Here is a 56349-nt window from a genome sequence, read left to right as displayed (position 1 = left end):
CGCGCTGGGCACGTTCGTGCCCGTCGTCGTGCTCGGCCTCGCCGCCCGGGGGGACACACGGCGGATGCGGCTGACGGCCGCCACCGTCACCGTCGCCGGCTACGCGGTGTACGTCGTCACGACGGCCGCCACCGGCAACTGGGCGCCGTGGTGGGCACAGAAAACCGACGGAATCGCCCGCGCCCTGGGCCTGAAGCAGATCAGCGGCTTCAACAGCACCGACGGCACGGTCGCCTTCACCGACCGGCTGCTCGTCCAGCTCGGCCAGTTCGCCGTCCCCTACGCCCTGATCGCCCTCGGCACCGCGGCCGTCGCCTGGCTACTGTGGTGCCACACCCGGCGGCCCGGGGTGTTCGCCGACGCTCCTGGGCGGACGCTGATCACGGCGTGGGCGGCGTGCACGCTGCTGCACCTGATCTACGCGGTGGCCGTGGGTACGCTCGAGGAGCAGATGTTCTACCCGCTGGTCGTCACCAGCACCGCCGCCCTCGCGCTCGCACTCGACGTCCTCCTCCGGCCCAAGGGCATGGCGACCAGGGCGGGCACAGTGCTCGCCGCGCTCGCCCTGACCGTGGACGCCGTCGTCTGGGCCCGAGTCCACACCCGGCACGACGACGCCCTCCGGCGCACCCTGGCCTGGTCCCGTACGCACCTCGCCGCGGGCAGCGTCGTCGCGGCCACCGACGAGGGCACCTCCTTCGTCCTGCCCGGCGCCCGGCTCGCCCCCTGGGACACCCTCGCCGACCTGCGCCGGGACCGCGTCGACTACGTCGTGCTGTCCACCGAGCTGGTGACGCAGGGATACGCGCGGATCGGTGCCGGACTCCCCGGCGTGCTGCAGCGCGAGGCACGTCTCGTGCACAGCGAACCCGGCAGGACGGTCGGCGCGTTGCGCGTGTACGACGTCCGGGCGCTGGTCGCCACCGGCTCCGGCAAGGCGGGGCGACCATGACGACGACCGCCACCCCCGCATCCACCGCCACCCCCGCATCCACCGCCACCATCGCTTCCCCGGGCACCGGCCCGGTCCAGGGCGCGCTGCTGCTCACCGTCTCCGCCGTGCTGGTCGGCATCGCCAACTACGGACTCTCGCTGTACCTCGTCCACCTGCTGTCCGCACCCGACTTCACCGTCTACGCGGCGGTCTCCTCGGTGCTGCTCGGCGTCGGCACCCTGGCCGGTGCGACCGTGCCCTGGGTGCTGGCGCGCGAGGTCGCCGCCAGCGAGCCCGGCAGTGCGCGGCGCCGGCTGTCGGTGCGCTCCTGCCTGTGGCTGGCGCTGGGGCTGTCCTTCCTGACGGCCGTGGCGGCGTGCGGCGCGGTCGCCTCGTACGCCGGTCCGGGCCCGCTCGCCGGGCTGGCTGCCGCGTGCGTGACGATCTGGCTCAACTCCGTCGGAGCCGGTTACCTGCAGGGCCGCGAGCGCTTCGCCGGTCTCGGCGCGCTGCGGGTCGCCGAGGTGCTCGTACGGATCGCCGTCACCGTCGCGGCCGTCGCCGCCGGGTGGGGTGCCGCGGGGGCCATCGGCGCCTTCGCCGCCGGCGCGGCGGTCACCTCCGTCGCCGGACTGGTCGCCCTGCGCGGCGACCTGACGGGACGGCGGCCCGGTGAGGCGACGCAGGCACGCGCGCGTGGCGGTCTGTGGCGCGGCGCCGCGGCGGTCGGCGGCATCCAGGTACTCGCCTGCGCGCTGTTCACGCTGGACGTGGTGGTCGCCACCGCGGTGCGGGGCGGCTCGGCGGACCTGGCGCCGTACCAGGCGCTGCTCGTCCTCGCCCGCGTGCCGCTCTTCCTGTCGACCGCCCTGGCCACCGTCGTCTTCCCCCGGCTCGCCGCCGGGCGGTCGCAAGCGGCAGGCGATCACTTCCGTGGTGCGCTGCGGCTGCACTGGATCGCCGGCACCGCCATCACCGTCACCATCGCCACCTGTCCTGACGCGGTGGCCGGACTGGTGCTGCCCCGGCACTACACGGCGTCGGCCGCGCTGCTGCCGCCGCTCGCCCTGGCCGGGTTCGCGAGCGCCACGATCGTCCTGGCGACCGTCGTGTTCCAGGCCTGGGGCCCGGCCCGTCCGGTCGTCGTGACGCTGGCCCTCGCCTGCCTGACCGGCGGCGTGGGCTACGCGCTCACCGCGGCCCGTCCCCTCGCGCTGGCCTGGTGCTCGGCCGCGGTGACCTGCGCCGTCGCGGTGGTGACGGTCGGGTGGGCCCGGCGCCGGGCCGGCCTGCCCGGACCGGCCGCGGGGGCTGCCGGGCCGCTCCTGGCGGGGGGCGTCGCCGCCTGTGCCCTGCTCGCCCTGCGCCCGTACCCCCTGCCGTGGGCCCTCGCGGCACTCGCTGTGCTGGCCGGCGCGGGCCTCGCGGCCCGCCCCCGGCCCCGGCGCCCCGGCCCGTACCGGGTGCTCCACCTGGGCTTCGAGGACCCCCGGCGGCCCGGCGCGGGCGGCGGCTCGGTCCGTACGCACGAGGTCGGCCGGCGGCTGGCCGCGCGCGGCGTGGAGGTGACCGTCGTCGTCGCCCCGTGGCCCGGCGCCACCACGACCGTGCTGGACGGTGTCCGCTATGTGCCGCTGCCCGCGCACCTCGGGCCGCTCGCCCGCAGCCGTTTCGCCTCCCAGATCGCCTACTTCGCGGTCGTCGTGACCCGGCTGGGCGTGCTGGCCCGCCGTCACGACCCGGACGTCGTGGTCGAGGACTTCGCGGCCCCGTTCTCGTCCGTGTGCGTGCCCTACCTGACGCGCAGGCCGGTCGTCGGCCTGGTGCAGTGGCTGTTCGCGGCCGACAAGGCCCGCGAGTTCCACCTGCCGTTCGGCGCCGTCGAGCGACGCGGGCTGGCCTCGCACCGTTCGCTCGTCGCCGTCAGCCGCGATCTCGGCGCCGAGCTGGGCCGGCGCAATCCGGCGGCCCGGGTGGAGGTCGTCCCCAATGGCGTGGATCCGGCCGCGTTCACCCGGCCCGTCGTCGGGCGGGGCGACCACGTGCTCTACCTGGGCCGCCTCGAGACGACGTCGAAGGGCCTGGACCTGCTGCTGCGCGCCTACGCGCGCGTGGCCGCCGGCATCACCGCCGACCTGCACATCGCGGGCGAGGGCCCGCACGCCGGCGCCGTCCGCGCCCTGGCCGCCGAGCTCGGCATCGCCGACCGGGTCCGCTGGCTGGGCCGCGTCGACGGCCCGGCCCGCTTCGATCTGCTGGCCTCGGCCCGGCTGGCCTGCGTGCCCAGCCGCCAGGAGACCTTCGGCATGGTCGCCGCCGAGGCCCTGGCCACGGGCACCCCGGTGCTGGCCTTCGACATCCCCTGTCTGCGCGAGCTGGTGACCGACGACGTGGGTGTGCGCGTCCCGCCCGGCGACGTCGACGCCTACGCGGCCGCCCTGGCCGCACTCACCCGCGACCCCGCCCGCTGCGCGGCGCTGGGCGCGAAGGGGCCGCCGACGGTGGCCCACCTGGACTGGGACCGGATCGCCGCCGCGCAGCTCGCGGCCTACCACCGGGTCACCCCGGGCGTCCGGCTCCCGCACGAGGCACCCGTCGCCGACGGGTGACCGACCACCCCGAGAAAAGGGAAGAACAACATGTCGTTCCACATCAATCAGGGAAGCCCCAGCCCGCAGATCCTGGAGCCGGGGGCCAACTCCTCGTTCACGATCGAGGTGTACGTCGACGGCAACCCGGTCGAGCCGGGCGAGATCATCCAGGTGAAGCTGCCGGAGGGCCTGGTCTTCCCCCCGACCGGCGAGATCCGCTTCATGAACCTGGACGCCGGCATCAACAAGCCGCTGCCCATCGAGAGCCGCGACCCCGACGGGCGCCTGGTGCGCTTCAAGGCCGAGGCGATCGGCAACAAGCCGGAGGGCTTCTACTCCGTGAACGTCCAGGCCCTGCCGAACGCCACTCCGGGCGACCGGACCGTCCCGGACGGATTATCGATCGGTGCCACCTCCGCCAAGCTCAGCTTCCGCATCAGCGCTCCGCAGCCGGTGGAGCAGCGGGTGTACGGAACCGTCGGGGCCAACGGAAACCGTGTCTCGGGCTCCGGCTTCACCTCGGCCCGGTCGGCGACCTCGACCTTCACGATCACGTTCGCCAAGCCCTTCACCTCCCCGCCGGTCGTCGTGGCCACCGCCGCGGTGGGGAGCGCGACGGCGATCGTCACGGTCGCGTCCACCTCCACGAACTCGGCCGTGATCTTCACCGCGGGCACGAGTGGCACCTGGTCCCCGCTGCAGTTCTCGTTCATGGCGGCGGGCCTCACCGCGCCGTAGCGGGAACGTGACAGGGGGCGATCCGGGCCGGTATGGGCCGTCCCACCCGAAACAACCCCGGCCGCCCCTCAACCGCGGGGCCGCTCCGTGAGTCTTACCTCCAGTAGGCTTCCCGCCGTGCGTCGTGTGGCGCGCGGCGGGAAGCAGGTCGTTCAACGGGAGGAACCGGCGTTGCACATCCAGGAGTGGCTCGAGACAGTACCGGCGATCGCCGTCTACCTCCTGGTGGGCGGGGTCATCGGGCTGGAGAGCCTGGGCATCCCGCTTCCCGGTGAGATCGTGCTCGTCAGCGCCACGCTGCTCGCCGCGACGCAGGACCACATCAATCCGTACGTCCTGGGCGCGTGTGCCATCGCCGGTGCCATCATCGGCGACTCGATCGGCTACCTGATCGGCCGCAAGGGCGGCAAGCCGCTGCTGGAGTGGCTGGGCCGCAAGTTCCCCAAGCACTTCGGGCCGCACCACGTGGCCACCGCCGAGCGGTCGTTCCAGAAGTGGGGCATGTGGGCCGTCTTCTTCGGCCGCTTCATCGCGCTCCTGCGGATCTTCGCCGGGCCGCTCGCGGGCGTGCTGAAGATGCCGTACTGGAAGTTCCTGATCGCCAACGTCCTGGGCGGCATCGTCTGGGCCGGCGGTACGGTCGCGGTGATCTACTCCGTGGGCAAGGTCGCCGAGGAGTGGCTGAAGAAGTTCTCCTGGCTCGGCCTGGTCGCCGCCGTCCTCTTCGGTCTGGGCTCGTTCGTCGTCATGCGGATCAAGGCCAAGAAGGCCGCCGCCGCGAAGGGCGACGGGGAGCCGGCCGGACAGCGGCCGGCGGAGGCGGAGACCGTCGCGGCGGAGTAGTCCGGCCACGGTCCCTCGCAGACCTTCGTACACAGCACGGCCCCCGGCAGCAGCCGGGGGCCGTTCGCATGTGATCTTGGCCCCACCAGGGCGCCGGGACCGCGCCCCTGGCATAGCGTGCCCCCGGAATCGGCCGGTACGCGGTGAGGAGACGGCAATGGCGGAGCGGGCGCTGATCGCGGGTGTGGGCGGCAAGGAGCCCGACGTCGACCCGGAGGCGTTCACCGCGCCGACGTCCGTCGTGCTGGGGGACGTCACCCTGGCCGCGGGCGCGAGCGTCTGGTACCACGCCGTGCTGCGCGCCGACTGCGGTCCGATCACGCTGGGCGCCGGCAGCAACGTCCAGGACAACTGCACCGTCCACGTCGACCCCGGCTTCCCGGTGACCGTCGGCGAGCGGGTGACCGTCGGGCACAACGCCGTCCTGCACGGCTGCACGGTCGAGGACGACGTGCTGGTGGGCATGGGCGCGACCGTTCTCAACGGCGCCGTCATCGGTGCCGGTTCGCTGGTCGCGGCACAGGCGCTCGTGCCGCAGGGGATGCGGGTGCCGCCCGGCTCGCTGGTCGCCGGGGTGCCCGCCAAGGTGCGGCGCGAGCTGACCGACGAGGAGCGCGAGCACATCAGGACGAACGCCGAGATGTACCTGGGCCTGGCGCGCGACCACCGCGAGGCACTGGGCGGCTGAGCGCGCCCCGGCGGGCCCCGTCAGCCCGTCGCCAGCAGCACCGTGCCGACCAGCGCCAGGCCGGCGCCCGCCGCCTGGACCGTGCGCAGCCGCTCGCGCAGGACGCCGCGGGCGGCGAGCGCGGTGACCACGGGGTAGAGCGAGGCGAGCACGGCCGCGACGGTCACCGGGCCGTTGTTCGCGGCAATGCTGTACGTGCCGTTGGCGGCCACGTCCGCGAGGCCGACGAAGGCGAGCGCGGGCAGGGCCGAGCGGATCGCGCCCCAGCCCTCCTCGGGCAGGGCGGGGTTGCCGCGGCGGACGGAGGCGTAGAGCGCGCCCGCACCCACCACCACGTTGCACACCCGCTGGACGAACAGGGCCAGGAACAGGCCGGTCAGGTTGTGCGAGGCCTCGGCGATCAGGGCCATCACCGAGCCGAAGCCGAACGCGGCGACGAGCGTGAGGAGCAGCGTCTGCCGCTGCACGGGCGCGCCGCCCAGGCTCGGCCCGCTGGCGAGGACGACACCCGCCACGGCCACGGCTATGCCCGCGAACTGCAGGATGCCTGGCCGCTCGCCCAGGACCAGCCCCACGCCCAGCGGCACCGCGACGCCACCCAGCGCGCCCAGCGGGGAGACCACGCCCATCGGGCCCAGGGCCAGCGCCTTGTAGAAGGCGAGCATCGCCGCCGGGCCGACGACGCCGGCGGCCACCGCGAACCACAGCTGCGGCCCGGCCTCCGACCAGCCGCCGGTGCCGACGACGATCGCGCCGAGCGCGGCCACCGCCAGCAGCTGCGAGACCAGCACCACGGTCAGCGCGGGCATGCGCCGGGTGAGCAGCCCGCCGCCGAAGTCGGCCAGCCCCCACATCAGGCTGGTGGCCAGGGCGAAGACCGGTGTCATGGGGGAGACCTCGCAGTACAGTGTGATGAACGGTGGTGTGCACCTCACCGTAGTACAAGGTGCTCGACTTCGGTAAACAACATTTTGGACGGGACGGATCGGATCGACGTGACGGACCTCGATCAGCTCACGCAGTCGCTCGCCCGCAACCTCAAGCGCTGGCGCGCCGAGCGCCACTTCACCCTGGACGCCCTGGCGGCCCGCTCCGGCGTCAGCCGCGGCATGATCATCCAGATCGAGCAGGCCCGTACGAACCCCAGCGTCGGCACCACGGTCAAACTCGCCGACGCCCTCGGGGTCAGCATCACCACCCTCCTCGACTACGAGCAGGGCGCGCGCGTGCGCCTGGTGCCCGAGGAACAGGTGGTGCGCATGTGGTCCACCGAGGCCGGCAGCCACACCTCACTGCTCGTCGGCACCGACGTACGGGGCCCGCTCGAGCTGTGGGACTGGCGCATCGTGCCCGGCGACAGCAGCGCCTCGGACCCCCACCCCGCCGGCACCGTCGAGATGCTCACCGTCCGGGCCGGGCGGCTCACGCTCGTCGTGGACGGGGAGGAACACCTCCTCCCCGCGGGCACGTCCGCGACGTTCGAGGCGAACGCCCCGCACACCTACCGCAACGACGGCACCGAAGCGGTGGAGATGACCATGGTGGTGGCCGTCCCGCCGGCCCGCTGACCGGGGCCGCCGCTGACCGGGGGCCCACAGGGGTGGCCGGTCAGGCGTCGCCGTACGCCTCGCCGCCGAGCTCGAGGAGCGCCGTGCCCGCCGTGGCGTCGGCGAGCCAGGAGCGGAACGCCACCAGGTCCGCCTCGGGCAGGCCGACCTCGATCCGTACGCCCGTCCCGTAGCTCACCTCGCGCACCGCCCGGCCGGTGGCCCGCAGGTCGTTCTCCAGCTTGCCCGCCCGCTGGTGGTCGACCGTGATCGTCGCCAGGCGGAAGCGCCGGCGGGTCACGGTCTCCAGCGTGTCCAGGGCCTCGCCGACCACCCCGCCGTACGCGCGGATCAGCCCGCCCGCCCCGAGCTTGACGCCGCCGAAGTAGCGGGTGACGACCGCGACGACGTACCGCATCTCGCGCCGGAGCAGCATCTGCAGCATGGGCACGCCCGCCGTCCCGCCCGGCTCGCCGTCGTCGCTCGCCTTCTGGACGGAGCCTTCGGCGCCGATGACGTAGGCCCAGCAGTGGTGTCGTGCGGTGGGGTGCTCCTTGCGGACGCGCGCGATGAAGGCCTGCGCCTCCTCCTCGGTCGCGGCCGGGGCGAGCGCGCAGAGGAAGCGCGACTTGTTGATCTCGATCTCGTGCACGCCCTCGCGCGCCACCGTGCGGTACTCGTCCTGCATTCCACCAGCCTAAATCCTCCCCGGATCTTGGGAATGGCCGGGCCGGGCCGCTCGTTGAGCGGGCATGTACGCAGAACCGGGGATCATCCGGAAGATCATCGAGGGGACCGGCGACACATGGGCAGTGGTCGGTCTGTCGTCCAATGAGCAACGCGCGGCATTCGGCGTCGCCGAGGTCCTGCAGCGTCACGGCAAGCGCATCGTTCCCGTCCACCCCAGGGCGGAGACGGTGCACGGGGAGCGGGGCTACGCCTCGCTGTCCGACATTCCCTTCCACGTCGACGTCGTGGACGTCTTCGTCCGCTCGGAGTTCGCGGGCGCCGTGGCCGACGAGGCCGTACGGATCGGCGCGCAGGCCGTCTGGTTCCAACTGGGCGTGATCGACGAGGACGCGTACGAGCGCACCCGCGAGGCGGGCCTGCTGATGGTCATGGACCGCTGCCCCGCGATCGAGATCCCGCGCCTGCGCTGAATCCGGTGGCCAGTGGCGACCTGGATGCCTCTATCTCCTTGATGCCTCAACATCCTTGATACGAAGGCCAGTCGGCCTACGCTACCCCTCTCCCGGGGCGCCGGTGGCGCCCCGGCACAAGGCCGGTTCCGAGGTCCTTCCCGACCCCTAGTTTCATGGTCATGGATCTCAGGCAAGCCACCGTCCTGCCCCCACCGACGCACCCGGCCGCCGGGCCCGTCTTCCTCCGCGAGGCCGTCCGCACCTTCCGGGCCACCGGCGCCGTCGCGCCCAGCAGCAGGCCGCTCGCCGAGCGGCTCGCCGCCCCGCTGGTCCGCGCCCGCGCATGCCGCCGCCCCGTCGCGGTGCTGGAGGTCGGGGCCGGTACGGGCCCGGTGACGCGGGTGCTGGCCGGGGCCGTCGGGCCCGCGGACCGGCTGGACGTCGTCGAGATCAACCCGCGCTTCGTCGAGATCCTCAACAGGGCCCTGCGCACCGACCCGTCGATGGCGGCCGCCGCGGACCGGATCCGGATCATTCCCGAGTCCATCACCGAGATGCGCATCGACCACCGCTACGACGTCATCGTCTCCTGCCTGCCGTTCTCCAACTTCGAGCCGGAAGAGGTCCGGGCGATCCTGCGGCGCTATCTGTCCGCGCTCGTGCCCGGCGGGCACCTGACCTTCTTCGGCTACCTGGGCACGCACGCCACGCGCTCGCTGGTCGGCAGCCGCAGGGAGGCCGCCCGGCACCGGGCCGTGGCCGGCCTGCTCGACGACTTCACCGGCAGGCACGCCTGCCGGGAGAGCGTCGTGTGGCGCAATCTGCCGCCCGCCCGGGTCTGGCACCTGCGTGCTCCGAAAGAGTGAGTTCGCCGAGCCCGCCGGACCCCTCGATCAGGTGCCCGCCCGACGGATCCAGCGGCCTGGCCGCTTGCGGCCAGGCCGCTGGAGGGCATTGCTGCCCTTTCCGGTCCCGGCCTACGTTTTCGTTGATCGCGCAGCGGGGGCACGGCGCGGGCGGACGAGAAGAAGGGGCTGCACGGCATGGTGAGCGCGCTGATCGACACCGACGAACGCTTCCTCGCGATTCTGGACCGGCTGTCGGAGAAAGCGGTCGACGACTACTACAACCCCTACCGGGTCTTCCAGTGGCCCGACACCCTTCCCGAGGCCATGTGGTGGATGAGCCCCGAACTCACCACCACCTACGGGACGGCGGCCGCGGAGCGGATGAGCCGGGAACAGCTCTACGCGCTCTCGAAGTACGAGAGCATCAACTTCTACAGCCTCAACGTGCACGGCATCCGCGAACTCCTCATCGAGGTCACCAAGCGGATCCACACCTCGGGATTCGAGACGCCCTCGCAGTTCTTCCACCACTTCATCGGTGAGGAGAACGAACACATGTGGTTCTTCGCGGAGTTCTGCCTGCGCTACGGCAGGAAGCTCTACCGGCAGATGCCCGGGGCCAGTGTGAGCATTCCGTCGAACAAGGTGGAGAGCACCCTCGTCTTCGCCCGCATCCTCATCTTCGAGGAGCTCGTCGACTACTTCAACTCCAAGATGGCGACGGACGACCGGCTGCACGAGACGATCCGGCACATCAACCGCATCCACCACCAGGACGAGTCGCGGCACATCGCCTTCGGCCGGGAGCTGGTCGACATCCTCTTCACCGACGTGAAGAAGACCGCGACCGCGGAGGAACTGCGCGAGATCGAGGCGTACATCAAGCGGTACATGGTCTACAGCTTCGAGTCGCTGTTCAACCCCAAGGTCTACCGCGACGCGGGCGTCGAGGACCCCCAGGGGCTGCGCAGGGAACTGCTGTCCTCCCCGGGCCGGCCCGGGTTCGAGCAGCGGGTCTTCCGCAAGACGCTCAAATACCTGGAGAAGACCGGGATCATCGGCGACCGGACCCTTTCGCCGCTGTGACGTCCGGCGCACCGCAGTGACCCCACCGGAAAGGACCGTTCGATGCCCGTGCAGGAAGCTGCCGGAATATCCGGCGCCGTGACCATCCTCGACCCCGACCAGACGGAGCTGCTGAAGGAGCTCGACGGCATCTTCACCGGCTGGGGGACCGCCGCGGGCGCCCGGGAGATCTGCCCGCCGCCGGTGCTCCCGGTCTCCGACCTCGCCAAGTTCGACGTCTACCGCAACTTCCCCCACCTGGCCTTCGTGGCCAGCCCGCTGAACGCGCAGGACGTCACCGACGGCCCGGCGGACGCACGCTTCGAGTCCGGGGTGCTCTCCGGCGCCCGCTTCGGGCTGCCGCACGCCACCTGCTACGCCGCCTACCTCTTCCACGAGAACCGCCGGCTGGCCGCCGACACCCTGGTCACCCTCGTCAACCGCTGCTTCCGCAACGAGACCCACTACAACGGGCTCCGGCGGCTGCTCAGTTTCCAGATGCGGGAGATCGTCGCCCTCGGCTCGTTCGCCCACACCCAGTGGCTGCTCGAGGAATTCACCGGACGCATCGAGAAGTTCTCCGACGCCCTCGGGCTGGGCCTGGAGAAGAACGTGGCGGCCGACCCCTTCTTCGAGAACGACGGGGCGCGGGCCCTGCTGCAGAAGCTCAGCCCCGTGAAGTTCGAGTTCCAGCACGGGGACCTGGCCATCGCCTCCGTCAACACGCACCGCAATTTCTTCGGCGAGCGGTGCGACATCCGGCTCCCCGACGGTGACGGGCACGCCTACACCAGCTGTGTCGCCTTCGGTCTCGAGCGCTGGCTGGCCGTGCTCGACGAGGTCTTCGAGGGAAACACCCGGCGCGCGCTGGAGGCCGTCCGGACGGCCGGGCAGCAGGTCTCCTGACGTGGTGCCCCGACGGGTCGGCATCGACCTCGTTCCGTTCAGCCGGGTGCGCGCCATGCTCGACCGGGGCGAGGACGATCCGACGGCCCGGATGCTCACCGCGCGGGAAATCGGCCTCTGCTACCGGGGCGATGTCCCCGACATCCCGGGAATCGCCGGCCGGCTGGCCGCCAAGGAAGCGGTGTTCAAACTCTTCCATTCCGTGCACGGCCCGCTGCCCTGGCAGGGCATCGAGGTCCTCAAAGGCCCCGGCGGCTGGCCGGAGGTCCGCCTCAGCGGCCGGGCCGCCCGCCTGGCCCGGGACGCGCGCATCGAACACATCGAAATCAGCATCGCGCACGACGAGCCGTGTGCCATCGCGGTGGCGTGCGTCGCCCATCCCTGACCGGCACCAACCGACCCCTCCAGGAGGAGCAATGGCTTCGAGCGGAATCCAGGAAGTCCGCGAGTGGATCCTCTCCCGGCACCAGGACCGGGACTCGCTGTCCGACGACGAGAACCTGATCGAGAGCCGGCTCGTCGACTCGCTGTCGTTCGTGGAGCTGGTCTACACGATCGAGTCGGCGGCCGATCTGGAAATCGACTTCGACTCCATCGACATCAAGGACTTCCAGACCCTCTCGGCCATCGAGAAGGCCTTCTTCGTCGCCGCCTGACCCGGCCCGGAAGCCCGATCGAGGAGCCTGGCCACATCGAGGAGCCCGGCCAAGAAGCCCGATCAAGGAAGGTGTGAACAGTGGAAGCTGTCTCGTACACAGCGCAGTGGACGGCGGCGGCGCGGGCGGTGGAGTCCGAGCGGACAACGGACGCTCTCTTCACCGACCCCTTCGCGCGGGAACTCGCCGCCCCCCGCGGCTTCGAACTGCTCGGCAAATACGGCGGCGGCGGCCTGCTGGAATTCATCGCCATCCGGACCCGGTTCTACGACGACGCCGTCACCACCGTGCTCCGGGGCGGCGGCATCGACCAGGTGGTGCTCGTGGCCGCCGGCATGGACACCCGCGCCTTCCGCCTCACCTGGCCCGACGGAACGGTCGTCTACGAGGTGGACCACTCCGGCCTCATCGAGGAGAAGCGCGCCCGCCTCGCCCGCCTGTCCGCCCGCCCGGCCGTCGAGCGCCGCGAGGTCGGCGCCGACCTCGCCCAGGACTGGCTGCCCGCACTGGCGGCGGCCGGCCACGACCCGCGCCGGCCCACCCTGTGGGTGGCCGAGGGCCTCTTCTTCTTCCTCACCCAGGACCAGGCGGCGACCCTGCTGCGGACCCTGCGCGGCGTCTCCGCCCCCGGCAGCCACCTGGTCACCGACATGGCGAGCAAGGCACTGCTGCGCAGCCCCTTCAACCAGACCTTCCTCACCGCGCTGAAGGACGACGGCACCCCCTGGCTGTTCGGCACCGACGAGCCGGAGCCGTTCCTGGACGCCAACGGCTGGAAGACACGCGAACTGAAGGAGCCGGGCGAGCCGGGCGCGAGCCCCCGGCGCTGGCCGTACGAGGTGCAGCCCCGCACCCGGCGCGGGGTCTCCCGCAGCTGGCTGATCCGCGCGGAGACCGCAGGTGACTGACGCCGCCACCACGCTGGAACGGATCGAGTCCGTCGTCCCCGACCGCACCGTGCGAATAGAAGACCTCGCCGACCGGCTCGGGCTCCGGCGCGCCGAGACCGGGGTCTTCCGCAAGATCTACGGGCTGGACGAGCTGCGCTACGACCCGGACTCCACCCTGTTCGACCTGGCGCTGCCGCCCGCCCGCCGGGCACTGGAAGCCCTCCCCGAGGGCGGACGGGTGCGCTACGTCCTCTACGCCCACACCATCCACACGCTCACCCCGGCCGGCCTGGACCCCGCCCGCGTCATCCGCGACGAACTGGGCCTGCACGACGCGGAGGCGTTCGCGATCGGGCAGCAGGCCTGCGTCAGCAGCATGGGCGCCATCGACGTGGCCGCCCAGCTGCTGCGGGCCGAGGCCGACGAGGACGCCCACGCGCTGGTGGTGGCGGGGGAGCGGGCCTTCTCCCCGACGGTCCAGCTGATCCCCAACACCGCGATCATGGCGGAGGCGGGCGGCGCCTGCCTGCTGCGCATCGGCGGCCGCGGCGACGTCGTCCGCTCCCACGCCACCCGCACCCTGGGCGAGTACTCCGCCGGGCTGCTGCTGACGAAGGAGGAGACCCGGGAGTACGGGCTGGTCTACGCCGAAACCCTCGGCTCGGTCATGCGGCAGGCCCTCGACGGGGCCGGCCTGACCTTCGCCGACATCGAGCTCCTGATCCCGCACAACGTCAACCTCATCTCCTGGCGCAACGTCATCAAGGAGCTGGGGCTGGACGCCGAGCGGGTCTTCCTGGAGAACGTGCCGCGCTACAGCCACTGCTACGCCTCCGACATCTTCCTCAACTACACCACCCTCAGGGACGCGGGCCGCCTGGTCGACGGCAAGCACTACCTGCTGGTGTCCGTCGGCCTGGGTGCCACGCTCGGCGCGATGGTCATCACCCACCGGAAGCGGTGAGCGGCGTGCCGGACATCGCGCACACGGTGACGTACACCGCCGACCTCAAGGAAGCCCTCACCGGTCGGCGCGACGCCCGGTTCGTCTGGCTGTGCAACTTCGAGGTCGAGACCGCCTGGGCCCGCGGCCGGGCGGGCCTGCCCCTGCCGCGCGCCTCGGCCGCGGGACCGATGGTGCGGCGCATGGAGCAACTGGGCGCCCTGCTCGCCGAGCCGTCGGACGTACTGCTGCTCGGCGACGGCCTGGACCCGGACTTCCGCCGCTACGCCGAGCGGACCGGCCTGGGCGTGCCCACCGAGCTCGTCACCGACCCCGGCACCCCGGGCGAGGGGACGGCCGACGCGGTGCTCTCCTCGCCACGGGTGCTCGGCGCACTGCGGGAACTCGCGGCACAGGGCGCGTACCTGATGCCGATGGGCGCCTCGGCGGTGGAGCAGAAGATCCTGGAGACGACCGGCCTGCGCTCCGCGGTGGCGCACGCCGACGTCTTCGAACGCGTCAACAGCAAGATCTACAGCCGCCGGGCCGCCGCCGAACTGGGCCTGCGGACGATCCCCGGCCACACCTGCGAGAGCGTCGCCGAACTGCGCGAGGTGCTGACCCGCTCCGACCCCGGCACCCGGCCACTGATCGTCAAGGACGCCTACGGCGTCTCCGGCAAGGGCCTGCTCGTGCTCGACAGCGCGGCCAAGGCCCAGCGGCTGCTGCGGATGGTGGAGGCCCGCGCCCGGCGCACCGGCAGCGACGCGCTGGACGTCGTCGTCGAGCACTACCTGCCCAAGGCCGCCGACCTCGCCTACCAGTTCGTCGTCGACCGCGTGGGCCGGGTGCGCCTCGACTTCGTCAAGGAGGCCCTGATCACCGACGGCGTGCCGGCCGGGAACGTCACGCCCGCCGCGCTGTCCGGACGGCAGCACGCCGAACTGGCCGAGGCGGCCGAACGGCTGGGCGGCCGGCTGCACCGGGACGGGTTCTTCGGCGTGGTCGGCGTGGACGCCCTGCTCGGCGCCGACGGCCTGCTGTACCCCGTGCTCGAGATCAACGCCCGGCTGAGCATGGGCAGTTACCAGGGCCGCGTCGTCGAGCGCTTCCTGCCACCGGGCGGGTCGGCCCTCGCCCGGCACTACCCGCTCACGCTCGGCCGCCGGATCCCGTTCGCCGACATCGACGCCGCACTGGCCTCGGCCGGCGACCCCGCCGGCGGCAGCGGCGCCGTCGTCACCTGCTTCGGCACCGTGAACGCGGCGGCCGGTGCCGCCACCCCGTTCCGGGGCCGCCTCTACACCGTGCTCCACGCCGCCGACCGCGCCTCGCTCACCGAGCTGGACCACCGCGTCACCGCCGCCCTCGGCCGGGTCGCGGGCGTCGAAGGGACCTCATGAGCACCACCGAATTCCACCTCCAGGGCCTGCCGGTCTCCGAGCTCGCCGAACGCTTCGGCACCCCCCTCTTCCTCTACGACGCCGACCGGCTCCGCTCCGTCCACGACGAGCTGCGCGCGAAGCTGCACCCCGCCGTCGACATCCTCTTCTCCCTCAAGGCCAACCCCAACCTCAGCATCTGCGCCTACCTCGCCTCGCTCGGCGCCGGCGCGGAGGTCTCCTCCGGCGTCGAGCTGCTCACGGCCCGGCGCGCGGGCGTCCACCCGGACGACACGATCTTCCTCGGCCCCGGCAAGACCCCCGCCGAGCTGCGGGCCTGCCTGGCCGCGGACCTGCACGCCGTCGTCTGCGAGTCGCTGGAGGAACTGCGCGTCCTCGACGAACTCGCGGCGGAGACGGGCCGGACGGACGTGCCCGTCCTGCTCCGGGTCAACCCCGACTTCCACAGCCGGGGCGCGGGCCTGACGATGGGCGGCAAACCCCGCCAGTTCGGCATCGACGCCGCCGTGCTGCGCGGCGCCCGCCCGACCCTGGCCCGACTGCGGAACGTCCGCGTCAAGGGCTTCCACGCCTACCTGGGCACCCGGTTCCTCGACGCCGCCCAGCTGATCAGCAACACCGAACGCATCCTGGCGACCGCGCGGGAGCTGTCGGAGGCGCTCGGCGTCCCCCTGGAGACCGTCGACATCGGCGGCGGCCTCGGCGTCGCCTACTTCGACAACGAGAAGGACCTCGACCTCGACGAGCTCACCCACGGCGTCAACGACGCCGTCGAACGGTTCACGGCCGACCACCCGGGCTGCCGGATCATCACCGAGCTCGGCCGCTACCTCACCGCGACCGCCGGCCTCTACGTCACCCGCGCGCTGTACGTGAAGGAATCGATGGGGGAGTCGTTCGTCGTCGCCGACGGGGGCACCAACCACATCATGCCCGCGGTGGGCATCGGCGGCTTCGTCAAACGCAACTTCCCCGTCCGCTCGCTGACCCATTACACGCGCGAACCCACCGGCGTCCACACGGTCACCGGGCCGCTGTGCACCCCCAGCGACGTCATCGCCAAACGCGTGGCCCTGCCGCCCGTCGAACCCGGCGACCTCATCGGTGTCGAACGCGCCGGCGCCTACGGCCCGTCCGCCTCGCCGGGGCACTTCCTCAGCCACGGCTTCCCCGCCGAGGTCCTCGTCCACCAGGGCACCCCCCACCTCGTCCGCGAACGCGACACCGCCGAGGAACTGCTGGCCAAGCAACGGCTCGTCCGCTTCACCCCGCCCGACACCCACAGGCCGCACCGACACCAGGGAGCCACCGCAGCGATGGACCGTCACACCGTGCTGTCCGCGATCGAATCGGCACTCGCCGAGGTGATACAGGGCGAGGTCCCCCCGATCACCGAGGACACCCGCTTCTTCGAGGACCTGTTCCTCGACTCCACCTCCGTCCTGGAACTCCTGGTCTCCCTGGAGGACCACACCGGACTCGAGGTCGACCCCGAGGAGCTCGACATGGACGACTTCGCCTCCGTGGGCACGCTCACCGACCGCCTCACCGGCCGACTCGCCGCGGGCGCCCCGGCCGCCGCCGGCGAAGCCTGAGGGGGACGGCCGTGCCCACCCTCCAGGCAGCGGCCGCCGTCGTGGCGCCGCGACGCAACCCCTACACCGACGACCCCTGGGTGCTCACCTTCCACCGCGACCTCGTCGAACCCTTCGGCGCCACCGTCGACGAATCGCTGCTGCGCACCGGGGCCAACGTCAGCCACCGCGAACTGGTGGACCACCTGGTGCGGGCCGACGGCATCCAGGACAGCAAGCCGGACCTCGTCGTCCTGGCCCACGCCCTGCCCGACCTCCACCCCTTCACCGCCGTCGCACCCCACCTCGACATGCTGCTGGGCGGCGGCGCCACCAGCATCGGCATCTCCCAGCAGGGCCTGGCCGCGCCCTTCACCGCGCTGCGCGTCGTCGCCGCCCACCAGAGGAGCGGCAGCGCCGACCGGGCCGTCGTCGCGATCCTCGAACAGACCACCCTGCCCACGCGCCTGCCCCTCGTCCACGACACCCCGCTGACCGACTCCGGCGTCCTGCTGCTCCTCGGCACCGGCGACGGACCCGAACTCGCCGGCGTCGAGCGGCTGCCCGGCGGGACCCCGCCGCTGGAACGGGCGGCCGCGCTGGCCGCCGCCGACCCGGACCGCACCCTCGTGGTGGCAGGACCGTGGATACCGCGCGGCGGCCCGCACGCGCGCGTGCCCGTCCGCCACCTCCAGCCCGGGACGTACTGCACCAGCGTCTGGCTGGCCCTCGCCCGCGAGTGGCGCTCCTGGCGCGAGGAGTACTCCACCGTCGTGCTGTGCGACACCGACCCGCTCGACGGCGGCAGCCACCTCGCCGTCCTGCGCACCGGGAACTGACGCGTGGCACTGGGAATCGACCTCCTGCACGTCGACGAGCTCGCCCGCCTGCTGACCCGGCCCTGGTTCCGCGCCTACGCCTACGCGCCCGAGGAGCTGGCCGTCGCCGACTCCCTCGGCGCCGGGCGCGCCCGGGAGTTCCTGGCCGGACGGTTCGCCGCCAAGGAAGCCGTGGTCAAGGCGCTCGGCACCGGGGCCCGCGCGGGGGTCGTGCCCCGGCAGGTGGCCGTGCTGCGCACCGCCGGGGGCGCCCCGCGCGTGCGGCTGAGCGGGGCGGCCGCACGCCGGGCCGAGCACTTGGGCCTGCGCGACATCACGGTCTCCATCACCCACAAGCGGGGCCTCGTCGTGGCGGCCGCGGTGGGGGTTCCGGGCGACGAGCCGGGGGCGGCCACCGTCGCGGGCCTGATCGCCGACGCGCTCGACCGCCGGGACCGGGACACCGCTCCGGGGGAGGAGCGGCAGGAACAGCACACGCCCGTACGGCAGTTCACCACGGAAGGAGCCTGACATGCGGATCGCGGTCACCGGGTCCATAGCCACCGACCACCTGATGACGTTCCCCGGCAGGTTCGCCGAGCAGCTCATCCCCGGACAGCTGGACCACGTCTCGCTGTCCTTCCTCGTCGACGAGCTCGAGGTCCGGCGGGGCGGCGCCGCCGCGAACATCGCGTTCGGCCTGGGCAGCCTCGGCCTGCCCGCGCTGCTCGTCGGCGCGGTGGGCGGCGACTTCGCCGAGTACCGGATCCGGCTCAAGGAACGCGGGGTCGACACCGACGCCGTACGAGTCTCCGAGACCCGGCAGACGGCCCGGTTCGTGTGCGTGACGGACCGGGACCAGAACCAGATCGCCGTGTTCTACGCGGGCGCGATGCGCGAAGCCCGCGAGATCGACCTGCGGGACGTCGTGCGCCGCGCCGGCGACGTGGACCTCGTCGTGGTCTCGCCCGACGACCCCGAGGCCATGCTGGTGCACACCCGCCAGTGCCGCACCCTCGGCGTGCCCTTCGCCGCCGACCCCTCCCAGCAACTGGCACGCCTGGACGGCCCCGCCGTGCGCGAACTCGTCCAGGGCGCGCGCTGGCTGTTCACCAACGGCTACGAGGCCGCCCTGCTGCTGGAACGCACCGGCTGGCGGCGCGAGGACGTGCTCGAGCGCGTCGGGGCGTGGGTGACCACGCACGGCGCCGACGGCGTACGTGTCGAGCGGCACGGCGAGGACGTGCTGGAGGTCCCGGCGGTGCCGGCCACCGCCGTCGCGGACCCGACGGGCGTGGGCGACGCCTTCCGCGCCGGCTTTCTGGCGGCGGCCGGCTGGGGCCTGGGCGACCGCCGGGCCGCCCAACTGGGCGCCGCGCTCGCCACGCTGGTGGTCGAGTCGGTGGGCACCCAGGAGTACGTCCTGGAGCCGGAGCGGCTGCTGGAGCGCATCGCCGCGGCCTACGGCGAAGCGGACTGCCGGGCCATCGGTGCCGCGCTGTCGCGCTCGCTGTGAGCCCACCGGAGGAACAGCTGTGAGGGTGGGGGTCGACACCTGTCGCGCCAGGCCTGCCTCCAGTCCGGACTGGAGGCTCGAGCGCGGGAAGGTTGCCGCCCCCGTCCCTCGGAACGAGGATCCGTTCCCCCGCCCTCCCAGTCAATCCTCGGGTTTCATGGGGCCGTTCCAAGGAATAGCTTGGGGCTCGTGACCCTTGATGATCTGCGAGTCTTCGTCCTGGTGTGCCGGGCCGGCAGCCTGAGCGCCGTCGCCCGGGAGCTGTCCTGTACGCAGTCGGCGGTGAGCCAGCACGTGAAACGGCTGGAGCGGGAGACCGGTGTGCGGCTCCTGGAGCGCCATCCCCGCGGAGTGGCCCCCACCCCGGCGGGACGCATACTGCAGGCCGCGGCGGCGGACGGCATCGCCGGACTGGACTCGGCCCTGCGCAGCCTGGGCGAACTCGTGCGCGGCGAGGCCGGTTCCGTACGGGTGATGACCGGTGCCACGACAGTGCGGCACTTCATGGCCGAGGCCGTCGTGGCCTTCCGCGGGCGTCACCCCAGGGTGAGCCTGGAGTTCCAGACGGCGACCTCCAGCCGCAACTGCTTCGACGCGCTCGCCTCCCACGCGTGCGACCTCGCCTGGATCACCCTCGGCGCCCCGGTCCGCGGCATCGAACAGCGCTCCGTCGTCGAACTGCCCTGGGTGCTGGCCGTCCGTGCCGACGACCCCCTCGCGGACCGCTCGCACGTCGAGGTCGCCGACCTCGCCGGGATCCGGCACATCCGGCTTCCGGAGCGCTCCTCGGCACGGGCGCACCTCGACGCCGCCTTCGCGGAACTGGGCATCCACATCACGTCCGACACCGGCGTCGCCGACTGGGACACCGCCGTCCTGCTGGCCGAACTCGGCCTCGGCCACGCCGTCGTGCCCGCCCTGCCCGGCCGGCGGACCCCCGAGGAGAGCGGTCCGCTGCGTTTCCTGCCCATACCCGGCCTGCCGCGGCTGCCGGTGGGCTGGGCCGTACGCCGCTGGGACGCCCTCACCCCGCTCGTCCGTGCTTTCGCCGACACCGTCGCCCTCACCTGCGCGCGACGACCGTGACGCCCCCTAGGGGGTGTTCTCGCGGTCGGCGAGGAGGGCCCGCAGGCGTTCGTTCTCCTCCTCGAGCCGGAGGATGTGCTCCCGGACCGGCGCCAGGGCCTCGCCCAGCTCCTGCTCGGTGTAGCGCGGGGTGATGTGCTGGGGGCAGTTCCAGTTCATGCCCTCGACCTTGATGACGACCAGGCGTTCCACCCGTCCGTCGGTGCCCTGCTCGGCGAGCAGGGCGGCGAGTGCGGGCTCCTCCTCGACGCCGCGCACCGACGCGTGCCCGTACACCTTCAGCCGGGTCCGGTGCGCGTAGTCCATGAAGAACAGGGCCACCCGGTCGTTGCCGCTGAGGTTGCCCACGGTGATGTACTGCCGGTTCCCGCGCACGTCGGCGAAGGCCAGGGTGTGCCGGTCCACGACGCGCAGGAAGCCCGGGGGGCCGCCGCGGTACTGCATGTACGGCCATCCGGTCTCGCCGACGGTCGCCATGTAGAAGCCGTCCCGGGCGGTGATGAACGCGGCCTCGTCGGGGCCGAGCGGGTCGGGTCCGTCCCCTCCGCCGTGGAGCAGCGTGCGCAGTCCCACCGCCGCGCTGCCGTTCTCCTCCTGGGCCCTGAGCACCGCCTCGGTGTAGGCGATGCGGGCGAAACGGGTCATGGTCCTTCCCTTCGCGTCCGTTCCCCGTCCGGCGCCGCGCGGGCGGTGGCCCGCCCGCGCGGCGCCGGAGGTCGTTCCGTCGGTCGATGTCGGTCAGATGTCGATCGTGACGTCGTAGGCGGCGAGCCAGGAGTTGAGGCCGAGGACCAGTTCCATGCCGGTGCGGCTCTGCTGGGGGCTGGTGTCGCCGAGGTCGGAGCCCAGGAGCCGGCGGGCAGCGGGCCGGTCGAGCAGCGGCAGCACCGGCGCCGCCGGGTCGGCCAGCACCGCGGACAGCTCCTTGCGCAGGGCCCGGTCGTACTCGGGGTCCTGGGTGGTGGGGTAGGGGCTCTTGACGCGCTCGACGATCGAGGTGGGCAGCAGGTCGGCCGTGGCGGCGCGCAGCAGGCTCTTCTCGCGGCCGTCGAAGGTCTTCATGTGCCAGGGCACGTTGAAGACGTAGTCGACGAGCCGGTGGTCGCAGAACGGGACGCGGACCTCGAGCCCGACGGCCATGCTCATCCGGTCCTTGCGGTCGAGGAGGGCCTGGACGAACCGGGTGAGGTTCACATAGGCCAGCTGCCGCATCCGCCGGTCGACGGCGCTCTCGCCGGGCAGCTCGGGCGCCTCCGCCACCGCCTGCGCGAAGCTGTCGCGCAGGAAGTCCGTCATGCCGAGCTTGTGCAACAGGCCCTGGTCGAACAGCGACTTGTCGTCGAAGTAGGCGCGGGTGGCCGACGCCAGCCAGGGGAAGACGTCGCCCTGCACGGCCTCCGGGTCGAAGAACCAGCGGTAGCCGCCGAAGACCTCGTCGGCCGACTCACCGGACAGCGCCACCGTGGAGCGCTCGCGCACCGACTGGAACAGCCGGTAAAGGGACGGCCACATGTCGCCCCAGTAGGCGGGCGGCAGGTCGACGGCGCGCAGGATGGCGGCCCGCAGCGCGGGGTCGGCCATCTCGGCGCTCTCCAGCACGATCTCGCTGTGGTCGGCGCCGACGTGCTCGGCCAGGTCGCGGACGAAGGGCGCGTCCGCGGTGCCGCGCAGGTGGTCGACCACGAACTCCTTGCCGTGCGTGGCGAAGTCCACGGAGAAGGACCGTACGGGGCCCGCACCCTGGGCGGCGAGTCCCTTGGCGGCCAGCGCGGTGATCGCGGAGGAGTCCAGGCCGCCGGAGAGCAGGGTGCACAGCGGTACGTCGGAGATCAGCTGCCGTTCGACGATGTCCTCGAGCAGGCCCCGCACGGTGCCGATCGTGGTGTCCAGGTCGTCGGTGTGCTCGCGGGCCTCCAGGGCCCAGTACCGGCGCTTGGTCAGGCCGCCGCGGCGGACGCGGACGATCTGGCCGGGCCGTACCTCGTACATGCCGTCGAAGATGGCCTGTTCCGGGGTCTTGACCATCTCCAGGACCTCGCGCAGCCCGTCGGCGGTGAGCCGGCGGGGCACGTCCGGGTGGGCGAGGATCGCCTTGGGCTCGGAGCCGAACAGCACACCGTTCGGGAGCGGGAAGTAGTAGAGGGGCTTGACGCCCATCCGGTCGCGTATCAGCAGCAGTTCCTGGCTGCGGGTGTCCCAGATGGCGAAGGCGAACATCCCGTTGAGCCGGTCGGCGACGCCCTCGCCCCACTCCAGGTAGCCGCGCAGCACGACCTCGGTGTCGCTGCGGGTCCGGAAGCGGTGGCCGCGCGAGGTCAGTTCCTCGCGTAACTCACGGAAGTTGTAGACCTCGCCGCTGTAGGTGAGGCAGGCCAGTTCGCGGCCGTCCTCCTCGGCGACCATGGGCTGCCGGCCGCCCTCGAGGTCGATGATGGACAGCCGGCGGTGGCCCAGGGCGGCGGGGCCCCGGGCCCACATGCCCTCGGCGTCCGGGCCGCGGCAGGACATGGTCTCGGTCATGGCGGCGAGAATCCGTCGTTCGCTGCCGAGGTCGCGCTCGAAATCCACCCAACCGGCGATTCCGCACATAGTGGTGACTCCTTGCCGTATGACGTGCCGTGTGGCGTGACGTGTGTGTCCGAATGCGGCGTATACGCGGGAGAAGACGAACAGTCGGTTCCGAGAGAGGTTCGATCAACATCGACTGTTGTGATCGTCATCGTAACAGCCGATGGCGCTTACCATAAGAGCCCGACACCCAGCGGAGGTTGGAATGGACGATCGGCTCTACGCCTGGCTGCCCGAGCCCGACCTGGCGGACGTCGAGGTCGGTGACGTCCTGCAGGCCCTCGCCGACCCGGTGCGGCTGCAGATCGTGCGCCTCCTGGACCGTTCCGGCGAGGGCTCGTGCAGCACCCTCGAACTGCCGGTCAAGCGCTCGACCGTCTCGCACCACCTGCGCACACTGCGGGAGGAGGGCGTCGTCTCCACCCGCGTCGACGGCAACTCCCGCTTCAGCAGGCTGCGCCGCGACGACCTCGAGCGACGCTTCCCCGGGCTTCTCGACGCGATCCTGGGCGCGACGCCGGCCCGTTCCTGAGCCGTACGCCACAAGCCCCTACGCCGGAAGGTCCCGGGCCAGCAGGCCCCGGGCGATCCGCTGCGCCCGCCGGATCGGCTCGGTGCTGCGCTCGCGCGTCGCGGTGACGGTCGAGCCGTCCATCAGCAGCACGAACTCCTCTGCGAGCGCCGGGCTGTCCCGGTGCCCGGCGTCCGCGAGGAGGCCGGCGATGAACTCGGTGACGGCACGCTTGTGTTCGGCCGCGATACGGCGCACCGGGCTGTCCGTGTCCGCGATCTCCGCCACGGCGTTGATGAAGGCGCAGCCGCGGAAGTCCCCTCCGGCCCCCTCCTCGGCGAGGGCGTCGAAGACGGCCAACGGGTCGTTGCCGCGCGCCCGTACGGCCTCGGCCAGCCACTGCCGCCAGGTTCTGTCGCGGCCCTGGAGCACCTCGATGACCAGGTCGTCCTTGCTCGCGAAGTGACGGTAGAACGAGGCGCGTCCGACACCTGAGACGGTCAGCAGGCGTTCGACACCGACCGCGCGGATCCCCTCGGCGAAGAAGAGCTCCTGTGCGGCCTGAATGAGCCGGTCGCGGGCGTGAGTTGGCATGGGGACACGGTAATCGACCTTGACGCCAAACGGAAACGATCGGTACTGTCCCGGAAGACGGTATCGATCGGTACCGAATGGCCGGACGTCCTCCACAGGCCGCGACGACGCCTCCCCAGCCGTGCCGCCGCACGGCGCGTCGACCGGAACCCCCAAGACCTATGACTGGACGCATATGGACAGCAACACCCGTAGCAACTCCCCCTTAACGCCCGACGCCGCCGACGGCACCGCCGCCGACACCGCCGCGCGCGGCGCCACCCGCTGGGCCGTCCCCATGCTGGGGTTCGCCACGTTCGCCATCGGCACGGACGAGTTCGTCCTCGCCGGCGTCCTGCCCGAACTCGGCGACGACCTGGGCGTCTCCATCGGCACGGCGGGCCAGGTGGTCACCGCCTTCGCCCTGACCTGCGCGATTCTGGCCCCCATCCTGGCCACCGCCACCGCGACCCGGCAGCGCCGGGGAGTCCTGCTGTCCGCCATCGGCATCTACCTGGTGGGCAACATCGCCACCGCGCTCGCTCCGGGCTTCGTGACCGTGCTCATCGCACAGATGGTCGCCGCCGTGGGCGCGGGGCTCTTCGTACCGACGGCCGCGGTGACCGCGGCCTCGCTGGTATCCCCCGGCCGGCAGGGTCGCGCCATCGCGGCCGTCACCACAGGATTCACCGCCGCCACCGCCCTGGGCGCGCCCATCGGCACCGCGGTGGGCGGCCAGCTCGGCTGGCGGGCCACGATGTGGTTCGTCGCCGCGCTGGCCGTCCTCGGCCTGATCGGCGTACGGGCCCTGGTGCCCGCCAGGATCGCGGCCCCGGCCCCCGACGGGCTGCGGGCCCGGCTGGCCCCGCTCAAGGACCGCCGGGTGCTGGCGATCCTCACCACCACGCTGATCGGCTTCACCGCCGTCTACATCCCCTACACCTACATCGCCCCGGTCTTCGAGCCCGCCACGGACGGCGACGGCGGCCGGCTGGCCGTCCTGATGTTCACCCTCGGAGTGATCGGCACCCTGGGCAACCTCGGCGCCGGAGCGCTCGCGGACCGCCTGGGCGGCCGCGGGGTGGTGGCGGTGGCGCTGGTGTGGCTGACGGGCAGCCTGGTGCTCTTCCCCCTGGCGACGGGCCACTTCGGCACGGCCATCGGGATGATCATCGTCTACGGCATCGCCGCGTTCGCCATCACCACTCCCCAGCAGCACCGCCTGATCACCCTCAATCCGCAGTCGGCCTCGGTCCTGGTGTCGCTGAACGCCGCGATCCTCTACCTGGCCATCTCGCTGTCCGGGATCGTCGGTGCCGTGGGCATCGGCTGGGGCGGCGCGAAGGTGCTGCCGCTGATCGCGGCGGGGCTCGCGGTGGTGGCCCTACTGGTCTCCGAGTTGGGCCACCGGCTCTCCCACCGCAAGCGCGACGGCTCTCCCGCACCGCTGGGCGACGAGCCGCCCGCGTTCGCCGGACAGGGCTGATCGGACCGGTGCGGGGGAGGGGGCCGTCGGCCCCGCCCCCGCACCGGCCGTTCTCAGATCGTCGACAGCCAGTCCTCCTCCGCCCCGGAACCCCGGGACACCAGGGCCATCGCCGGCCCGGAGTCCCGCGGCCGCCCGCCCTCGGCCCGCGCCGCGGGTCCCGGCGCGGACCGCGACGACGAAAGGGGAAGCCGACCGGTGTCCGGCCACTGTGCCTCCAGCAGGCCCGCGCGGGCCGCGGTGATCCCCGCCTGGAAGCGGCTCTCCGCGTGCAGCTCGTCCATGATGCTGGCGATGTGCCGGCGGAAGGTGCGCGGCGACATGCCCAGCCGGCGCGCCACCACCTCGTCCTTCATCCCGGTGGCGAGCAGCCGCAGGATGGTGCTCTTGACCGCGTCCAGGGTCTCGCCGTACCGGACCGTGCCGTGGTCGAACTCCACGGCCGAGTGCCAGGCGTGATCGTGGAAGCGGCGCAGCAGGCCCACCACAGTGGGGTCGTAGATCATGGTGTTCTTCGGCTCCGCCTCGCCGGAGGAGGTCAGGACCGCCATGGCCGCCTTGCCGTCGAAGACGACGAGATGGCCGAAGAGGTCGTCGGAGGTGCGGGCGGTGGCGCCGGCGGCCATCGCCTGGTGGATGCGGGTGCGGGTCTCGGCGTCGGTGCGCGCGGTGTGCTGGTGCAGGGTGCGTACGCGTACCCCCCGGTCCAGCAGGCGCAGGGCGACGGGCCAGATGTGGCGGCTGAACAACTGCGGGGCGCCCGCGCAGCCGGCCTGCATGATCAGCATCTCGGACGAGCAGTGGCGGGCGGCGTCGGCCAGCCGCAGCCTCAGGTGCTCGTCGCTCTCGGGCACCACGACCGTCTCGTGCCGCAGCCTTTCGCGCTGGGCGGAGGTGAAGACGTCGGAGAAGCCCTTGAGCTTCTGGTGGATGGCGGCGAGCCGGTCCTGCCGCTCGTGGATCTGCTCCTCGAGCGGTGCGATCAGCTCCACCTGGGCCGCGCTGGGGCTCACCCCCACGAAGACCTCGCCCGCCCCGTCGAACCTGACGAGCTTGAGCTCCACCAGCAGATCGAGCGCCTGCTCGATCCGCCGGCGGGGTAATCCGAATTCATCCTCGGCCTCGTGCACATGAATTTCCGTGTGATGCAACGACCATGCGTAGATCTGCAGTGCCAGTTCGTCGGTGCCGTCGGCGGACAGTACGGTGGTTCGGTTCATCGTGGATTCACCCTGTCATCGGCCGTGGTCGGCCGGATCAACGTCTTCCGGGCTGATTTCGAGTGCTCGAGTCGGAGTGCTCGAGTCAGGCTGCTCGAGCGCACAACTCAGGCGTGGTGCCGAGCGAGATCCGCCATGATTTCCCGGACGAGTGCCGCGGGCTGCCCGGTCCAGAAGAAATGGTCGCCGGCGAATTCCGCGACCCTGAAGTCCCCGGTCGTGTGGCTCTTCCAGGCCAGCGCCTGTTCCATCCCCACGTACGGGTCCGCGTCGGAGAGCAGGAAGGTGACGGGACAGGTCAGCGTCTCGTGCGCCGGGCGCCGGTAGGCGACGTTCGCACGGTAGTCGTTGCGCACGGGCGCGAGGATCATCCTGCGGTAGGCGGGCTTCTCCAGCAGCTTCGGTGAGGTGCCGCCCAGGCGGTGCAATTCGGCCAGGAGATCGTCGTCGCTGTCCAGCGTCAGGTCCAGGCCTGCCGAGGGCGAGGGCCTGCCGGAGACGAACAGCCTGGTGACACCGGTGCCCCGGCGTTCCAGGAGACGGGCCACCTCGAAGGCCACGGCGGCCCCCATGCTGTGGCCGAAAACGGCCAGGGGTGCGTCGGCCCGCTCGCCCAGTTCGTCGCAGATCCTTCCGGCCAGCACGGTGATGTCGTCGATCGCGGCTTCCGTCCGGTTTCCCTGCCGTCCCGGATACTGCACGGCGAGGGCTTCGACGGTGGGGGGCAGGGCGGCCGAGACGCCGGCGAACGCCGCCGCCGAGGCGCCCACGTGGGGACAGCACACCAGTCGGACACGTGGTTGAGGTGCGGGGTTGAACACCCGGATCCAGCTGTTGGGGTTCGCGGGGGGTTCGATGCTCAACAGACCCTCCAGAGTCACGAGGATGCCGAGCCGCGCGGGAGTTACCGACTTCCGCGCAGGTGGCGGTTTCCCTCCGTTATAAATATTCGCGGCGCCGTGTGCGGGCGCAGTTGAACGGCAGACGGGGGCGGCGTACCCCGAGACGCTAGAAGACGGGTAGTTTACATGTCCAGCTACATTGTTTCGACAATTTGGGCACAGGCCGCTTTTCGCCCCTTCCCCGGTTGAGACGATTCCCACGTTTAATTCAATCGTGTACTGGATACGGTCGTTTTCGAAGGCGCCGGCGAAGCGAATCGGCCACGTGCCCACCGCGACGGATGCGAAACTGGGGGCGTCGGGTCGGAGCTGAACAGGGTGCGGAGGAACGGAAGCCATGCGGGTCGGAGTCGCCCTGTGAAGCTGCTGCACACCTCGGACTGGCACCTGGGGCGGTCCTTCCACCGCGTCAACCTCCTCGGAGCCCAGCGCGAGTTCATCGACCACCTCGTGCGCACCGCCCGCGAGCACCGCGTCGACGCCGTGCTCGTCGCCGGCGACGTCTACGACCGCGCCGTGCCGCCGCTCGCCGCCGTCGAGCTCTTCGACGAGGCGCTGCACCGGCTCGCGGACGCCGGGATCCCCACCGTCATGATCTCCGGCAACCACGACTCGCCCCGCCGCCTCGGCGTCGGCGCCGGGCTCATCGAGCGGGCCGGCATACACCTGCGCACCGACCCGGCCGGCTGCGGCACGCCCGTACTCCTCGCCGACGACCACGGCGACGTCGCCTTCTACGGCCTGCCCTACCTCGAACCGGCCCTGGTGCGCGAGGAGCTGGGCGCCGCCGGGGCAGGTCACGCGGCCGTGCTGGGGGCCGCCATGGACCGGGTGCGGGCCGACCTCGCCGCCCGGCCCGCCGGCACCCGCTCCGTCGTCCTCGCCCACGCCTTCGTCACCGGCGGCGCGACCAGCGACAGCGAACGCGACATCACCGTCGGCGGCGTCGCCTCCGTCCCCGCCGAGGTCTTCCACGGCGTCCACTACACCGCCCTCGGCCACCTCCACGGCAGCCAGACCATCACCGAGCGGATCCGCTACTCCGGCTCGCCCCTCGCGTACTCCTTCTCCGAGGCCGGCCACCGCAAGAGCATGTGGCTCGTCGACCTCGGCGCCGACGGCGCGGTGACGGCCGAGCGCGTCGACTGCCCCGTGCCCCGCCCGCTCGCCCGCATCCGCGGCCGTCTCGAGGACCTGCTCGCCGACCCGCGCCTCGAACGCCACGAGGACGCCTGGGTCGAGGCCACCCTCACCGACCCCGTGCGCCCCCCGGAGCCCATGGCCGCCCTCGCCCGCCGCTTCCCGCACACCCTCAGCCTCGTCCTCGACCCCGACCACACCCCCGACGACCCGCTCGCCTCCTACGCCCAGCGGCTGCGCGGCCGCACCGACCAGCAGATCGCCGAGGACTTCGTGGCCCACGTACGCGGCGGCCACGGCCCCGACGACGCCGAACGCGCCGTACTGACCGCCGCGCTGGACGCCGTACGCCTCGACGACACCCTCGGCGAGGTGGCCCGATGAGGCTCCACCGGCTCGAGATCACCGCCTTCGGCCCCTTCGGCGGCACCCAGCACATCGACTTCGACCGGCTCTCGTCCGCCGGGCTCTTCCTGCTGCACGGCCCCACCGGCGCGGGCAAGACCTCCGTCCTCGACGCCGTCTGCTACGCCCTCTACGGCAGCGTCCCCGGCTCCCGCCAGGGCGCCGGGCTCACCCTGCGCAGCGACCACGCCGCCGCCGACGTCCCCACCGAGGTCGTGCTCGAACTGACCCTCGGCGAGCGCCGGCTGGAGATCACCCGGCGCCCCGAACAGCTCCGCCCCAAGAAACGGGGCACCGGCTTCACCCGCGAGAAGGCCTTCAGCGCCCTGCGCGAGCGCCCCGCCGGCGGCGAGTGGAAGGGCCTGAGCCGCTCGCACCAGGAGATAGGCGAGGAGATCACCCAGCTGCTCGGCATGAGCCGCGAGCAGTTCTGCCAGGTCGTCCTGCTGCCGCAGGGCGAGTTCGCCCGCTTCCTGCGCGCCGAGGACACCGCGCGCGCCAAGCTGCTCGGCCGCCTCTTCGACACCGGCCGCTTCGCCGCCGTCGAGGACCGCCTCGCCGGGATGCGCCGCGCCGCGGAGGCACAGGTCCGCGCCGGCGACGAACGGCTCCTCGCGCTCGGCCACCGCATGCGGCAGGCCGCCGGGGACACCTCGCTGCCGGAGGTCGGCACACCGGCACCCGCCACGACACCCGGCCGCGCCGGCCCGTGCGGCGCCGGCAACGCGCCGGACGCCTCGACGACCCCCCGCCGCGGCCGTGCCGCCGTTCCGGGACCGCGCGCCGCCGAGCCGCCGCTCGCCGCGGGCGACCCCGGCCTGGCCGAGGCCGTACTCGAGTGGGCGGCACTGGCCCGTACCAACGCCCGTGAGCGACGCGACATCGCCGCAGCCACCCTGCGCACGGCCGAACGCGACCACCGGGCCGCCCAGGCACGTGCCGACGAGGCCCGGGAGCTGGACCGCCTGCAGCGGCGGCACACCGAGGCTGTCCGGCGCGCCGAAGCGCTCCAGGCGCGCCGCGCCGGAGTCGACGCCGTGCGCGAGCGGCTGGAACGCGCCCGCGCGGCCGAGGCCGTCGCCCCCGCCCTGGAACTGCGCGACCAGGCCGAACGGGAGCACGGCGCCGCCGCCGCGGCCGAGCGGCAGGCCCGCGCCCTGCTCCCCGACGGACACCGCGAAGCCGGCGCCGAGCAACTCGCCGGCCTGGAGGGCGCGCTGCGCGAGGAACTGGGCTCGCTGGCCGCCGCCCGGCGCGCCGAGGCACGGGCCGACGAGATCGCGGCCGAGACCGCCCGCCTGGAGCGCGCGGCCGCCGCCGACGAGGACGTCCTCGCCGACGCCGCCGACTGGCTCGCCTCCTGGGAGGGCGCCCGCCGCGCCCACCAGCAGCGCGTCGAGGAGGCCCAGGAGGCGGTGGGCCACGCCGAACAGCTCGCCGGCCGGCTGGAGACCGAGCGCAAGCGGCTCGAGGCGGCCCACCGCCGCGACCGCATCGCCCTCGCCACCACCGCCGCCGAGGCCCGCCTGCACGAGGCCCGCGACGCCGCCGTCGCCGCCCGCGAGCACTGGCTGGACCTCAAGGAGCGCCGCCTGCGCGGCATCGCCGCCGAACTCGCCGCCGTCCTCGAGGCCGGCACGCCGTGCGCGGTGTGCGGGGCCACCGAACACCCCGGCCCGGCCCGCGCGGAGGCCGGCCAGGTGGACCGCACGGCCGAGGAGGCCGCGCTGGCCGCCTACCGGCGCGCCGACGAGCACCGGGAGGCCACCGACCGCGAGCTGCGGCCCCTGCGCGAGGACCTCGCCGTGGCCGCCGCCGACGCCGGAGAGGCGACCGTCGACGAGCTCACCGACCGGGTCGGCGAGCTCACGCGCGCGTACGCCGCCGCCCGGACCGCCGGTGAGGAGCTGTACGCCGCCCGCCAGACGCTCGAGAGCGCCGAGCGGGAGTACGAGCGGCGGCGCGCCGGCCAGGAGGAGGCCCGGCTGCGCCTCGCCGCGCACGCGACCCGCCGCGACGGCCTGGAGCGGGAACTGGCCGCCCTCCGGCTGGAGCTGGAGCGGGCGCGCGGCGGATCGGAGTCCGTCGCCCGGCGGGCCGCGCTGCTCGAGCGGCGGCTCGGCCTTCTGGCGGCCGCCGCCGTGGCCGCCCGGGAGGCCGACCGCACGGCCGGCCGTCGCAAGGAGGCCGACGCCCGGCTCGCCGACGTCGCCTACCGCGCCGGGTTCGACACACCCGCGCTGGCCGCGGCCGCCCTGCTCGACGAGGCCGCGCGCCGCGAGCTGCGGCAGCGCCTCGAGGCGTGGGAACGCGAAGAGCTGGCCGTCGCCGCGGAGCTGGCCGACGACGCCGTCGTGGCGGCGGCCGGGCGCGCCCCCGCCGACCCGGGCGCCGCACTGGCGGCCGCCGACGGGGCGACCCGCGCGCTGCGGCAGGCGTCCGCCGAGGACGCCGCCGCCCGCAACCGCTGCGATGAGCTGGACCGGCTTTCCGCCGAGGCCGTCACCGACGCCCGCCGGCTCGCACCGCTGCGCGCGGAGTACCACCGCGTGGCCGAGCTCGCGGCCCTCGCGGCCGGCACGTCCGCCCGCAACGAACGGAAGATGCGGCTGGAGTCCTACGTGCTGGCAGCCCGGCTCGAACAGGTGGCGGCCGCCGCGACCGCCCGCCTGCGGCGCATGTCCTCCGGGCGCTACACCCTCGTCCACTCCGACGCCAGGGCGGGCGGCCGCGCCCGCTCCGGGCTCGGCCTGCACGTCGTCGACGCCTGGACGGGCAGCGAGCGCGACACCGCCACGCTCTCCGGCGGCGAGACGTTCTTCGCCTCGCTCGCCCTGGCACTGGGCCTGGCCGACGTGGTCACCGAGGAGGCGGGCGGCACCCGGCTGGACACCCTCTTCATCGACGAGGGCTTCGGCAGCCTCGACGAGCAGACCCTGGACGAGGTCCTGGACGTCCTGGACTCGCTGCGCGAGCGCGACCGCACGGTCGGCATCGTCAGCCACGTCGCCGACCTGCGCCGGCGCGTCCCGGCTCAGCTGCAGGTGGTCAAGGAGCGCTCGGGCTCTGCTGTCCGGCACCGGGCGGGAGCCGCCGGCTGAGCGCGCGCCGGGGCAGCGGCGAGGAGTAGACGACGCTGGTGGTCACCGAGCCCAGCGCGCCGATCCGGCCCGCCACCTCCTCGAGGTGGCGCATGGACCGGGCCGCGACCTTGATCACGAAGCAGTCGTCGCCGGTGACGTGGTGGGCCTCCAGGATCTCCGGCGTCGTCTCCAGCAGGTCGTGGAAGGGCCTGTAGTTGCCGTTGGGGTAGCGCAGCCGCACGAACGCGAGCACCGGCATGCCCAGCCGCTCGGCGTCCACGACGGCGGTGTACCCGCTGATGATGCCGGCCTCCTCCAGGCGCCGGACGCGCTCGGTGACGGCGCTGGCGGACATGTTCACGGTGCGCGCCAGCTCGGCGTAGCCCGCGCGGCCGTTGCTCTGCAGGGCGTCGAGTATGCGCCAGTCGGTGGCGTCAGGGGAATAGCCGGTCATGGGCGATGTCTAGCAGTGGAATCCCCGGCACATCAAGACCTTTGCCGGGGATCACAGGTTCCACCGGATGATCATGGATCATAGATTTTCCGGCATGACAACGACCACCGTCACGCCGTCCACCAGCCCCGTGCTCGCCGTCCCGCCCGCCCCGCCGGCCGACGCCGCGGCCTACTTCGCCGCCCGCCTGGCCTTCCACACCGACGTCGCCGACGTCCACACCGCGCTGACCGCCGGCGCGGCGGACTTCGTCGTCGTCGACTCCCGCTCCACCCAGGCCTGGGACCAGGGTCACATCCCCGGCGCCGTCCACCTGCCCACCGCCCAGATCCCGCAGCTCGCCGCCGAATTCCTCGACCCGGCCGTCCCCGTCGTCGTCCACTGCTGGGGCCCCGGCTGCGACGGCGCCACCCGCGCCGCCCTCGCCCTGGCCCGGCTCGGCTACCGGGTCAAGGAGATGCTCGGCGGCATCGAGTACTGGATCCGCGAGGGCTACGCCGTCGAGACCTGGGAAGGCGTCCGTCAGCTGCCCCCGGACCCGCTGACCGCGCCCGTCGACGGCGGCGACTGCGGCTGCTGACCGCCGCCGGCCCCGGCCAGGGCCTCGAGCAGCGCCTCCGCGCCGGCGCCGCGGGGCAGATCGCTGACCTGGCCGTCGCCGACCTCCACCACCCGCCACCGCCCGTCCTCGTGCCGGGCCAGATCGGTGGTGACGAATCGGCAGCCCAGGGCCCCGACCGCCGGCGCCACGGCGGACAGCTCCGGCTCGGGCCGCAGCTCCGGGTGGTCCGGGTGCGCCGTGACGAGAACGGGGCGCCCGTCCACCCACCACACGCGGGCCTCGCCCGCCTCCGTGAATCGCTCGAAGGCCCGTACCACCACCCCGCCCGCCAGGAAGTCCTCCTGGAGCTCGACGAAGCGGGCCACCACCGACGCCAGCCGGTCCCTGTCGGCGAGCTCGGGCACGTAACACGCCTCGTGCCACTCGTGCTTGCGGGACTTGACGTAGTCCTTGACGACGGCCGGGCCGCCCCCGAGCACCGCCGTCCGCTCCGCCAGGGCCGCGGCGTCCGGGGCCCGGCCCGGCGCGGCGGGCAGCCAGACGCTGCGCGGCGTCAGCGAGGCGAACGTGCCGTACCAGCCCGGCAGTTCGTGCGCGCGGCGGTAGTCGTCCGGCGACGTCAGCAGGCTCCCCCCGCGCGCGGCCAGCGCCTCGGCCAGACCGGCGTACCGCTCGGACGGCACCATCCAGCCCCGGTACCACGCCGCCCCCGCCCCGCGCGGCACACGGGCCACCGCGCCCGCCGCGTCCCCGGCGAGCAGGGCGTCGTGGTCGAGCAGGGCGGTCGGCAGCCCCAGCGCGCGGGCGGCCCGCGCCTCCTCGCGGAAGTGCGGATCCGCCCGGCGGGGGTCGAGCGGATCCGCGCAGAAGACGATCAGAGGTGCCATGCCCGGCACCCTAACCGGCGGCGCTCACAGCGCCGACAGCTCCGCCACCAGATCGTCCAGGCCCAGGGAGCCCTGGGAGAGCGCCGCCATGTGCCAGGCCTTCGCGTCGAACGCGTCGCCGTGGGCCTTGCGGGCCGCCTCGCGCCCGGTCAGCCACGCGCGCTCGCCGAGCTTGTAGCCGATGGCCTGGCCCGGCATGCCCAGGTAGCGCACCAGCTCGCTGTCGACGAACTCCGCCGGCCGGCCGCTGTGCAGGCCGAAGAACTCCCGCGCCAGCTCCGGCGTCCAGCGCGCGCCCGGGTGGAAGGGGGAGTGCCCGGGGATCTCCAGCTCCAGGTGGGTGCCGATGTCCACGATCACGCGCAGGGCACGCATCATCTGCGCGTCCAGGTAGCCCAGGCGGCGCTCGGGGTCGCCGAGGAAGCCCAGCTCGTCCATCAGCCGCTCCGCGTACAGCGCCCAGCCCTCGCAGTTGGCGCTCACCATGCCGATGGTGGCCTGGTAGCGGGAGAGCCGGTCCGCGACGTGGGTCCACTGGGCGAGCTGGAGATGATGACCCGGCACGCCCTCGTGGTACCAGGTCGACACCAGGTCGTACACCGGGAAGCGCGTCTCGCCCATGGTGGGCAGCCAGGTGCGCCCCGGGCGGGAGAAGTCCTCCGACGGCTGGCTGTAGTACGGGGCCGCCGCACCGCCCGGAGGGGCGATGCACGACTCGACGCGGCGGACCCGCTCGGCGAGCTCGAAGTGGGTGCCGTCCAGCGCCTCGATCGCCTCGTCCATCAGGTTCTGCAGCCAGACGCGGACCTCCTCGACACCCTCGATGTGGGTGCCGTGCACGTCGAGGTGGGCCAGCGCCTCCCACGGCGTCCGCGCGCCCGGCAGGATCCTCTCGGCCTCCACCCGCATCTCGGCCAGCAGCCGGTGGAACTCCGACCAGCCGTACGCGTACGCCTCGTCGAGGTCGAGGTCGGTGCCGTTCCAGTAGCGCGACCAGCGGGCGTAGCGCTCGCGGCCCACCACGTCGGGCGTGCCCTCGACGGCCGGGGCGTAGACGTCGCGCAGCCAGTCGCGCAGCGCCGCCAGGCCGCCCGTGGCGATGCCGGCCGCCTTGTCCAGCTCGTCGCGCAGCGCCTCGGGGCCCGGCGCGGTGAAGTCGCCGAACCAGCCGGTGCCCGTGCCGATCCACTCGTCCAACTGGCCGAGGACCGTGGCGACCTGCCGCGGCCCGCCCTTCAGGTCGCGCTCGAGGCCCGCGGCGAGCGCTGCGCGGTAGCTGTCGAGGGAGGCGGGCACCGCCCGCAGTCGCTCGGCGATCGCCGCCCAGTCGTCCTCGGTGGCGGCCGGCATCAGGGGGAAGACCTCGCGCACCGCGTGCAGGGGCGAGTGGAGGTTGCTGACCGTGCACAGGTGCTCGCCCGCGTCGAACACGGCGAGTTCGGCCGTCAGCCGCTCGCGCAGCAGCCGGGCGCAGCGCCGCTCGACGTCGCTGTCGGCGCCCGGCCGGGCCTCGGCCTCGGTCAGCTGCCGCAGGGTGGTGCGGGCCAGATCGGCGAGGGCCCGCCGGCCCTCGGGCGAGAAGTCGGGGAGCCGCCGGGCGGATTCCGCCAGCCCGAGGTGGGTGCCGGTGATCGGGTCGAGTGCGGTGCAGGCGGAGACGTGGGCGTCGGCGACCTGGCGGGGCAGCGGCGTGCTCGTCGTGTTCGGCATGGGCACATCCTGGTACGCCACGGGCGGTCGCGTCACCGCATCAAGGCCGGTTGTCCGGCGCGATGAAGGGTCGGTCGTCCGGCGTGCGGTGCGTGCCCGGCGCCACGGCGTGCGACGGCGCGGGGCGGACGGGCGCGAGCCGGGCGGTGATGACGAGCGTGCCTCCCTCGACCTGGAAGTCCAGCGGCAGTCCCAGCGCGCGCATGGCGGCCACCATGGGCGTGTTGGAGGCGGTGGTGACGGCGTAGACGCTCGTGCAGCCCGCCTCGCCCGCCATGGCCACCAGACGGCCCAGTAGCTCGCGTCCGACCCCGCGCCGCTGCCAGTCGTCCTCGACGAGCAGGGCGACCTCGGTCTCGTCGCCGTCCCACAGCAGGTGGCCCAGTGCCACCAGCCGCCCGGAGGCGGAGTACGCGGCCAGGGTGCGGCCGAAGCGCGGGCCGAGCAGGTGGCGCAGATAGCGGTCGGCGTCGCCGACCGGGCCGTGGTAGCGGCGGGAGAGGGTCGCCCGGGAGCAGCGTTCGTGCATCTCGCGCGCTGCCCCGACGTCGTCGGCACCGGCCCGGCGGACGGTGATCTCGTCGCCTTCGGGCAGGGTCAGCACGTCGCCGCGCGACGGGACGCGCGGGCCCAGGCGCGCGTCCAGCTCGACCAGCGCGCGGGCGCGCGCGAACTCGGTGGGGGTGAAGGCCGGGTACGGGCGCTCGATGGTGATCGACCCGCCGGACGGGTCGCGCAGCCGCATCACCGTCTCCTCCCAGACGCCGTCCTCGGGGACGGGAGCGGAGGCGGAGCCGCCGCGCGCCGGCCGGGCCGGTATCGAGCGGACGGTGCAGCGGCCGAGGAGCTGACGCAGGGCGAGGGGGAGTTCGGCGCCGTCCAGCGCGGTGCGGGTGGCCAGGCCCAGCACCCGGGTCGGGGCGTCCACGAGGTCGTGGGCGTCGGCGCGCTCCAGCCAGGTCTCGCGGCCTCCGCCCTCGCCGGCCGCGCGGGCGAGGTCGGCGGAGGCCAGCGCCTCGGGGGCGCGCAGCAGCAGTTCGTCGACGGTGCCGTCGGCCAGGGGGTGGGTCTGCAGGGACAGTATGTCGACGCGGCGGGCCGCCAGGGCCAGGCACAGGGCGGCCAGGCTGCCCGGCTCGTCGCGCACGGTCGTGCGCATCCGCCACAACGAGGTGCCGCCCTCGCCGCCGCCGGAGCGGGGGCCGGGCCCGGCGGCGGAAGGAGCGACCGCGGCAGCCGGGGTGGCGACGTCCGCCGGGGGCGCGTGGCCCCGGCGCCGGGACCACCAGGTGTGGAAGGCGGTGGTGGCCAGCAGCGCGGCGGCCGAGCCGACCAGCAGGGCGGGGCCGTCGGGTCCGTGCGCGACGGTGTTGGCCACCGAGTCGGCGGCGGCGACCGCTGTGAACAGGGCCGCCAGCTCCACCAGATCCCGGCGCCAGTGATGACGGTGCCGGGGCGAGCTCTTCGCGAACGTCTCGTCGGTCATGGCACCACCCTGGCCGAGTGGTGTTGCGTGATCACGAACGTCCTGTGTCCCGCAGGTAAAGGACGATTACGCGCGGGACGGGACGATCGGGGTGTTCCGCCTCAGCCGCGCAGGTCGCGCAGGGCGTCCTCCACGCCCCGGTGGAAGGTCGGGTAGGCGTAGATCATGTGCCGCAGCGTCTCGACGGGCACCTCCGCCTGGACCGCCACGGCCAGGCCGTACATCATCTCGCCGCCCGCCGGGCCCGCCGTGGTCGCGCCCACGAGCACCCCCCGGTCGGCGTCCTCCACCAGCTTGACCAGGCCCTCGTTGCCCGCCTTGTGGATCCAGCCGCGGGCCGAGGACGGCAGGCGGGACGAGCCCGTCCGCACCCGAAGGCCCTTCTCCCGGGCCTGCCGCTCGGTCAGGCCCACCGCGCCGACCTCGGGGTCGGTGAACGTCACCCGGGGCAGGGCGCGGTAGTCGGCGTCCGGGCCGGGCTCGCCGAGCACGGCCCGGATCACGATGTCCGCCTCGTACATCGCCACATGGGTGAAGGCTCCGTGCCCGGTCACGTCGCCCACGCCCCACAGGCCCTCCGCCGCCCGCAGTTGCCCGTCGGTCGGCAGCCACCGGGCGCCGGGGTCCAGGCCCACGGTGTCCAGGCCCAGGGCGGGCAGGTCCGCGTGGCGCCCGGTGGCGACGAGCAGTTGATCACCCGTCAGCTCCGTGCCGTCCTCGAGGACGAGCGTGAAGGCGTCGCCGCTGTGCCACACCCGGGCCACCCGGGCGCCCGTCCGCAGCGTCAGTCCCTCCCGGCCCAGCACCTCGGCCACCAGCTCGCCCGCCTCCGGCTCCTCCATGGGGATCAGGGCGTCCATCGCCTCCACCACGGTCACCCGGGAGCCGAAGCGGGCGTAGACCTGGGCGAGTTCCAGCCCGATGGCGCCGCCGCCGAGCACCAGCAGGGAGGGCGGCGGCTCCTTCGCGGCGATCGCGTCCCGGTTGGTCCAGAACGGCACGTCCTCGAGGCCCCGCACCGGCGGGAGCTGCGGCTTGCTGCCCGTGGCGAGCACGATCCCGCGCCGTGCCTCGAAGACCTCGCCGTCCACCTCGGCCCGGCCGGGGCCGGCCAGCCTGCCGCGCCCGCGCACCAGCCTGCCGCCCTTGCCGGTGAAGCGGTCGGCGGCGGCCCGGTCGTTCCAGTCGTCGGTGGCCTCGTCACGGATGCGCGCGGCCACCGGGGCCCAGTCGGCGCTCACCCGCGCGGAACCCGCCATGCCGGCCACCCGGTGGGCCTCCGCCAGCAGGTTCCCGGCGCGGATCATCATCTTGCTGGGCACGCACCCCCAGTACGGGCACTCGCCGCCGACCAGCTCGGCCTCCACGCCCACCACGCTCAGCCCGGCGGCGGCCAGTTCCCCGGCCACGTGCTCCCCGCCCGGCCCCATGCCGATGACGACGACGTCCACCTGCTCGGCCACGGCACGCACCTTCCTCGCGTCGGCTCCGGATGCCCACCATCCCACCGCGCACCGGGGGCGTCACTGTCCGACGCGCCCGGGGCCCCGGGCGCGAGGCGGCTCAGCGCGAGGTGTCCAGGATGACGCGGGCGACGAGGGCCGGGTCGTCGCTCATGGGCACATGGCCGCAGCCCGGCAGCCGGACCAGCCGGGCGCCGGGGATGACCCGCTTGGCCCGCACGCCCTGACGGCGCAGCAGGATCCGGTCCCCGGTGCCCCACGCGACGGTGACCGGCAGGTCCGGCACGTCGTGCGTGAAGAGGAAGTCCCGGCCGGCGGCGAGGGTGGCCTCGAAGGCGGTGGCCTCGCGCAGCGCCCGGGTCTCGGCGATCACGGCGTCGGGGGAGCGCCGGCCGGGGCGCGCGTAGACGGTGCTGACCATGGCCGCGCGCCCGGCGGCCGTACGGGCCAGCCGGGCCACGACCGGCTCCGGCAGCCGCCGCGCGGAGTGCCGCAGGGCCAGCAGCACCGCGAAGGCGTAGCGGCGCTCGGCCTCGGTCCAGAACCCGCCGGGGGACAGGGCCGTGACGGACCGTACGAGCTTCTCGTGCCCCAGCTGGAGGGCGAGCAGCCCGCCCAGGGAGTTGCCCGCGACGTGCGGCCGGTCCAGGCCCAGCGCCTCGAAGAACCCGCGCAGCACGGCGATCACGCCGGGCAGGTCGTGGGCGACGGTGTCGGGCAGGGCAGGGGAGCGGCCGAAGCCGGGCAGGTCCACGGCGATCACGTCGCGCTCGGCGGCGAGTATGCCCACCACCGGATCCCAGACCTGCAGATGATGGCCGATGCCGTGCAGCAGGACCAGTGGCTCCCCGCCGCCGACCCGTTCGTACACCACCTCGGCCCGGTGCCGCCCGGAGGCGTCGATGGGGAAGGAGATCGTCTCGGCCATGGGGAGCTCCTCGTCATCCGTGGGGCGGCGTAGGCGACAGGATGTCAGCAACGGTTACCGCTGGGTAGACCTCGTGCGCCGGACGGTCGCGTGTCGCCGTGCGGTGAGAGCGGGTTCACGTGGACAACACCCGTCCGCCCCGTGTGGGATGGGACCGTGAACACGACGGACGCCCTGCTCGAGGACTTCGAGGAACACCGCACCACCCTGACCGGCGTGGCCTACCGCATGCTGGGCCGGTTCGCGGACGCGGAGGACGTGGTCCAGGAGGCGTGGCTGCGCTGGTCCGGCGTGGACCGCGGCGCCGTCCGCGACACCCGCGGCTATCTGGTGCGCGTCACCACCCGGCTCGCCATCGACCGGCTGCGCCAGGCACAGACGCGGCGCGAGGCGTACGTGGGGCCGTGGCTGCCCGAACCGGTCACCACCGACTACGTCCCCACCGTGCCCGACACGGCGGAGCGGGCCGTGCTGGCCGACTCCGTCTCGCTCGCCGTGCTCGTCGTCCTCGAGTCGCTCTCCCCGCTGGAGCGCGCGGTCTTCGTCCTGCGCGAGGCGTTCGGCTTCCCGTACCACGACATCGCCGAGACGCTGGACCGCTCCGAGGCGGCCGTTCGTCAGCTCGCCGGACGGGCGCGGCGCCATGTGGAGGAGCGCAGGCCGCGGTTCGACGTCGACCCGGCGCAGCGGCGCGACCTGACCGAGCGCTTCCTCGCCGCGGCCACCGGCGGCAGCCTCGAGGACCTGCTGGCCCTGCTCGCCCCGGACGTCCGCCTCGTCACCGACACCGGGGGCAAGGCCAAGGGCCCGCGGCGCGTCATGGAGACCGCCGACAAGGTCGGGCGCTTCCTCGCCGGCATCGCCGGCAAGCCGCTGCCCGAGGCGGAGTTCCACTTCACGGAGGCCAACGGCGGCCCGGCGCTCCTGGTGCTCTCGCGGGGGCTGCCCGACACCGTGGTCAGCCTCGAGGTGGCCGACGGCCGGATCACGACGGTCTACCTCATGCGCAACCCCGACAAGCTGACCGGGCTGCGGCCTTAGGGGTTGTTGTCCGATGGGCCGGCACCGGACCGTCGGACAACCCCTAGGGCGAGCCGCCCGTCACAGTCCTCCGGCCACGCGCAGCACCGCCCCGGTGGTGTACGACGCCTCCGGTGACAGCAGCCACGCCACGGCCCCGGCGACCTCCTCCGGCTCGCCGGGCCGGCCCATCGGCACCCGGTCGCCGTCGCGCCACGGCCGTTCGGGGTCGCCCATCGCGGCGTGGATGCCGGTGACGATCATTCCCGGCTGGACCGAGTTGACCCGCACGCCCTCCCGGGCGAGCTCCTTGGACAGCCCCACGGTGAGCGCGTCCACCGCGGCCTTGCTCGCCGCGTAGTGCACGTACTCGCCCGGGGAGCCCAGGGTCGCCGCGCCCGAGGAGATGTTGACGATCGCGCCGCCGCTGCCGCCGTGCCGCGTCGACATCTCCAGCACCGCCCGCCGCGCGCAGATCAGCGCGCCCATCACATTGACGTCGACGACCCGGCGCATCCGCTCCACCGGGGTCTCGGTGAAGCGGCCCAGCAGGCCGGTGATCCCGGCGTTGTTGACCAGGCCGGTGACCGGGCCGAGCCGCTCCTTCACCACGTCGAAGAACGCGTCGACCGAGCCCTCGTCGCTGGTGTCGACCCGGGCGACGACGCACTCGGCGCCCTCCGCGCGCACCAGGGCGGCCGTCTCCTCCGCGGCCTCGCGCGCGTGCTCGTAGCCGATGCCGACGGCGTGCCCAGCGCGGGCCAGCCGCAGCGCCACCGCCGCGCCGATGCCCCGGCCGCCGCCGGTGACCACCGTGACCCGGTCCGTCGTCGTCCGCTCCACTCTTCGCCCCCTGTGCCCGTACTGGTGATCGATCAACGGGAACGCTACCGGAGGTACGGGGTGGCCGGTTGTCGACGTCATTGGTCTTGACCAAGTACGCACACCGTCCTATGGTCGCAGGCATACTGCAACAACCTTTAATAAAGAAGCGCGCGAAATGCTTTGCGGAGGATCAGGGTGGGGACCACGCAGCTGGAATCAGTACCGGAACCGAAGTACTGGCACCTGAAGACCGTCCTCAGCGACGCACTCGACTCCGAGTTCGCCGTGGGCGAGATCCTGCCCAACGAACGTGAGCTCGCGGCCCGTTTCGGCGTCGCCCGTGCCACGCTCCGCCAGGCACTCGAGCAACTGGAGCTGGAGGGACGGCTGCAGCGCCGCCGGGGCGTGGGCACCACCGTCGCACCGCCTCGCATGGGGGTGGCCGTCGCCGACGAGGGGCACGCCTGGCCCGGCACCGCGGCCGACGCCTGGCAGACCGTCGACACCACCGAGGCCGCGCCGCCCGCGGCCGTCGCCCGGCTCCTGGACACCGCCCCCGACGAGGCCGTGCACACCGTGCGCCGGCACCGCAGGACCCACAGCCAGCCCGTCGCCGCCGAGTTGCTGTACGTACCGTCCGGCAGCGTGCCCGGCCTCGCCGCCGTCGACACGCCCACCGGCCCCGCCCGCGCCCGTGCCGTGCTGCGCGAGCTGCAGCGCCTGCGCCTGGAGGGCCAGGACCGGGCCGTGGAGCTCGGCTCGGCCCGCGCCGACGACGCCAAGCAGCTCGACCGGCTGCCCGGCGCCCCCGTGCTCGTCGTCACCACCCGCTACGTCGCCGGCGGCCGCACCGCCGCCGTCGGCGTCGCCACCTACCGGGCCGACACCTGCCGGCTCACCTTCGGTGACGCGGCCGGGACGGACGTCGAACTCCTCGCGGGCTGACCCGCCATCGACCGGGCTGCCCCGGCTGCTCGTCGCATCCGCCGCTCAGCGGCGCGCCGTGACCGTGCTCTCGACCGCGAAGAGCTGTTCCTCCACGTGGTCGAGGGCGAGCCGCAGCGCGCCGGTCGCCACCGCGGCCTCGCCCAGCAGCGACTGCGCCACCTGCGGCGGCCGCAGGCAGTAGCGGGCCAGCTCCCGGCGCAGCGGCTCCAGCACACCGGCCGGCCCGGCCGCCCAGCCGCCCACCACGACCAGCTCCGGGTCCAGGGCCAGCACCAGCGCCGCCACGTCGTGCACCAGCCGGCGCAGATACCGCTCCACCGCGGCACGCGCCCGCTCGTCGCCCTGCCCGGCCAGCGTGAACACCCGGGCCACCTGCGCCTCGTCGAGCGGGTGCAGCGGCTCCCCGGTGGTGGACAGCACCTCCTCGGGCGTGGCCTCCCGGCCCAGCAGGTGCAGCGCGCCGATCTCCCCGGCCGCGCCCCCGAAGCCCCGGTGCAGCCGGCCGCCGATGAGCGAGCCCGCCCCCGGGCTCAGCCCCGCCAGGACGAAGACCACGTCGTCGGAACCGACGGCCGCGCCCTTCCAGTGCTCGGCCACGGCGGCGGCGTTCGCGTCGTTCTCCACCAGCACCGGGCACCGGAACGAGCGCCGCAGCCGGTCGCCGAGCGGCAGCCCGGTCCACTCGGGCAGTGCCGTGCCCAGCCGCACCGTCCCGTCCGCCTCGACGATGCCGGGGCTGGCCACCCCTACGGCGCGCAGCGAGCCGCGCGCCACGCCCGACCGCTTGAGCAGGTCGGCGACCGCCACCCGCACCTGGTCCAGCCGCTCGTCGGCGGGGGCCGTCTCGGAGACCTCCACCTGCGCGGAGCCCGTCACCCGGCCGCCGAGGTCGGCCAGCAGCGCGGCGATCCGGTGCGGCCCGATCTCGATGCCGAGCAGATGCCCGGCCTCCACCCGGAACCGGAACCGCCGCGCGGGCCGCCCCTGACGGCGCGTCGCCCCCTCCTCGACGGCCGCCTCCACGACCAGGCCCGAGTCGATGAGGCCCTCGACCACGCCCTCGACCGTCGGCCGGGACAGCCCCGTCACATTGACCAGCTCGGTGAGCGTGGGAGCCTGGGCGGCACGCAACGCGTGCAGCACCACGGCCGAATTGATCCGCCGCAGCAGAGACGGATCCCCACCGGTGAGCCGCCCCAACGTGCCGCCTCCTCGCTTTGCGTACCCTTTGCCCGCACGGATCGTATCCGGTCAAGCGGAACGCGGCGAGCCTTGGGACCTCACCCGGGCGTGACGAACCCCGACTCGTACGCGGCGATCACCGCCTGGGTCCGGTCGCGGGCCCCCAGCTTCGCCAGCACGGCGCTGACGTGCGTCTTCACCGTCTCGGTGCCCAGCAGCAGACTGCGGGCGATCTCCGGATTGGACATCCCCCGGGTCATCAGCCGCAGCACCTCCGCCTCCCGGGCGGTCAGCGCCGCGCGCTCCATCGCCGCGCGGGCGCGCTCGTTGCCACGCGAGGCGGCCAGGCGGCGCAGCGCGGCGGGGAACAGCAGCGAGTCCCCGGCGGCCACGGTCCGCACCGCCTGGACGATCTCGGCGGGGGCGGCGCGCTTGAGGAGGAAACCGTCGGCGCCCGCGCGCAGCGCGTCGTAGACGTACTCGTCGTTCTCGAACGTCGTCACGACCAGGATCTTCGGCGGCGCCGGCACCGTGCGCAGCACGGCACGGGTCGCCTCGATGCCGTCGAGCAGCGGCATCCGCACATCCATCGCGACGACGTCCGGCCGCAGTCGGCGCACCAGAGGCAGCACGGCCGCGCCGTCGGACGCCTCGCCCACCACCTCGATGTCCGGTTGTGCTTCGAGGATGGCGCGCAGACCGGCGCGGACCAGGGGCTCGTCGTCGACGAGCAGGACGGTTATCGGCACCGGCTCAGCCTAGGGGGTGTCCGGGACCGCCCAGCGGCAGCAGCACCCGCACCCGCCAGGAACCCTCGTGCTCGCCGGTCTCCGCCCGCCCGCCGAGCAGCGCGGCGCGTTCGCGGATGCCCCGCAGGCCGCTGCCGCCGCCGGAGACCACCGCGGCCGCCCCGGCCAGGGGATTGCGGACGTCCAGCTCCAGTTCGCGCGCGTGGACCGCTATCCGCACCCGGACGTCGACGGGCCCGGCGTGGCGGACCGCGTTGGTCAGCGCTTCCTGCACGATGCGGTAGCCCTCCCGGGACACCGGCCCCGGCACCGTCTCCAGGGCGCCGCCGACCTCGGCCGTCACCCGCGCGCCGGAGGCACGGGCGGCCGACAGCAGCCGCTCGGCGTCCGTGAGCGAGGGGCGGTCGGCGAGGCCCGTCGCGTCCTCGCGCAGCACCTTCAGCACGCGCTCGAGGTCCTCCAGCGCGTGCCGGCCCGTCTCCTCGATCGCGGCCAGTGCCCGCGCGGTGAACTCCGGCGAGCCCGCTGCCCGCGCGGCACCCGCCTGCACCACCGCCACGGTCAGGGCGTGCCCGACGGAGTCGTGCAACTCCCTGGCCAGCCTGCTGTGTTCCAGCAGCCGCTCGGTGCGCTCCTCCAGCGCGGCCAGCCGCGCGGCCGCCGAAGGGCCCAGCAGCGCGCGGGCGGCACGGGCGGCCAGCGCGCCGGCCACCACCACGAAGGCCAGCAGCAACGCGAGGACCACCGGGGCGAGCAGCCGGCCGCTCCCGGTTCCCGACCCCAGCAGGCGCACCGCCAGGGTGGGCGCGTGCACGCTCAGGAACGCCGTCACCGTGCCCAGTTCGTAGCGCAGCACCAGCCAGAGCGCGGTGCGCCACCGGTCCTCCCAGGAGGCGGACGGCGCCGGGGCGAAGTCGTCGTCCCGCCGCCGGGGGAACAGCAGCAGCTGCGCCTGCATCCCCTCGGACAGCCGCACCCCGGGAAGCATGGCCAGCGCCGTCAGCAGCGGCAGCGGCACCACCAGGAGCCAGGCGGCGGCCGGCGTGTTCATGGTGCCGAGGCCGGGGAACACGAACGCGCACACCGTGGCCAGGACCATGGCGATGACCAGGTGCAGCCAGCGGGTCCAGGTGACCGCGCGGGCGGGCGAGCGCAACCAAGTGATCATGGGGCCATCCTTCCAGCGGCGCCCCGCGCGGGCCTCCCCCACGCGGGGGAGACGCCGCCCACCCGCGGGGGATCAGCGGCCCGCGCCCCCGGCGGCAGCCTTGAGCCATGACCTCGATCGACATCCGCGAACTCACCAAGCGCTACGGCCCGGTGCACGCCCTCGACCGGCTCACCGTCACCATCCGCCCCGGCCGCGTCACCGGCTTCCTCGGTCCCAACGGGGCCGGGAAGTCCACCACCCTGCGCGTCGTCCTGGGCCTCGACCGGCCCACCTCCGGCACCGCCCTGGTCGGCGGCAGGCCCTACGCGTCCTTCGCCGAGCCGCTGCGGCACGTCGGCGCCCTGCTCGACGCGGCCGCCGCCCACCCCGCCCGTACCGCCCGCGACCACCTGCTCACCCTCGCCCTCAGCAACCGCATACCCGCCCGCAGAGTGGAGGAGGTGCTGGAGGAGGCCGGCCTGGCGCCCGCCGCGCGGCGCCGCGTGCGCACCTTCTCCCTCGGGATGCGCCAGCGCCTGGGCCTGGCCGCGGCGCTGCTCGGCGACCCGCCCGTGCTGCTGCTCGACGAACCCACCAACGGACTCGATCCCGAAGGCATCCTCCACCTGCGGAATCTGACGCGCCGTCTGGCGAGTGAGGGCCGAACCGTGCTGATCTCCAGCCACCTGATGACCGAGATGGCACAGACCGCCGACCACCTCGTCGTCCTCGGCCGCGGCCGGCTGCTCGCCGACGCCTCCCTGACGGACTTCGTCGGCGAGAGCGCCTCCCTGGAGGAGGCCTACTTCCGCCTGACTGCCGGCTCCGCCGAATACACCACCCCGGAGGCCTGACCGCCATGACGTCACTCACGCCCGTGCTGCGCTCCGAATGGACCAAGATCCGCTCCGTGCGCTCGCTGCTCGTCACCCTGGCCGCCGTCTTCGTCGCGACCGTCGGCGTCACCGTGCTGGTGCACGCCCTGGTCGGCCGGGCGGAGGCCGACGAGGAGGGCTTCGAGCCGGTCTCCGGCTCCTACTTCGGCCTCAACTTCGGCCACATCGCCGCCGTGTGCTTCGGCGTCCTCGCCATGGCGGGGGAGTACGGAACGGGCGGCCAGATCCGCCTCTCGCTGGCTGCCATACCGCGCCGGGGCCTGTTCTACTCCGGCAAGCTGGCCGTGCTGGCCGCTCTCGCGCTGCCCGTGGGCCTGGCGACCGGCTTCGGCTGCTTCCTCGGCGCCCAGGCGATGATGGGCGAGTACGCGGTGGGGCTGGGCGCCGACGGCGCGCTGCGGTCGGCGATCGGCTGCGGCCTCTACCTCACCTTGCTCACGCTGTTCTCGGCCGGCGTGGCCGCCGTGGTCCGCAGCCAGGTCGGGGCGCTGTCGCTGCTCACCCCGCTGGTCTTCCTGATCTCGCCGGTCCTCTCCGGCGTCGGCGCCATCGGGAAGGCGGTGGCCTTCCTCCCGGACCGGGCCGGCCAGCAGATCCTGCACCCCGACCCCGAGGGCGTGCTCGGGGCCTGGGACGGGATGGGGGTGATGGCGCTGTGGACGGCGGCCGCCGTCTGCGCCGGCTGGTGGGTGCTGCGCCGCCGCGACGCGTGATCAGGCGGCGGTGTGATCGGCGGCCGCGCGCAGCCGGCCGAACTCCTCGGCCATCCTCGGCAGCGTCCACTGGGCGTTGAGGCCACTGGGGTTGGGCAGGGCCCATATCCGGGTGCCGCCGATTGTCCGCTCCTGCGGGCCGATCTGCGCCCGCTTGTCGCCGAAGGCGGTGCGGTAGGCGGTCACCCCGGCGACGGCCAGCCACGCCGGCCGCAGCAGCTCCACCTTCTCGGCCAGCAGCCGGCCGCCCTCGCGGAACTCCCGCGCCGTCACCTCGTCGGCCTTGGCGCTGGCCCGTGCCACCACATTGGTGATCCCGAGCCCGTACGACAGCAGTTCCTCCTGCTCGGACGGCTTCAGCAGGCGCGGCGTGAAGCCGGAGGCGTGCAGGGCGGGCCAGAAGCGGTTGCCGGGACGGGCGAAGTGGTGGCCGGTGGCAGCCGACATCAGGCCCGGGTTGATGCCGCAGAACAACACGCGCAGACCGCCCGCGACCACGTCGGGGACGAGGCGGTCGCGGGCGGCTTCGAGCTCTTGAGGAGTCATCCCTAGAGAATGGACCCGGGCACGTAGGCGGCGGCCTCCGGGTGGCGCTTGGCGATCTCCTCGATGCGGGAGACCACGGCGGCCACCTGGTCGCCGGCGGCACCGGTGAACGACAGCTTGTCGGCCATCAGCGCGTCGAGGTCCGCGCGGTCCAGCGGGATGCGGTCGTCGGTGGCGAGCTTGTCGAGCAGCTCGTTGCGCTCGGCGCCCTGCTCGCGCATGGCCAGCGCCGAGGCCACCGCGTGCTCCTTGATGACCTCGTGCGCGACCTCGCGGCCGACCCCGGCCCGCACCGCGCCCATCAGCACCTTGGTGGTGGCGAGGAAGGGCAGGTAGCGGTCCAGCTCGCGGGCGACGACGGCCGGGAAGGCACCGAACTCGTCGAGCACCGTCAGGAACGTCTCCAGCAGGCCGTCCAGCGCGAAGAACGCGTCCGGCAGCGCCACGCGGCGCACCACGGAGCAGGAGACGTCGCCCTCGTTCCACTGGTCGCCCGCCAGCTCGCCCGTCATCGAGGCGTAGCCGCGCAGGATGACCATGAGGCCGTTGACGCGCTCGCAGGAGCGGGTGTTCATCTTGTGCGGCATCGCGGACGAGCCGACCTGGCCCGGCTTGAAGCCCTCGGTCACCAGCTCGTGGCCGGCCATCAGCCGGACCGTCTTGGCCAGCGAGGACGGCGCCGCCGCCAGCTGCACCAGTGCGGTGACGACGTCGTAGTCCAGGGAGCGCGGGTAGACCTGGCCGACGGAGGTGAAGGCGTGCGCGAAGCCCAGGTGGGCGGCGATGCGCTGCTCCAGCTCCGCCAGCTTCGCGGCGTCGCCGCCGAGCAGGTCGAGCATGTCCTGGGCGGTGCCGACCGGGCCCTTGATGCCGCGCAGCGGGTAGCGGGCCAGCAGCTCCTCGGTGCGGGAGAAGGCGACCAGCAGCTCGTCGGCGGTGGTCGCGAAGCGCTTGCCGAGGGTGGTGGCCTGGGCGGCGACGTTGTGCGAGCGGCCCGCCACGACCAGCTCGGCGTGGTCGGCGGCCAGCTTGCCGAGCCGGGCCAGGACGGCCACGACGCGGTCGCGCACCAGCTCGAGGGAGAGCCGGATCTGCAGCTGCTCCACGTTCTCGGTCAGGTCGCGGGAGGTCATGCCCTTGTGGACGTGCTCGTGGCCGGCGAGGGCGTTGAACTCCTCGATGCGGGCCTTCACGTCGTGCCGGGTGACCTTCTCGCGCTCGGCGATCGAGGCCAGGTCGACCTGGTCCAGGACGCGCTCGTAGTCGGCGAGGGCGGCGTCCGGCACCTCGATCCCCAGGTCCTTCTGCGCCCGGAGCACGGCGAGCCACAGCCGCCGCTCCAGCGTCACCTTGTATTCGGGGGACCACAGCACGGCGAGCTCGGCGGAGGCGTAGCGGCCGGCCAGGACATTGGGGATGCGGGGCTTTGCAGTCACGTGGCCAAAGTCTACTGGCGGTTCGCGCAGGCCGGCGCCCCGCCCCGGTTTGTGGCTTGCTACGAGAGCGGCTGCTCGTAGGGCAGCAGCTCGGCGCGCTTGGGCGGCCGGCCGTCGCCCGAGGAACGGCCGGTCAGCCGGCGGCCGATCCACGGGGCCAGGTGCTCGCGGGCGAAGCGCAGGTCCGAGCCGCGGCGGGCGGCCCAGCCCGGACGCAGGAACGGCGGCAGCGGCTCGCGCCAGTCCGACTCGGGCTCGTGGCCGAGCGTCTGCCAGACGGCCTCGGCCACCCGGCGGTGCCCCTCGGCGTTCAGGTGCAGCCGGTCCTCGGCCCACAGCCTCGGGTCGCCCAGCACCTCGGCCGAGAACAGGTCGACGACCAGGGCGCCGTGCCGCTCGGCCAGTTCGTCGATGAAGCCGAAGAGCTGTTCCATGCGCGGCCGGAAGCGCTCCAGCACCGGTCCGCGCCGCCCCGGGCTGCGCATCAGCACCAGCTGCCGGCAGCTGGGGGCCAGCCGCTCCACCGCCTCGGCGAGGCGGGCGCACACCAGGTCCACGTCGCACTTGGGCCGCAGTACGTCGTTGAGCCCGCCCACCAGCGTCACCAGGTCGGCGCCCATGGCGGCGGCCGCCGCCGACTGCTCGTCGGCGATCTGGCCGATCAGCTTGCCGCGCACGGCGAGGTTCGCGTAGCGGAAGCCGGGGCTGCGGGCGGCCAGCCGGGCGGCGAGCAGGTCGGCCCAGCCCCGGTAGGAGCCGTCCGGCAGCCCGTCGGACATGCCCTCGGTGAAGGAGTCCCCGACGGCGACGAAGCTGGTGTGCGTGTACGTGGCATTCATCGGCATGGCGCCGTGATCCTACCGCCCGCGCCCCGCCGCCCGGCTCACGGCCGGGTGCCGACCAGCTCCCGCAGCACGTCCTCCAGCGTCACCAGCCCGGTCAGCCGGTTGTCCTCGCCGATGACCGCCGCCAGGTGCGCGCCGGTGCCGCTCATCGCCGTGATCACGTCGTCCAGCGGCGTGTCCGCCCGGACGCGCGCGATCGGGCGCATCCTGCGCAGCGGGAAGGGCATGTCGCGCGGCTTGGCGTCCAGCGCGTCCTTCACGTGCAGATAGCCCAGGATGCGGCCCGCGTCGTCGGTGACCGGGAAGCGGGAGTAGCCGGACGAGGCGGACAGATGCTCCAGCTCCTCGGGGGTGACCCCGAAGCGGGCCGAGACCACCTTCTCCAGCGGCATCACCACGGCCTCGACCCGGCGCTTGCCCAGCTCCAGGGCGTCCCGCAGCCGCGCGGTGGCCCGCTGGTCCAGCAACCCCGCCTCGCTGGAGTCGGCGACCATCCGGGCCAGCTGGTCGTCCGAGAAGACGGCCGTCACCTCGTCCTTCGGCTCGACCCGCAGCAGCTTCAGCGCCGCGTTCGCCAGCCGGTTGATCGTGAAGACGGCGGGGCGCAGGGCACGCGCCAGCGTCACCAGCGGCGGGCCCAGCAGCAGGGCGGTGCGCACCGGCTCGGCGAGCGCGATGTTCTTCGGCACCATCTCGCCGAACAGCATGTGCAGGTACGTCGCCACGGCCAGCGCGATGACGAACGACACCGGGTGCACCGCGCCCTGCGGCAGTCCGACCGCGTGGAAGAGCGGCTCGAGCAGATGGGCGATGGCGGGCTCGGCGACCACGCCGAGCACCAGGGTGCACAGCGTGATGCCCAGCTGGGCCGCCGCCATCAGCGCCGAGATGTGCCGCAGCCCCCACAGCACGCTGCGGGCGCGGCGGTCCCCGTGCTCGGCGTAGGGCTCGATCTGGCCGCGGCGCACGGAGATCATGGCGAATTCCGCGCCGACGAAGAAGGCGTTGGCGACCAGCGTCGCCAGCCCGATCAGCAGCTGTACGAGCGTCATCGGTCCGTCTCCCCGTCGGTTCCGGCACCGGTGTCCGCACCGGCCGGCGGCGCGGTCAGGCGCACCCGCGCCGCGCGGTGCCCGGAGGCGTCGGTGACCTCGACGCGCCAGCCGGCGACCTCGACCGTGTCGCCCTCGGCCGGGATGCGGCCGAGCTCCGTGGCGACCAGGCCGGCCAGCGTCTCGTACGGGCCGTCCGGCGCCCGCAGCCCGATGTGGGCGAGCTGGTCGGTGCGGGCGGCGCCGTCCGCGGCGTAGAGCCTGCGGCCGTCGGCGTCCTCGCCGGCCGGGGCCAGGTCGGGCAGCTCGTCCGGGTCGTGCTCGTCGCGGACCTCGCCGACGACCTCCTCGATGATGTCCTCCAGGGTGACCACGCCGGCCGTGCCGCCGTACTCGTCGATGACGACGGCCATGGTGCGCCGGGAGGAGAGCCGGTCCAGCAGCCGGTCCACGGTCAGCGACTCCGGCACCAGCAGCGGCTCGCGCAGCAGGGCGGTGACGGGCCGGTGGACGCGCTCCTCGGCGGGCACGGCGAGGACGTCCTTGATGTGGGCGGTGCCGATGACGGTGTCCAGGTTCTCCCGGTAGACGGGGAAGCGGGACAGGCCGGTGGCCAGGGTGGCGTTCGCGACGTCCTCGGCGGTGGCGCGCGCGTCGAGGGCGATGACCTGGACGCGCGGGGTCATCACGTTCTCCGCCGTCAGGTCGGCCAGGTTCAGGGTGCGCACGAACAACTCGGCCGTGTCCTTCTCGAGGACGCCCTCCCGGGCGGAGTGCCGGGCGAGTGCCACGAGCTCCTGCGGGCCGCGCGCGGTGGCCAGCTCCTCGGCGGGCTCGAAGCCCATGCGGCGCACGACGTGGTTCGCGGTGTTGTTCAGGTGCCGGATCAGCGGCCGGAAGGCGGCACTGAAGGCGCGCTGCGGCCCGGCGACCTTGCGGGCCACCGACAGCGGCCGGGAGATGGCCCAGTTCTTGGGCACCAGCTCCCCGACGACCATCAGGACCACGGTGGACAGCACGGTGCCCAGGACCAGCGCGGCCGAGGAGGCCGCCGCGGCGGGCAGGCCCAGGGCCCGTACCGGGCCGGTGAGCAGGGCGGCGATGGACGGCTTGGAGATCATGCCGATGATCAGGCCGGTGACCGTGATGCCGAGCTGGGCGCCGGAGAGCTGGAAGGTGAGGCCGCGCACGGCCCGCAGGGCGCTCTCGGCACCCAGCTCGCCGCGTTCGACGGCCCGCTCCAGCTCGGCGCGCTCGACGGTGGTGAGGGAGAACTCCGCCGCGACGAAGACGGCACAGGCGAGCGTCAGCAGCAGGGCGAGCAGCAGGAGGAGCACTTCGGTCATCGGTTCACCTCCGTCCCATGGTCGGGCAGGGGAGGTGGGACCGCTCGATGTCGGTACCCGGGACTACTGGGGGGCTCGCCCATGGGCGGACGCTCACACCTTTCACTCTGGGGTCACTCGTGTGAAGACCTGATGGTCACCATCATGACGTGACGGTGACCATCAATGGTAAAGGACCGGCAAAGCGAACGGGTGGGGCCGGACGCGCCGGTCCGCCGCCGCGCCCGCGCCGGACGTCAGAGGGTGTCCGAGCCCCGCAGCTCCTCGATGACCGGGGCGAACGCCTCCATGAAGGGCTCCAGAACGGTGAAGTACGTGAACCCGTAGCGCTCGCGGTGGCCGCGGACGCGCTCGGCGATCTCCTTCACCGAGCCGGTCAGCAGGGCGGGGTGGTTCACCAGGTCGTCCTCGGTGAGCTCCTCCGACCAGCCCATCAGCTCGCGGGCCTTCGCCCGCGGGTCGGCGCCGACCGCCACGATCTGGACCAGGTAGTTCAGCTCGGCCGGCTCCGCCCGTCCGGCCTCGAAGCCCCGGTAGGCGGCGACGCGCTCCTCCAGGGCAGCGGGGCTGATCAGGCGCAGCGTGCCGTCGCGGTCGGTGGAGCCGCCGCTGAACGCCGCGATGTCGGCGTGCCGCGCGGCCAGCCGCAGCACCCGGTCGCCGTTGCCGCCGAGCAGCAGCGGGGGGCGCGGGGACTGCGCGGCCGCCGGCACGTGGCCGGCGTCGCCGAGCAGCCGGTCCAGTTCGGTGAGGGTGCGCGCGAGGTGGTCGACCCGCTCGCGCGGCGAGCCGAACGGCAGTCCCGCGCTGTCGTGTTCGGCCTTCACATAGCCCGTGCCGAGCCCCAGCTCCAGCCGGCCGCCGGTGAGCTGGTCGGTCGAGGCGACCTCGCGGGCCAGTAGGGCCGGGTTCCAGAACCCGGCGTTGAGCACGAACGTGCCCACGCGCGGCCCTTCGGTGACCTCCGCGGCCGCGACCAGGGACGGGAAGGGGGCGGGCATGCCCAGGTGGTCGGGCACCAGGATGACGTCGTAACCGAGCTCCTCGGCAGCACGGCACTTCGCGCGCCACTCGGCGCCCGTGCCGGCGGCGAGCATATTGACGGCGAAGCGGAACGGACGTGACATGAACAACCCCCTGGAATGTCGGTTGACCCAACGTACCGGAGGTTGTCTCCGCTTGTCGTGTGGGGGAAGCCGGGCCGGGATCGACGCCCGATGTCACGGCCCCGGTTCCGCCGGACGCGTGGCCACTCCCAGCACACACGGCGAGGCAGGCGACGGCACTCCGCTCGCCGGCACCCGCAGCCGCCGGTACGCCCCGAGCTCGAATCCCGCCGAAGCGATCGCCCGCAGTGGGTCGCGGGCCGTGTGGCAGCCGCCGAACAGCATCGGCCACACCGTGCGGTCCACCGCCCGCTGCACCCCCGCCGCCATCCGCCCCTGGGCCACCCCGTGTTCGAAGAACCGCAGCTCACCGCCCGGCTTCAGCACCCGCCGCAGCTCCGCCAGCGCCCGCCGCACATCCCGCACGGAGCACAGCACCAAGGACGCCACCGCCGCGTCGAACGCCTCGCTCTTGACGGGCAGCGCCTCCGCCACGCCCGGCACCACGTCGACGGGCACACCGGCGCGCACGGCGGCCTCCACCGCCAGGCGCCGCAGCAGCCGCTCCGGCTCGATCGCCACGACCTCCGAGACCGTCCCCGGGTAGTGGGCGAAGTTCAGCCCGTTGCCCGCACCGATCTCGATCACCCGCCCCGACAGGCCCGCCAGCAGCTCGCGGCGGTGCGCGCCGACCCCCGCCCGCTCGTCGACGACCGGGCTCCACTTGGCGTAGGCGCGGGCGAACAACGGGTGGTGCACGACGTCGTGCGGTGTTCTCCTGCGGCGGAGCGGCATGGGGCACCCCTTTCCGGGGGACGGCTAGGGGATTTTTCCCCGGCCGCCCCGTCCCGAACCGGAAGCCGCGCCCCGAAGCCGGGACCGGCGTCCCCGGAGCCGGGACCGGCGTCCCCGAAGCCCGTACCGGTGTCCCCGCAGCCGGGGATCAGCCCCGCTGCGCCGCCTCGAAGCGCGCCGCGTCCCAGGTGCCGTGCAGCTCGGGCGCCAGCCAGCCCCGGGCCACCGCGCGGAAGTCGTCCGGGGGCAGCGTGCCCGCGCCCTCCGGGAGGGCGCCCAGCAGCGGGGCGCCCGCCGACTCCGGCAGATCGGCGAGATTGCAGCGCATGGCGAGGTCGGGGACCGCCGGCCAGCTGCCGATGACCACGCCCGCGCAGTCCAGGCCACGCGCCCGCAGCGCCTCGGCGGTCAGCGCCGTGGCGTTGAGGGTGCCCAGGCCCGCCTGGCAGACGACCAGGACGGGTGCCCCCAGCAGCACGGCCGCGTCGGCGAGCGTCGAGCCCTTCTCGTCCAGCCGGACCAGCAGCCCACCCGCGCCCTCGACCAGCACCAGGTCGTGGGAAGCGGCCAGCTCCCGCGCCGCCCGCGCGATGGCGTCGGGCCCGACGGGCTCCCTGCCCGCCCGGCGCGCGGCCGTTCCCGGGGCCAGCGGCTCGGGGAACCGGGCCAGTTCGGCGGTGGTCACCCCGCCCGCCAGCCGCAGCACCTCCGCCACGTCACCCGGCTCGCCCGCGGCCACTCCCGTCTGCGCGGGCTTGAGCACGGCGACCGAGCGGCCCGCGGCCCGGGCGGCCGCCGCGACGGCGGCCGTGACCACGGTCTTCCCGACCTCGGTGCCCGTTCCCGTGACGACCAGTACCGACATGACGTCCGTCCCTTCCTCAGGCCCCGCGGGCCACCGCGCGGACACCCGCGCAGATTTGCTCGAGGTCCGCGTCCTGTGTGATGTACGGCGGCATCGTGTACACGAGATTGCGGAACGGCCGCAGCCATACCCCCTCGCGCACCGCTGCCCGCGTCGCCGCCGCCATGTCCACCTCGTGGTCGAGCTCGACCACCCCGATGGCGCCGAGCACCCGCACGTCCCGCACGCCCGGCGCGTCCGCGCAGTCGGCCAGACCGTCGCGCAGCCCGGCCTCGATCCGCTTGACCTCCATCCGCCAGTCCCGCTCCAGCAGCAGGTCGATGGAGGCGTTGGCGATCGCGCAGGCGAGCGGGTTGCCCATGAACGTCGGCCCGTGCGCGAGCACCGGCACTTCGCCGGAGCTGATGCCCTCGGCCACCCGCGGTGTGCACAGCGTCGCCGCCAGGGTCACATAACCGCCGGTCAGAGCCTTGCCCAGGCACATCACATCGGGGGTGACCCCCGCGTGCCCCGCCGCGAAGAGCTCTCCCGTGCGGCCGAATCCGGTGGCGATCTCGTCGAACACCAGCAGGATGTCGTGCTCGTCGCACGCCTCGCGCAGCACCCGCAGGTACTCCGGGTCGTGGAAGCGCATCCCGCCTGCGCCCTGCACCACCGGCTCCACGATGACGGCGGCCAGCTCATGGGCGTGGCGCGCGATCGTCTCGCGCAGGTGCGCCGAGTACGCCGGCACGGCGTCCGTGTCGTAGTCGTGCGGGGGCGCGTCCGCGAAGACCTGCTGAGGCAGCACGCCCGACCACAGCTGGTGCATTCCGCCGTCCGGGTCGCACACGGCCATCGGCTGCCAGGTGTCCCCGTGATAGCCGCCGCGCCAGGTCATCAGCCGCCGCTTCCCGGGCCGCCCGAGGGAGCGCCAGTACTGCAGGCACATCTTCACGGCCACCTCGACCGACACCGAGCCGGAGTCGGCGAGGAAGACGTGCTCCAGCCCCTCGGGGGTGATCTCCACCAGCCGGGCGGCCAGCCGGACGGCGGGCTCATGAGTGAGCCCGCCGAACATCACATGGCTCATCCGCCCCAGCTGTTCCTGGGCGGCCCGATTGAGCACCGGGTGGTTGTAGCCGTGCACGGCCGACCACCACGACGACATCCCGTCGATCAACTCGCCGGTGCCGTGGACGGGTTCGGCCAGCCGCAGCCGTACCCCGGACGCCGACTCGACGACCAGCGGCTCCTGGCGGCCCGGCATCGGGCCGTAGGGGTGCCAGACGTGCCGCCGGTCGAGGTCGAGCAGCTCCCGGGGCCCGAT

General features: G+C 73.6%; 55 protein-coding genes and 1 pseudogene (2 of these 56 cut by a window edge). 30 read left to right on the top strand and 26 right to left on the bottom strand.

Annotation, left to right across the window (positions count from 1 at the left end; all coding sequences use genetic code 11):
- The 5 genes from ACIG36_RS06935 to ACIG36_RS06915 all read left to right on the top strand — a co-directional run.
- Positions 1-952, top strand: partial view of a glycosyltransferase gene (locus ACIG36_RS06935; protein WP_399923166.1) — the 3' end only. It extends 2039 nt beyond the left edge of the window; the window shows 952 of its 2991 coding nt (coding positions 2040-2991); its start codon lies off the left edge, out of view; the stop codon is at positions 950-952.
- On the top strand, positions 949-3543 hold the full coding sequence (locus tag ACIG36_RS06930; RefSeq protein ID WP_399923163.1) for a glycosyltransferase: 2595 nt from the start codon (positions 949-951) through the stop codon (positions 3541-3543). The genes ACIG36_RS06935 and ACIG36_RS06930 overlap by 4 nt, the downstream gene beginning before the upstream one ends.
- A gap of 30 nt (positions 3544-3573) precedes the next feature.
- Positions 3574-4263, top strand: coding sequence for a hypothetical protein (locus tag ACIG36_RS06925; protein WP_399923160.1), 690 nt, complete (start codon positions 3574-3576; stop codon positions 4261-4263).
- A 171-nt stretch (positions 4264-4434) separates the two neighbouring features.
- A complete protein-coding gene (locus ACIG36_RS06920) occupies positions 4435-5106 on the top strand; it encodes a DedA family protein (protein WP_399923988.1) in 672 nt (223 codons plus the stop codon).
- A 157-nt stretch (positions 5107-5263) separates the two neighbouring features.
- Positions 5264-5794, top strand: a complete 531-nt coding sequence (locus ACIG36_RS06915) for a gamma carbonic anhydrase family protein (protein ID WP_399923157.1) — start codon at positions 5264-5266, stop codon at positions 5792-5794.
- 20 nt (positions 5795-5814) lie between these two features.
- Here the strand turns inward: ACIG36_RS06915 and ACIG36_RS06910 are convergent, their stop codons facing one another.
- Entirely contained in the window at positions 5815-6681 is an 867-nt protein-coding gene (locus ACIG36_RS06910) for an EamA family transporter (protein ID WP_399923154.1), read from the bottom strand.
- Between the two features lie 108 nt (positions 6682-6789).
- Between ACIG36_RS06910 and ACIG36_RS06905 the strand changes: the two genes are divergently transcribed.
- Positions 6790-7362, top strand: coding sequence for a helix-turn-helix domain-containing protein (locus tag ACIG36_RS06905; protein WP_399923152.1), 573 nt, complete (start codon positions 6790-6792; stop codon positions 7360-7362).
- Positions 7363-7402: 40 nt separating this feature from the next.
- On the opposite strand, the gene ACIG36_RS06900 is transcribed toward ACIG36_RS06905, so the two are convergent.
- Entirely contained in the window at positions 7403-8029 is a 627-nt protein-coding gene (locus ACIG36_RS06900; protein ID WP_399923149.1) for a YigZ family protein, read from the bottom strand.
- Between the two features lie 64 nt (positions 8030-8093).
- Here ACIG36_RS06900 and ACIG36_RS06895 point away from each other — a divergent pair, with 64 nt between their 5' ends.
- The 15 genes and pseudogenes from ACIG36_RS06895 to ACIG36_RS06825 all read left to right on the top strand — a co-directional run bounded on the left by ACIG36_RS06895 (position 8094) and on the right by ACIG36_RS06825 (position 20188).
- Positions 8094-8501 carry a CoA-binding protein gene (locus tag ACIG36_RS06895; RefSeq protein WP_399923146.1) on the top strand — a complete coding sequence of 136 codons (408 nt, stop codon included), beginning with the start codon at positions 8094-8096 and terminating at the stop codon, positions 8499-8501.
- A gap of 161 nt (positions 8502-8662) precedes the next feature.
- Positions 8663-9349 (top strand): class I SAM-dependent methyltransferase, encoded by a 687-nt coding sequence (locus ACIG36_RS06890; protein WP_399923143.1) that lies wholly within the window; start codon positions 8663-8665, stop codon positions 9347-9349.
- Positions 9350-9526: 177 nt separating this feature from the next.
- Positions 9527-10417 carry a diiron oxygenase gene (locus ACIG36_RS06885; protein ID WP_399923140.1) on the top strand — a complete coding sequence of 297 codons (891 nt, stop codon included), beginning with the start codon at positions 9527-9529 and terminating at the stop codon, positions 10415-10417.
- Positions 10418-10459: 42 nt separating this feature from the next.
- Positions 10460-11302, top strand: a complete 843-nt coding sequence (locus tag ACIG36_RS06880; RefSeq protein ID WP_399923137.1) for a hypothetical protein — start codon at positions 10460-10462, stop codon at positions 11300-11302.
- A 4-nt stretch (positions 11303-11306) separates the two neighbouring features.
- Positions 11307-11687 (top strand): holo-ACP synthase, encoded by a 381-nt coding sequence (locus tag ACIG36_RS06875; RefSeq protein ID WP_399923134.1) that lies wholly within the window; start codon positions 11307-11309, stop codon positions 11685-11687.
- Positions 11688-11718: 31 nt separating this feature from the next.
- A complete protein-coding gene (locus tag ACIG36_RS06870) occupies positions 11719-11958 on the top strand; it encodes an acyl carrier protein (protein WP_399923132.1) in 240 nt (79 codons plus the stop codon).
- A gap of 80 nt (positions 11959-12038) precedes the next feature.
- Complete coding sequence (locus tag ACIG36_RS06865) at positions 12039-12866, top strand: class I SAM-dependent methyltransferase (protein WP_399923129.1); 828 nt, start codon at positions 12039-12041, stop codon at positions 12864-12866.
- Positions 12859-13812, top strand: coding sequence for a 3-oxoacyl-ACP synthase III family protein (locus ACIG36_RS06860; protein WP_399923126.1), 954 nt, complete (start codon positions 12859-12861; stop codon positions 13810-13812). Before ACIG36_RS06865 ends, ACIG36_RS06860 begins: the two co-directional genes overlap by 8 nt.
- A gap of 5 nt (positions 13813-13817) precedes the next feature.
- Positions 13818-15194: an ATP-grasp domain-containing protein gene (locus ACIG36_RS06855; RefSeq protein ID WP_399923123.1), complete on the top strand. Its 1377-nt coding sequence runs from the start codon at positions 13818-13820 to the stop codon at positions 15192-15194.
- Positions 15191-16459 (top strand): annotated as a pseudogene (locus ACIG36_RS06850) (type III PLP-dependent enzyme); the annotation flags it as partial. The gene ACIG36_RS06855 and the pseudogene ACIG36_RS06850, both read left to right, overlap by 4 nt.
- 51 nt (positions 16460-16510) lie before the next feature.
- Positions 16511-16789 carry an acyl carrier protein gene (locus tag ACIG36_RS06845; protein WP_399923985.1) on the top strand — a complete coding sequence of 93 codons (279 nt, stop codon included), beginning with the start codon at positions 16511-16513 and terminating at the stop codon, positions 16787-16789.
- A gap of 11 nt (positions 16790-16800) precedes the next feature.
- Positions 16801-17607, top strand: coding sequence for a hypothetical protein (locus ACIG36_RS06840; RefSeq protein ID WP_399923120.1), 807 nt, complete (start codon positions 16801-16803; stop codon positions 17605-17607).
- 3 nt (positions 17608-17610) lie between these two features.
- Positions 17611-18117 (top strand): holo-ACP synthase, encoded by a 507-nt coding sequence (gene acpS, locus ACIG36_RS06835; RefSeq protein WP_399923117.1) that lies wholly within the window; start codon positions 17611-17613, stop codon positions 18115-18117.
- A gap of 1 nt (position 18118) precedes the next feature.
- The gene (locus ACIG36_RS06830; protein WP_399923114.1) at positions 18119-19102 is read left to right on the top strand and encodes a carbohydrate kinase family protein; all 984 of its coding nucleotides are present in this window, start codon (positions 18119-18121) and stop codon (positions 19100-19102) included.
- A 189-nt stretch (positions 19103-19291) separates the two neighbouring features.
- Positions 19292-20188, top strand: a complete 897-nt coding sequence (locus ACIG36_RS06825; protein ID WP_399923111.1) for a LysR family transcriptional regulator — start codon at positions 19292-19294, stop codon at positions 20186-20188.
- A gap of 6 nt (positions 20189-20194) precedes the next feature.
- On the opposite strand, the gene ACIG36_RS06820 is transcribed toward ACIG36_RS06825, so the two are convergent.
- Both ACIG36_RS06820 and asnB read right to left on the bottom strand, forming a co-directional pair.
- Positions 20195-20833 carry a pyridoxamine 5'-phosphate oxidase family protein gene (locus tag ACIG36_RS06820; protein ID WP_399923108.1) on the bottom strand — a complete coding sequence of 213 codons (639 nt, stop codon included), beginning with the start codon at positions 20831-20833 and terminating at the stop codon, positions 20195-20197.
- A 93-nt stretch (positions 20834-20926) separates the two neighbouring features.
- Positions 20927-22777 (bottom strand): asparagine synthase (glutamine-hydrolyzing), encoded by a 1851-nt coding sequence (gene asnB, locus ACIG36_RS06815; protein ID WP_399923106.1) that lies wholly within the window; start codon positions 22775-22777, stop codon positions 20927-20929.
- 184 nt (positions 22778-22961) lie between these two features.
- Here asnB and ACIG36_RS06810 point away from each other — a divergent pair, with 184 nt between their 5' ends.
- Complete coding sequence (locus tag ACIG36_RS06810) at positions 22962-23288, top strand: ArsR/SmtB family transcription factor (RefSeq protein WP_399923103.1); 327 nt, start codon at positions 22962-22964, stop codon at positions 23286-23288.
- 18 nt (positions 23289-23306) lie between these two features.
- On the opposite strand, the gene ACIG36_RS06805 is transcribed toward ACIG36_RS06810, so the two are convergent.
- On the bottom strand, positions 23307-23861 hold the full coding sequence (locus ACIG36_RS06805; protein ID WP_399923100.1) for a TetR/AcrR family transcriptional regulator: 555 nt from the start codon (positions 23859-23861) through the stop codon (positions 23307-23309).
- A gap of 175 nt (positions 23862-24036) precedes the next feature.
- Here ACIG36_RS06805 and ACIG36_RS06800 point away from each other — a divergent pair, with 175 nt between their 5' ends.
- Positions 24037-25326, top strand: coding sequence for an MFS transporter (locus ACIG36_RS06800; protein ID WP_399923097.1), 1290 nt, complete (start codon positions 24037-24039; stop codon positions 25324-25326).
- Positions 25327-25379: 53 nt separating this feature from the next.
- Here ACIG36_RS06800 and ACIG36_RS06795 read toward each other — a convergent pair whose 3' ends face one another.
- Both ACIG36_RS06795 and ACIG36_RS06790 read right to left on the bottom strand, forming a co-directional pair.
- A complete protein-coding gene (locus ACIG36_RS06795) occupies positions 25380-26546 on the bottom strand; it encodes a LuxR C-terminal-related transcriptional regulator (RefSeq protein WP_399923094.1) in 1167 nt (388 codons plus the stop codon).
- Positions 26547-26653: 107 nt separating this feature from the next.
- A complete protein-coding gene (locus ACIG36_RS06790) occupies positions 26654-27409 on the bottom strand; it encodes a thioesterase II family protein (protein WP_399923092.1) in 756 nt (251 codons plus the stop codon).
- A gap of 396 nt (positions 27410-27805) precedes the next feature.
- Between ACIG36_RS06790 and ACIG36_RS06785 the strand changes: the two genes are divergently transcribed.
- Positions 27806-28972, top strand: coding sequence for an exonuclease SbcCD subunit D (locus ACIG36_RS06785; protein ID WP_399923089.1), 1167 nt, complete (start codon positions 27806-27808; stop codon positions 28970-28972).
- The gene (locus ACIG36_RS06780; RefSeq protein ID WP_399923086.1) at positions 28969-32094 is read left to right on the top strand and encodes an AAA family ATPase; all 3126 of its coding nucleotides are present in this window, start codon (positions 28969-28971) and stop codon (positions 32092-32094) included. Before ACIG36_RS06785 ends, ACIG36_RS06780 begins: the two co-directional genes overlap by 4 nt.
- Here the strand turns inward: ACIG36_RS06780 and ACIG36_RS06775 are convergent.
- Positions 32042-32530, bottom strand: a complete 489-nt coding sequence (locus ACIG36_RS06775; RefSeq protein WP_399923083.1) for an Lrp/AsnC family transcriptional regulator — start codon at positions 32528-32530, stop codon at positions 32042-32044. The two genes, ACIG36_RS06780 and ACIG36_RS06775, sit on opposite strands and share 53 nt — an antisense overlap.
- A gap of 94 nt (positions 32531-32624) precedes the next feature.
- On the opposite strand from ACIG36_RS06775, the gene ACIG36_RS06770 reads away from it, so the two are divergent.
- Positions 32625-33110, top strand: a complete 486-nt coding sequence (locus tag ACIG36_RS06770) for a rhodanese-like domain-containing protein (protein ID WP_399923080.1) — start codon at positions 32625-32627, stop codon at positions 33108-33110.
- Here ACIG36_RS06770 and ACIG36_RS06765 read toward each other — a convergent pair.
- The 5 genes from ACIG36_RS06765 to ACIG36_RS06745 form a co-directional block, all read right to left on the bottom strand.
- Positions 33053-33979, bottom strand: a complete 927-nt coding sequence (locus tag ACIG36_RS06765; RefSeq protein ID WP_399923077.1) for an ATP-grasp domain-containing protein — start codon at positions 33977-33979, stop codon at positions 33053-33055. The two genes, ACIG36_RS06770 and ACIG36_RS06765, sit on opposite strands and share 58 nt — an antisense overlap.
- Before the next feature lie 24 nt (positions 33980-34003).
- Complete coding sequence (locus ACIG36_RS06760; protein ID WP_399923074.1) at positions 34004-35689, bottom strand: DUF885 domain-containing protein; 1686 nt, start codon at positions 35687-35689, stop codon at positions 34004-34006.
- 40 nt (positions 35690-35729) lie between these two features.
- Positions 35730-37175 carry a GNAT family N-acetyltransferase gene (locus ACIG36_RS06755; protein WP_399923070.1) on the bottom strand — a complete coding sequence of 482 codons (1446 nt, stop codon included), beginning with the start codon at positions 37173-37175 and terminating at the stop codon, positions 35730-35732.
- 101 nt (positions 37176-37276) lie between these two features.
- Positions 37277-38638 carry a dihydrolipoyl dehydrogenase family protein gene (locus ACIG36_RS06750; protein WP_399923068.1) on the bottom strand — a complete coding sequence of 454 codons (1362 nt, stop codon included), beginning with the start codon at positions 38636-38638 and terminating at the stop codon, positions 37277-37279.
- 100 nt (positions 38639-38738) lie between these two features.
- Positions 38739-39566: an alpha/beta fold hydrolase gene (locus tag ACIG36_RS06745; protein ID WP_399923065.1), complete on the bottom strand. Its 828-nt coding sequence runs from the start codon at positions 39564-39566 to the stop codon at positions 38739-38741.
- 156 nt (positions 39567-39722) lie between these two features.
- On the opposite strand from ACIG36_RS06745, the gene ACIG36_RS06740 reads away from it, so the two are divergent.
- Complete coding sequence (locus ACIG36_RS06740; RefSeq protein WP_399923063.1) at positions 39723-40607, top strand: RNA polymerase sigma-70 factor; 885 nt, start codon at positions 39723-39725, stop codon at positions 40605-40607.
- Positions 40608-40667: 60 nt separating this feature from the next.
- Here ACIG36_RS06740 and ACIG36_RS06735 read toward each other — a convergent pair whose 3' ends face one another.
- Positions 40668-41429 carry an SDR family oxidoreductase gene (locus ACIG36_RS06735; protein WP_399923060.1) on the bottom strand — a complete coding sequence of 254 codons (762 nt, stop codon included), beginning with the start codon at positions 41427-41429 and terminating at the stop codon, positions 40668-40670.
- A gap of 177 nt (positions 41430-41606) precedes the next feature.
- On the opposite strand from ACIG36_RS06735, the gene ACIG36_RS06730 reads away from it, so the two are divergent.
- Positions 41607-42356 (top strand): GntR family transcriptional regulator, encoded by a 750-nt coding sequence (locus ACIG36_RS06730; RefSeq protein ID WP_399923057.1) that lies wholly within the window; start codon positions 41607-41609, stop codon positions 42354-42356.
- Positions 42357-42401: 45 nt separating this feature from the next.
- Here the strand turns inward: ACIG36_RS06730 and ACIG36_RS06725 are convergent, their stop codons facing one another.
- The 3 genes from ACIG36_RS06725 to ACIG36_RS06715 all read right to left on the bottom strand — a co-directional run bounded on the left by ACIG36_RS06725 (position 42402) and on the right by ACIG36_RS06715 (position 45458).
- Positions 42402-43559: an ROK family protein gene (locus ACIG36_RS06725; protein ID WP_399923054.1), complete on the bottom strand. Its 1158-nt coding sequence runs from the start codon at positions 43557-43559 to the stop codon at positions 42402-42404.
- An 80-nt stretch (positions 43560-43639) separates the two neighbouring features.
- A complete protein-coding gene (locus ACIG36_RS06720; protein WP_399923051.1) occupies positions 43640-44290 on the bottom strand; it encodes a response regulator in 651 nt (216 codons plus the stop codon).
- A gap of 4 nt (positions 44291-44294) precedes the next feature.
- Positions 44295-45458 carry a sensor histidine kinase gene (locus tag ACIG36_RS06715; protein ID WP_399923048.1) on the bottom strand — a complete coding sequence of 388 codons (1164 nt, stop codon included), beginning with the start codon at positions 45456-45458 and terminating at the stop codon, positions 44295-44297.
- A gap of 107 nt (positions 45459-45565) precedes the next feature.
- Between ACIG36_RS06715 and ACIG36_RS06710 the strand changes: the two genes are divergently transcribed.
- A complete protein-coding gene (locus ACIG36_RS06710) occupies positions 45566-46294 on the top strand; it encodes an ABC transporter ATP-binding protein (protein WP_399923045.1) in 729 nt (242 codons plus the stop codon).
- Positions 46295-46299: 5 nt separating this feature from the next.
- The gene (locus tag ACIG36_RS06705; protein ID WP_399923042.1) at positions 46300-47049 is read left to right on the top strand and encodes an ABC transporter permease; all 750 of its coding nucleotides are present in this window, start codon (positions 46300-46302) and stop codon (positions 47047-47049) included.
- On the opposite strand, the gene mug is transcribed toward ACIG36_RS06705, so the two are convergent.
- From mug to ACIG36_RS06660, 9 genes are all read right to left on the bottom strand, one after another.
- The gene (mug, locus tag ACIG36_RS06700; RefSeq protein WP_399923039.1) at positions 47050-47595 is read right to left on the bottom strand and encodes a G/U mismatch-specific DNA glycosylase; all 546 of its coding nucleotides are present in this window, start codon (positions 47593-47595) and stop codon (positions 47050-47052) included.
- Between the two features lie 2 nt (positions 47596-47597).
- The gene (gene purB / locus ACIG36_RS06695; protein ID WP_399923036.1) at positions 47598-49031 is read right to left on the bottom strand and encodes an adenylosuccinate lyase; all 1434 of its coding nucleotides are present in this window, start codon (positions 49029-49031) and stop codon (positions 47598-47600) included.
- Positions 49032-49090: 59 nt separating this feature from the next.
- Complete coding sequence (locus tag ACIG36_RS06690) at positions 49091-49876, bottom strand: SGNH/GDSL hydrolase family protein (RefSeq protein WP_399923033.1); 786 nt, start codon at positions 49874-49876, stop codon at positions 49091-49093.
- A 38-nt stretch (positions 49877-49914) separates the two neighbouring features.
- The gene (locus ACIG36_RS06685) at positions 49915-50928 is read right to left on the bottom strand and encodes a hemolysin family protein (protein WP_399923030.1); all 1014 of its coding nucleotides are present in this window, start codon (positions 50926-50928) and stop codon (positions 49915-49917) included.
- A complete protein-coding gene (locus tag ACIG36_RS06680) occupies positions 50925-52274 on the bottom strand; it encodes a hemolysin family protein (RefSeq protein WP_399923027.1) in 1350 nt (449 codons plus the stop codon). Before ACIG36_RS06680 ends, ACIG36_RS06685 begins: the two co-directional genes overlap by 4 nt.
- 236 nt (positions 52275-52510) lie before the next feature.
- Positions 52511-53401, bottom strand: a complete 891-nt coding sequence (locus tag ACIG36_RS06675) for an LLM class F420-dependent oxidoreductase (RefSeq protein WP_399923024.1) — start codon at positions 53399-53401, stop codon at positions 52511-52513.
- A gap of 93 nt (positions 53402-53494) precedes the next feature.
- A complete protein-coding gene (locus ACIG36_RS06670; protein WP_399923021.1) occupies positions 53495-54175 on the bottom strand; it encodes a class I SAM-dependent methyltransferase in 681 nt (226 codons plus the stop codon).
- 148 nt (positions 54176-54323) lie between these two features.
- Entirely contained in the window at positions 54324-55040 is a 717-nt protein-coding gene (bioD, locus tag ACIG36_RS06665; protein ID WP_399923018.1) for a dethiobiotin synthase, read from the bottom strand.
- A gap of 16 nt (positions 55041-55056) precedes the next feature.
- Positions 55057-56349 carry the 3' portion of an adenosylmethionine--8-amino-7-oxononanoate transaminase gene (locus ACIG36_RS06660; protein WP_399923015.1) on the bottom strand. The gene runs 12 nt beyond the window's last position, so the window shows 1293 of its 1305 coding nt (coding positions 13-1305); its start codon lies beyond the right edge, outside the window; its stop codon occupies positions 55057-55059.

The organism is Streptomyces sp. NPDC053048, assembly GCF_044547045.1.
In the GTDB taxonomy this organism is placed as follows: domain Bacteria; phylum Actinomycetota; class Actinomycetes; order Streptomycetales; family Streptomycetaceae; genus Streptomyces.
Note: the sequence above shows the minus strand (reverse complement) of the source record. Positions and strands in the feature narration are given on the sequence as shown.

Coding starts and splice junctions, on each gene's coding strand:
- ACIG36_RS06765 (WP_399923077.1), bottom strand. CDS start 33,979: ATGGCACCTCTGATCGTCTTCTGCGCGGATCCGCTCGACCCCCGCCGG.
- ACIG36_RS06685 (WP_399923030.1), bottom strand. CDS start 50,928: ATGACGCTCGTACAGCTGCTGATCGGGCTGGCGACGCTGGTCGCCAAC.
- ACIG36_RS06760 (WP_399923074.1), bottom strand. CDS start 35,689: ATGCCGAACACGACGAGCACGCCGCTGCCCCGCCAGGTCGCCGACGCC.
- ACIG36_RS06880 (WP_399923137.1), top strand. CDS start 10,460: ATGCCCGTGCAGGAAGCTGCCGGAATATCCGGCGCCGTGACCATCCTC.
- ACIG36_RS06885 (WP_399923140.1), top strand. CDS start 9,527: ATGGTGAGCGCGCTGATCGACACCGACGAACGCTTCCTCGCGATTCTG.
- ACIG36_RS06910 (WP_399923154.1), bottom strand. CDS start 6,681: ATGACACCGGTCTTCGCCCTGGCCACCAGCCTGATGTGGGGGCTGGCC.
- ACIG36_RS06770 (WP_399923080.1), top strand. CDS start 32,625: ATGACAACGACCACCGTCACGCCGTCCACCAGCCCCGTGCTCGCCGTC.
- ACIG36_RS06890 (WP_399923143.1), top strand. CDS start 8,663: ATGGATCTCAGGCAAGCCACCGTCCTGCCCCCACCGACGCACCCGGCC.
- ACIG36_RS06930 (WP_399923163.1), top strand. CDS start 949: ATGACGACGACCGCCACCCCCGCATCCACCGCCACCCCCGCATCCACC.
- ACIG36_RS06715 (WP_399923048.1), bottom strand. CDS start 45,458: ATGATCACTTGGTTGCGCTCGCCCGCCCGCGCGGTCACCTGGACCCGC.
- ACIG36_RS06795 (WP_399923094.1), bottom strand. CDS start 26,546: ATGAACCGAACCACCGTACTGTCCGCCGACGGCACCGACGAACTGGCA.
- ACIG36_RS06775 (WP_399923083.1), bottom strand. CDS start 32,530: ATGACCGGCTATTCCCCTGACGCCACCGACTGGCGCATACTCGACGCC.
- ACIG36_RS06690 (WP_399923033.1), bottom strand. CDS start 49,876: ATGCCGATGAATGCCACGTACACGCACACCAGCTTCGTCGCCGTCGGG.
- ACIG36_RS06830 (WP_399923114.1), top strand. CDS start 18,119: ATGCGGATCGCGGTCACCGGGTCCATAGCCACCGACCACCTGATGACG.
- ACIG36_RS06915 (WP_399923157.1), top strand. CDS start 5,264: ATGGCGGAGCGGGCGCTGATCGCGGGTGTGGGCGGCAAGGAGCCCGAC.
- mug (WP_399923039.1), bottom strand. CDS start 47,595: ATGACTCCTCAAGAGCTCGAAGCCGCCCGCGACCGCCTCGTCCCCGAC.
- ACIG36_RS06895 (WP_399923146.1), top strand. CDS start 8,094: ATGTACGCAGAACCGGGGATCATCCGGAAGATCATCGAGGGGACCGGC.
- ACIG36_RS06845 (WP_399923985.1), top strand. CDS start 16,511: ATGGACCGTCACACCGTGCTGTCCGCGATCGAATCGGCACTCGCCGAG.
- bioD (WP_399923018.1), bottom strand. CDS start 55,040: ATGTCGGTACTGGTCGTCACGGGAACGGGCACCGAGGTCGGGAAGACC.
- ACIG36_RS06755 (WP_399923070.1), bottom strand. CDS start 37,175: ATGACCGACGAGACGTTCGCGAAGAGCTCGCCCCGGCACCGTCATCAC.
- ACIG36_RS06680 (WP_399923027.1), bottom strand. CDS start 52,274: ATGACCGAAGTGCTCCTCCTGCTGCTCGCCCTGCTGCTGACGCTCGCC.
- ACIG36_RS06670 (WP_399923021.1), bottom strand. CDS start 54,175: ATGCCGCTCCGCCGCAGGAGAACACCGCACGACGTCGTGCACCACCCG.
- ACIG36_RS06925 (WP_399923160.1), top strand. CDS start 3,574: ATGTCGTTCCACATCAATCAGGGAAGCCCCAGCCCGCAGATCCTGGAG.
- ACIG36_RS06900 (WP_399923149.1), bottom strand. CDS start 8,029: ATGCAGGACGAGTACCGCACGGTGGCGCGCGAGGGCGTGCACGAGATC.
- ACIG36_RS06705 (WP_399923042.1), top strand. CDS start 46,300: ATGACGTCACTCACGCCCGTGCTGCGCTCCGAATGGACCAAGATCCGC.
- asnB (WP_399923106.1), bottom strand. CDS start 22,777: ATGTGCGGAATCGCCGGTTGGGTGGATTTCGAGCGCGACCTCGGCAGC.
- ACIG36_RS06805 (WP_399923100.1), bottom strand. CDS start 23,861: ATGCCAACTCACGCCCGCGACCGGCTCATTCAGGCCGCACAGGAGCTC.
- ACIG36_RS06820 (WP_399923108.1), bottom strand. CDS start 20,833: ATGACCCGTTTCGCCCGCATCGCCTACACCGAGGCGGTGCTCAGGGCC.
- ACIG36_RS06780 (WP_399923086.1), top strand. CDS start 28,969: ATGAGGCTCCACCGGCTCGAGATCACCGCCTTCGGCCCCTTCGGCGGC.
- ACIG36_RS06745 (WP_399923065.1), bottom strand. CDS start 39,566: ATGGCCGAGACGATCTCCTTCCCCATCGACGCCTCCGGGCGGCACCGG.
- ACIG36_RS06810 (WP_399923103.1), top strand. CDS start 22,962: ATGGACGATCGGCTCTACGCCTGGCTGCCCGAGCCCGACCTGGCGGAC.
- ACIG36_RS06870 (WP_399923132.1), top strand. CDS start 11,719: ATGGCTTCGAGCGGAATCCAGGAAGTCCGCGAGTGGATCCTCTCCCGG.
- ACIG36_RS06800 (WP_399923097.1), top strand. CDS start 24,037: ATGGACAGCAACACCCGTAGCAACTCCCCCTTAACGCCCGACGCCGCC.
- ACIG36_RS06675 (WP_399923024.1), bottom strand. CDS start 53,401: ATGTCACGTCCGTTCCGCTTCGCCGTCAATATGCTCGCCGCCGGCACG.
- ACIG36_RS06710 (WP_399923045.1), top strand. CDS start 45,566: ATGACCTCGATCGACATCCGCGAACTCACCAAGCGCTACGGCCCGGTG.